Genomic DNA, 52,343 nt, shown 5'->3' on the forward strand with positions numbered 1-52,343 from the left:
AGCGATTGGCCCCCCGACTCGGACGCCTGCACGGGGGGCAGGTAGATTTCGGTGCATTAGGCGTACGAAACATCACACCGCTCTATTTTCATTCGTTCCGCTAAAGCCGGAGTGATGACATTCGGGCAGCGGGCGAAATTTCCACTAAATAAACATAGGATTAGGCAGGCCAAATTGCCGTTAAGGAAATAGAGCACAAAAACAAAAACGCCCGCAAAGCGGGCGTTGAAAACTAATCTTAAGAAAAATGAAGTTTACTAAGACTTAATCTTCATCTTCGTCACGCAATGGAACAATCAGCATGTCGATATGTACGGTATTGATCAACTGGCGAGCAGAAGACATCAGCTTACTCCAGAAATCCTGATGGTGGCCGCACAGTACCAAGTCCATATCGTATTTCTTAATCGCATCCACCAGTACCTGACCCAAATCACCGCTCCCGCTCAGGGTTTCCGTAATTGGATAGCCTGCGTTCTGAGACAGCTCGGTCAGGGCGTGGTGAGTTTCGTCAGAAATACGTTTCTGCATGTCGCCCAGATTCACGTCAATTAGGCCGGTGTACAGGTCAGAATAGTTAACATCCACGTGAATCAGAGAAACTTTAGCGTCATAAGGGCGCGCCATAGATACTGCTTTCTCAACCAAGATGTTACTTTCTGGGGAAAGGTCTACAGCAACCAGAATGTGTTTATAAGCCATAAGTTTACTCCTTCCATAAAGCCGGTTAACGGGGTAGCAGGCATTGGGTGTCGCTACCTGGCTTCTCTTGCATGCCTGCATGTTAGCATCGTTCAGATTGTGAGGGTGTCGTCCTGCTCACACTCACAATGCAAATTTCTTAACATATTGCTTCTAACTATTGTTTTACTCTTTTACGCCAAGGCTGCACATACTTTCAGCTGAAAAGGTTCACTTTAAATGCAAAAACACGCTAAGTGAGGAAATAATCGCCAATTCAGGCCGTTAAAGAAAAGAGCGCTTTGCCAGCAGCTAAAAAAAGTAGACCCGTTTTTTATAAGGATAGCGCGGTTGTAAAGCAAGAGCTGATTATCTTGGGAGGAAAAATTTTCACCTTTTTTTGCTTTTGTTATTCTCTTTCTCTCTATTTCGCCGTTTTTTTATAGGAATTAATAGCGAAGCTAAATCATTAGCTAGCGCATTCTGCGTTTCATCATAAAATCAGCTAAATTAATTTTGTGATCTCCATACCGTTTCTCCGTTCTTTTCCTAAACTGATTAATGAGGCAGTGCTGCGTAGCGTGATTTGTTATTGTGCTGCTAGCTTTTTGCCTACCTTGATAATAACCATCGTGGTTTAGCCTGACGAAACTGTCGGGCTAAGGTTGTCTGGCGAGTAATAGACAAGGCACCGTTATCTCACAGCCCTAATTATTTTGCTGGAGAGGATGCCGGGAGGTGATCATGATTAATACCGTCGCGCTTTTTTGGGCGTTGTTTCTTGTGTGCGTGATTAACATGCTGCGCTATTACTCCTCGTTACGCGCGCTGCTGGTTGTTTTACGCGGCTGTGATCCGCTGCTTTATCAATATGTTGATGGTGGTGGATTCTTTACTTCTCATGGGCAGCCTAGTAAGCAAGTGCGCTTAGTGCGTTATATTCAGGCTCAGCGCTACCTCGATCACCATGATGATGAGTTTATTCGCCGCTGTGAGCGTTTGCGTCGCCAGTTTGTTTTAACCAGCGGACTGTGTGGCCTCGTCGTGGTGTGTCTGTGCGCGATGGCGATTTGGTATTAGCAGCTAATTGATATCAATGAAATTATGGCACCTTCGTTCTGCGAGGGTGCAGATAAGAACTACGCGTGAAATGCAGTATCAGTGTGTTGCAAAAAGGTAAAACTGAAAATAATGATTGCAGGGACGATGTGCATTGATTAATTTGAAACGGTATTCAATTTTAGGACATCCTAACGTGCACACAGTTAACCTCCAACTCAGCCTCCTTCTTCTCCTTATCAGCTAGGTGGCCTGCACGCATCCATATTAAACAAGGCCGCCGGAAGGGCGGCCTTGTTGTCTCTAGCACCCTCCGGCACCATTTTCTTAACACCGGAGTTTCAACATGACGTTTAGCATTATCCCCTCCCAGCGGAGGTCTGCATGAGCCAGCAGTGGTCATCCCGAATTGGACATATTTTAGCCGCAGCCGGTTCGGCAATTGGCATTGGTGCTATCTGGAAGTTTCCCTACGTTTCTGCCACTAATGGTGGTGGTGCGTTCCTGATTGTTTTCTTGGTGTTCAGCTTTACTCTGGGGTTGGCCGTATTCATGGCTGAGACACTGCTGGGCAGCCATACGCGCGAAGGCGTAGTAAAGGCCTTTAAACAGTTGGCGGGGCGCCATTGGGGCTGGGTAGGCGTTCTGGGCGTGACGTGTTCATGGTGCATCTTCAGTTTCTATAGTGTGGTGGGTGGCTGGACGGTGGGCTATACGTTCATGGCGGGGGCAGGCAAACTGAACATTACGGATTCCAGCCAGCTGAATTCGTTGTTTACTGATTTTATTAGCAATCCTTATCTGCCGGTTATCACCCATTTATTGTTTGCGGCCTTGACCTGCTATGTGGTGTTAGGGGGAGTGCAGCGCGGCGTTGAGAAAGCGGTTAAGGTCATGATGCCCTTGTTATTCTTGATTATGCTGGTGCTGATTGTCGTCGGGATGACATTGCCGGGCTCCAGTGCGGGTCTGAAGATGTTCCTATATCCAGACTTTAGCCATCTGACGGGTAAAAGCGTGTTGGATGCGTTGGGGTTGGCTTTCTTCTCACTGTCCATCGGTTTAGGAATTCATGTTACCTATGGCGCATATCTGCCAGATAGCCGAGGCATTGGGCGTTCTAGTGTTTGGGTCGTCACATTGTCGTGTCTGGTTTGTGTGTTGGCGGGGCTGATGATTTTCCCTGCATTAAGCTCAGCCGGATTAGACCCTGCTGCGGGGCCAGGGCTGACCTTCATGACTATGCCTGTTTTCTTTGCCCATCTGCCGGGGGGAAGCATTCTGGCGGTGGCTTTCTTCTTGCTGCTGTTAGTTGCGGCACTGTCCTCATCGATATCGTTGTTAGAGAATATTGTGGCCTTTGCCCAAGGACGCTGGGGCTGGTCACGTCGTAACGCGAGCCTGATTATTACCGCAAGTATTATGCTGGCGGGGATCCCGGTGACCTTGTCCTTTGGCGAATTAAGTGGTTTTACGCTGGCGGGGAAAACGCTGTTTGATGTGCTGGATTTCTTAACGTCGAATCTGATGATGCCGCTGTTTGGTATTATTATCTGTTTGGTATTTGGCTGGTCGCCGCGCGCTGCGACGCTGATGCCGCAGGATATTTCTCCTGTTTGGCGAGCATGTCTGCGTATTACCTGGCGTTACATTGGCCCGCTGTTTATCGGTATTATTTTGATTAGAGGCCTAATGTAAGCCAAAAAAAAGCCCGTTTAATCAACGGGCTTTTTTAATCGTTTTAATAAGTTAGACCACAAAGGTCAGCGCCAGCCAGTACAGACCACCGGAAAGAACAATCGCGACAGGAAGGGTCAGAACCCATGCCAACAGAATGCTCTTAATGGTTTTGCTCTGAACACCACCGCCGTCCACAATCATGGTACCCGCAACAGCAGAAGAGAGCACCTGAGTGGTTGAAACCGGCATACCGGTATAGCTTGCTACACCGATGGAGATTGCGGCTGTCATCTGCGCGGAAACGCCTTGCGCATAGGTCATGCCTTTCTTACCAATCTTCTCACCGATAGTGGTCGCCACACGACGCCAGCCAATCATAGTACCCAGAGACAGCGCCAGAGCAACGGCAACGATAATCCACATCGGTGCGTACTCAACGGTCTCCAGCAGGTCTTTACGCAGATCGTTCAGGAAGCGCTTATCCTGAGCATCTGTTTCAGGCAGCTTAGCCACTTTACCTGCGGTATCTGCAACACACATCAGTAAGCGACGCATTTGATTACGCTGATCGACGCTTAGCTCGTCATAACGTTGCAAGTTATTCAACAACGCTTTGCTGTGGTCGATAGCAATCAGCGCACGAGAAGAATCACAATGGAAATCATTGTTACCGGTGGTGGGTGCCACTGGCTGATGCTCTTCAATACCAACGATATGCGGCAGGGCTTCCTGATGCTTCTGGTAATACTGTTCCAGATGCGTGATCGCATCACGGGTACGGGTGATGTCATAGCCAGTGGCGTCCATGTTAACCACAAAGCCGGCCGGAGCCACACCAATTAATACCAGCATCAACAGACCGATGCCTTTCTGACCATCGTTAGCACCGTGAGAGAAACTCACGCCAACCGCCGACAGGATCAGGGCAATACGCGTCCAGAATGGTGGTTTACGTTTGCCATCAATCTTTTCACGTTCAGCAGGCGTCATATGGATGCGGCGACGTTTCTTCGTTCCGCTCCAGTAGCGACGCAGTGCAAATACCATCAGACCGGCCAGAACCAGACCGATCAGTGGGGACAGAATCAACGATAGGAAGATTTCTACCATCTTCGGAATGTTGAGCGCATCCACCACAGAAGTGTTGGTCATCAGTGCGTTAGTCAGTGCAATACCGATAATCGCGCCGATTAGCGTATGAGAACTGGATGCCGGCAGGCCAAAATACCAGGTGCCGAGGTTCCAGATAATCGCCGCTAAAAGCAGAGAGAACATCATTGCTAGACCGTGAGTCGATCCCACGTTCAACAGCAAATCTGTTGGAAGGAGGTGCACAATTGCGTAGGCGACGCTGAGGCCACCCAACATCACACCTAAGAAGTTGAAAATACCCGACATAACGACCGCAATCTGCGAACGAAGTGCACGAGTATAGATAACTGTTGCGACTGCGTTTGCTGTGTCATGGAAACCATTGATGGCTTCATAAAACAGAACAAACAGCAGTGCCAGGACTAACATGAGGCCAGTGTGAAAATCCAGCCCTGCAAATAGATGTAGCATAAGCGTTACGCCAGTTAGTGGTCATGAACGCGGCGCATTATCTGCGAGAACGCGTGCTGGGGAAAAGCAAAATATGACGTTTTTTTGATTTATTCACGCAGTTAATAGATACATATCTCGGATTAGTCCTATCATTTCAGTATGTTGTATGAATATTTCGAGATAAATTTTTTCTCGCGCTGGCGATGAGGATTTACCCCGTTTACAATCCACCGCCGTGAGTCTGGGTTTGTTTTGCCGTTTATTACCAGAGTAGCTCATATTAGAAAAATCGGTATTAGCGTTCGTGGTTGCATTTAGACCCACGAAATAAGAGGTTATGTGTGGAAAATTTTGATGTAGTGATCGTCGGCGCCGGTGCTGCGGGGTTGTTTTGTGCGGCTCAAGCAGGGCAACTCGGTCAGCGCGTTCTCGTCGTTGATAACGGCAAAAAGGCAGGGCGTAAAATCCTGATGTCGGGCGGCGGTCGCTGTAATTTTACCAATATGTATGCCGAACCTGCGGCGTATTTATCGCAGAACCCACACTTCTGCAAGTCGGCACTGGCTCGCTATACCCAATGGGATTTTATTGAATTGGTGAGCCGTTACCAGATTGCCTATCACGAAAAAACGCTAGGGCAGTTGTTTTGCGATGATTCCGCTGAGCAGATCGTGGATATGCTGCTTAAAGAGTGCGAGCTGGGGCAGGTTACTCTCCGTTTACGCAGCGAAATCTTAAGCGTTGAGCGTTTAGACAGCGGAGAATTTTCGCTTCAGCTTAACGGTGAACAGGTGAACTGCCGATCTTTGGTGATCGCGAGCGGTGGTCTGTCGATGCCTGGATTGGGCGCAACGCCTTTCGGCTATAAGATTGCTGAGCAGTTCGGCCTGAACGTGCTGCCGACTCGTGCGGGTTTGGTTCCGTTTACACTACATAAGCCACTATTGGATCATCTGCAAACGCTGTCTGGCGTGGCGGTTCCATCGGTAGTCACCGCCGAATCAGGCACCAGTTTCCGCGAGAGTATTCTGTTTACCCATCGTGGCCTCTCGGGGCCAGCGATCCTCCAGCTTTCAAGCTACTGGCAAGCCGGTGAGAAAGTGACAATCAATCTGTTACCGGATTGCGACCTAGCCGCTTTCTTGGATGCGGAGCGCGCTGAGCACCCCAATCAAAGCCTAAAAAATACGCTAGCTAAACAACTACCGAAGCGTTTGGTTGAGTGTTTACAAACGCTGGGGCAAATTCCTGACGTCACGCTTAAACAGCTGAATGCTCCACAGCAGGTGCAGATTGTTGAAACATTACAAGAATGGCAGGTCGTGCCGAATGGCACTGAAGGTTATCGTACCGCAGAAGTGACGCTGGGCGGCGTTGATACCAACGAGCTTTCTTCGAAAACCATGCAGGCACATAAAGTGCCGGGGCTGTTTTTCATAGGCGAAGTCGTCGATGTGACCGGCTGGCTCGGTGGTTATAATTTCCAATGGGCATGGAGTTCCGCCTGGGCCTGTGCGCAAGCGGTGGCGAATGTGTGACATTGAGACTTCCGCTCCAGACCGGAGCGGAGTCAGGCTGCCTTTATTATCCCTTCAACCAAGCCTGTCCTTCAGCCTTCATTGACGTTTCTAAATGACTGCCCTTGGTGGCAAATTCACGCTCTACCGGAAAACCGCTTTTCTCAAGTAAATAGGCAAGCGGCGCGTAGGCAATCGGATATTTGTTAGCACAGGCAGTATCGATGTCGATAATTCCTTGAGGGAAATTAAACGAACCAAAATCGTAAATTGCCTGACGGCGGGTAATTTTCCATGCACCGTTACGTTTTTCTACCCAATCGTAAAAACGATTATGCACGGTAGCGCCGAGTTTCATCTGCGCATTTTCGATCACAATCATGGCGTTAGTTTCTGCGATGGCTTTATTACCGTGAAATTCAATCATCGGTGAGCTGATGAGATGTTTGGTCACCAGCGCTGAGCCGCCCATGCGCTGCGAGCCTTTTACGAAATCAGTAAACAACCCTTCAAACCAGGTGACCTCAATGGTGCCATCGGCGTGGAATAGCTCTAGCATTTTGTCCCATTCGGCGAGATCGCGGTGCATCCAACCCGTCATTAAATCGGCAATGATCAAACGGTCTTCCCAAAATGCTTGCATAGCGGCTTTTCCTTAAGTTGTGAGCAGTGGCTAGGCATGAAATATGCTGGCCTAACACGAGAATATAATGCCGCAAGGTTTGTTGATTATGCGATGCGAGAAGTGCCGAAGGGGAGAAATTGAAAAAGAGAATGTGAGTAATAAGCGATATTGCAGTTAAAAAGCTGCGACATCACTGCCGCAGCTTAGAGAGTAAATTGAAGTGCTAGCTTAGAACCACTGCCCGAAGCGACGAATGTAGAAGCGCTTCATCAGTTGAGTGACAACGCAATAGCTGAACAGCGTACCAACTAACCATGGGAAATACTGCCATGGCAACGGCTGCAAACCAACCCAGGTGCCGAGCGGTGAGAAGGGAATATAAATACCCAGCGCCATAATTAGCCCCGTTGTTAGCATTACCGGCAGCGCCGCAGTACTTTGAATAAACGGGATTTTTTGAGTACGCAGCATATGCACAACGAGTGTTTGTGACAGCAGCCCTTCAATGAACCAGCCAGACTGGAACAATGCCTGATGTTCGATGCTATTGGCAGCAAACACGAACCACATAATGGCGTAGGTCGTGATGTCAAAAATAGAAGACGTTGGACCAATCCATAACATGAAGCGGCCAATATTTTTTGCATCCCATTTACGTGGTTTACGCAGGAATTCTTTGTCCATTTTATCCCACGGCAAAGAGAGCTGTGAGATGTCATACATCAGGTTTTGCAGCAACAGCTGAATCGCCAGCATTGGCAAGAATGGGATAAAGGCACTGGCCACCAGAACGGAGAACACATTGCCGAAGTTGGAGCTGGCGGTCATGTTCAGGTATTTAATGATATTGCCGAAGGTTTCGCGTCCGGTGATCACGCCTTCTTCCAGTACCATCAGGTCTTTTTCCAGCAGGATAATATCGGCTGACTCTTTCGCGATATCAGTACCCGTATCGACGGAGATACCGACGTCGGCATCGCGCAGCGCTGGTGCATCATTGATACCATCACCGAGGAAGCCAACGGTATGGTCATTGCCCTGCAACGCTTTAAGTACGCGAGACTTTTGCAGCGGCGTGAGCTTGGCAAAGACGGTGCGCTGCTCCGCTAACAGCGATAGCTGCTCGTCGCTCATTCCTTCAATTTCGTTGCCCAGTAATGGTTCACCGGGTTCTAAGCCCACATCACGGCAAATTTTGCTGGTGATGATAGGGTTATCACCGGTCAACACTTTGACCATGACGCCATTTTCGCGCAGGGCAGTGATCGCTTCTGCGGCAGATGCTTTTGGTGGATCGAGGAACGTCAGTAGCCCGCAGATCACCAGATCGCGCTCATCGCTGTTGCTAAGTGGGAATACGCAACCATCGATACCCAAATCACGAGTTCCCACCATGAGCACGCGGAAGCCTTGTTCGTTGTAGTGGGTCGCTAATTGCAGCAGCTCGGCACGCGCTTTCTCATCGAGTGGTAAAATATTTCCGTCATCGCTGATATGGGTGGCGATAGCCAGCATTTCTTCAACAGCACCTTTGCAAATCAGCGTGTGGCGGCGCTGCTCGTCGCTGACCACAATAGATAGACGGCGACGAATGAAGTCGAAAGGCAGCTCGTCAATTTTGCTAAAGCGCGCCATTGCTTCAACTTCAGGACGCGCGCGGCCGAAGCGAATCACCGCTTTATCCATCAGATTTTTCATGCCGCTTTGGTGGTAGCTATTCAGCCACGCCAGTTGGAGCACCTCTTTATTCTCGCGTCCATTGATGTCGATATGGTGTTCGAGAATGATACGGTCCTGAGTTAGCGTACCGGTTTTATCGGTGCACAGGACGTCCATAGCGCCGAAATTCTGGATGGCGTTCAAACGCTTAACCACAACTTTGCGGCGAGACATCGCGATCGCGCCTTTGGCAAGGTTTGAGCTTACGATCATCGGCAGCATTTCCGGGGTCAAGCCTACGGCAACCGCTAAAGCAAACAGCGCTGCATCGGCCCAATCACCTTTGGTGAAGCCGTTGATCAGGAGAACGACTGGCACCATCACTAGCATGAAGCGAATTAACAGCCAGCTTACGCTGTTGACCCCACGGTCAAACGAGGTTTGTGAACGAGTGCCGACGATAGATTTTGCCAGTGAACCAAAGTAGGTTTTTGCCCCCGTAGCGACCACTACCGCTTTGGCGGTACCGCTGGCCACGTTGGTTCCCATCAGACAGATGTTGGATAACTCCAGCAGATCGCCTTCACTGCTGCCTGTGTCGCATGATTTCTGACTCACGCTGGCGGTGACGTCGTATTTCTCAATCGGGATCGCCTCGCCGGTTAGTACGGCTTGACTGATAAACAGATCGCGAGATTCGATCAATTTAACGTCGGCTGGGACCATATCTCCTGCGGAGAGCAGAATGATATCGCCCGGAACCAAGTCTTGCAGCGGGATCTCTTTGCACTCAGTTTTTGCAGCTGGATGAGCGCGGCGTAGAACGGTTGCGGTGGTTCTCACCATGGATTTCAACGCATCGGCGGCTTTATTGGTGCGAAACTCCTGCCAGAAGCGGAGTAATCCGCTCAAAGATACCATGATTAAAATGATGATCACTCCGATGAGATCTGTTTCTTCACCGCGTTGTAGCGGAAGCCAATAGTCGGTGAAGAAACTGATCGCAGCAAGCACCATCAATACAAAGATAAATGGGTTATTAAACGCACTGATTAACTGAACCAAAGCAGGTGGCACTTTTTCATGAGCTACCTGATTGGGCCCCGTTTCCAGTAGGCGTTCGCGTGCGTCTTCCTCTTCTAATCCATTGAGGTTAGAAGAAAGATTAGACAAAGTTGCATCTAGACTGACCACAGATTCTTCTGCAATCAGATAGGTGGTTTTTTTATTATTTTTGCGGCTGCGTTTTTCTGCAGTCTGTTCGATCATCTGGGCCATAACACAATACTCATCGCTAATTTTAGCGCGCAGAAACCCGCCCCAAAAATGAGGAGTTTTCTTTCGCTAAATGTCTTAGTTAGCCTAAGGCTAAAAGTAGGCGTTGCAGACTAGGGACGGATTTCACTCACGTCAGCCCGTGCAACGCGGATAACGTTGCTTCTGGGGTGCTCGTCCATATTGGCTCCTTACGCCTCACGGCGAGATGTGGTTGGTACTGGAAATGATTACGCTCGTTGCTTATGCCGTTCATCAAGCCAAATGATGGGCACTGATAAGCCCTCCTGTCGTAGGTCATGGCGACAAGAAAGCAGGGCGCGAGAAAATCGGCGACGTTAAACGTTACCCATTACTCACATCGTTAGGCTTTGCCTGGAGGAAATAGAGCGCGAGTGTAAATTTGCATGATAACTGTCCGCATACAGTCCTCTCGGCATAATCACCGACGAGGTACTTTTTTAGTGGGTCTGCAACAGTTCTTGATGTGAGAAGTGATGCTGCCCGCCGAGTCCGGCAAGCAAAACATCTGAGGAGATGGTCAGCTTGCCAGTGTTATGTCACTACTGAGTTGATTACTACTCTGACTTTCCAATGAAGGAATCTCCGTTGATTAACTGCCGAAACTATAAGCCCGGTTGCGTAGTGTGTAAAGGTTCATTTGCTAAACCAATAGTCAACGCAAGTTATTTTGCTATCACCCGTAATCAGGCTTAAAAGTGGAGGAAAGGTAGGTTTTTGCAAAAATTGATCGTGATTACACTCTGGTGTTTTATGTAAAACAGCATTTTTAGAGATGACCCCAAAAATGTACACCCTGAACAAAAAAGGGACGATTTGCTGGAGTGTGCACCACAGACGGTGTTGCTTCGTGTGGTTAATTATATGTAAAACATGATGTTTTTATATTTTACATTCATGATTTGAATTCCTAGAGCATCTGAAATGACCTGATCTTTCGAATGAAGTAACATTTAATTAACACCATGTTTACTTTGTGGGTATAGGAATCTTCTGACCACTCTGTTAATCTTTTTCTTACTTTCTACCCACATTATTCAAAGGTTGAGCTAAATAGAATTAAGACATAAACAATAAATTATTTGCTTAAATTGCTATTTTCGTCTCGTCTGCGAGGAGGATTTCTGCTACGCGAAAGCATTTAAATTTCTATTTATCCTATGCGGATGAAGGGGGCGTACGGCTCTTTATTGTAGTCTTCACATTATTTTTAATATTTGGTTTTATCAGATGGATAATGATGTTTAGGTTTTTAGTCCAGAGTGATGGCGCGTCATTCTGGAGTAAAAAACCAATAGCCCGTTTTTATTCTAGCGACTAGAAAAACAGGGATTTAGATTTAAGAAAATCGTTAAGTGAAAATAACGATAATAGTCATTATAGATAAAAGGATAGAATCAATGAATAAGACAATATTACCTATCGCATTCATCGCGGGCTGTTTTGTTTCATCTTCAGCAATGGCAATCAGTGCGAATACTATTACTTTCCAAGGTGAAGTTACTGCTCAAACGTGTTCCGTTTCTATTAATGGAAATGATGCTAGCCCGATTGTTTTATTGCCTACGGTAGCAGCGACAGAATTGGCTAATCCTGGTGATGTTGCTGGCCAGACAGTATTTACGCTGGGCGTTACTGGCTGTACTAAAAATGATGCAGCAGATACCAACATTAAAACCGTTTTTGTCGGAAATAACGTGACTAACAGCGGTAATTTAGGCAATACCGGTGGTGCTGGAAACGTTGAATTACAGATTTTGAAAAGCACCCAAGATACTGCAGGTATTAACTTAACTAGCCCACAAAGTGTTGATGGATTGGTTCTGAAACAAGGCGATACCGAAGCGACTCATGACTTTGCCGTGCAATATTACGCTACGGCAGCAGCTACTGCTGGCACCGTAGCAGGTTCATTGCAGTACGCAATTTCTTACCAGTAATTGATGTAGGCCGGTACGCCGGCCTACTTATTGTTTAGGAACAACAATATGTTATTTGTTAGGAATGTTATTGCAGGATGCACTTTTGCACTTCTTTGGATTGTGGCTGCACAGGCAAGTGTAGTCATGACAGGGAACCGGGTTATCTATCCCGCGCAAAACAAGGAGGTGAACATTCAACTGACGAATCATGATGATTTTCCTAATGTGATTCAGGTGTGGATGGACAGCGGTAATGAAGATTCAACACCTGATACTGGACAAGCCCCATTCATCATTACGCCGCCGTTTTTTAAAATGGCCGCTAAAGCCGGTCAAACGGTACGGTTGATGTTCTCAGGCGGGGAATTACCTCAAGATCGAGAATCCATTTTTTACCTTAATTTTTTGCAGATCCCACCCAGAGAAGCAAAAAGCAGCAGTAATCAAATGCTGATCATGCTGCGTAATAGAGTAAAGGTGTTTTATCGCCCCACCGGAATAGCAACATCGCCAGTGGATATTGCTCAGAATGTAAAACCAAAAATAATTCAGCAAGGAAATACTTACGCACTGGAAGTAAATAATAATAGTGGTTATTACCTCTCCATTTCTGGAGCAAGTATTCTATCTGAAAATAAGATTACTCAACTCGGTAGCAGAATGATTGCTCCGTTTAGTACGGAGAAGTGGCCTCTTAGTCATAGGTTCTCCAATTCCGCATTGACTATTAATTATATAAATGATCAAGGGGCGAAAATAACACAGCGTTACCAGTTGTGATCGTATCCTTCTGCTGCTCATGGAATGAGAGGGTGTTTTAATGAATCATCGCAAAATAGCCTCATGGGTGACCTATGCCCTATTTCCAATGAGCATTTGTTCATGGGCTGCAGAAAATAGCCAATACACCTTTGATGAGTCTCTGTTCCTTGGTGGTGATTTTGGCAAAGGTTTAAAGCGTTTTAATGCTGATAATAATACCCCTGCGGGAAAGTATTCAGTAGATATTTATCTCAATGGTCGTTTTATACAGCGTGACAGCGTGGATTTTGTTAACAACTCAGCTCAAAAAGAGAGCGAACCTTGTCTGAGCCGCGAGTTTTACGTGCAATCTGGTGTAAATGAAAGTGCATTGCCGCAGAGTGATGAGTTGGCTAAGAGCCAGTGCAAAAGCCCTGAAGCCTTACTCAAGGGGGCCAGTTGGTCATTTGATCAACCGCGTTTACGCTTGGATTTATATATTCCTCAAGCGCTATTAACTCGCTCTCCCCGTGATGCTGTGCCTGTTGAAAGCTGGGATGCCGGTGAGTCGCTGATGTTTCTCAACTACAGCACTAACTATTATCAAAGCCGATACCGTTCGGGTTCTGGAGGCACCAGCCAGTATGGTTTTCTTGGGCTAAAGTCAGGTATCAATCTGGGGCTGTGGCAGCTGCGTCAGCAATCTTCGGCAACCTATAGCCAATCATCAAGCCGCTCTCGCTATCAGTGGCAGTCGCTACAAACCTATATGCAAAGGCCGATTGCGGCCCTGAATAGTAACCTAATGATTGGCCAAAGTTACAGCGGTGGCTCGCTGTTTGGCAGTATGGCGTATAACGGCGTCAAGCTTGAAACTGATCAGCGCATGTGGCCGCAGTCTCGCCGTGGCTATGCACCTGAAATTCGGGGTACGGCTCAAACCAATGCCCGTGTCGTGGTGAGCCAAAACGGTCGCACGATTTATGAAACCAACGTTCCGCAGGGACCGTTTGTTATTGACGATCTCAGTAGCACTCACTATGAGGGTGACCTAAAGGTCGAAATTATTGAAGCGGATGGTCGGAGTTCAACGTTCACCGTGCCATTTTCTGCCGTACCCGATTCAATGCGTCCTGGCGTAAGCCGTTATAACGCGGTTGTTGGGCGTGCGCGTGACTATGGCGATACACAAAATCTGTTTGGCGATTTTACCTATGAGCGCGGTATTTCCAATAGTCTTACGGGAAACCTTGGTTTGCGTATTGCTGACGATTATCAGGCGATTTTAGCCGGTGGCGTATGGAGTCATTGGCTAGGTGCCTTTGGTCTTAATACCACGTGGTCACATGCCCAAATTGATGATAATCAAAGCCAATCAGGCTGGCGAGTGCAGGCATCTTATAGCCGTACATTCGACTATACCGGAACTAACGTGGCCTTAGCTGGATACCGCTATTCTACGGAAGGTTATCGTGAATTGAGTGATGTGCTGGGTGAAAGAGCTAGCAAAAAGCACGGCTCTAATAATGTATTCAAATCGGACACCCTAAATCAGCGTAACCAATTTACAGCGATGATCAACCAGTCGTTAGGAGATTACGGGAGCCTGTACTTATCTGGTTCGGTGATGGATTACTACGATAATCAATCACGTAACACGCAACTTCAGGTGGGCTATTCCAACAGTTGGAAGAACATCAGTTATAACTTGGCAATTAGTCGCCAGCAGTCGGTATACCGCAATCAGACGGATATGGATGGCTCAGAGCAAGGGCGTAGCCGTAGCTATTTAGGAAATACTGAGAATTTGATTACGTTAACTTTCTCAATCCCACTGTCGTTTGGTGGACGGGACAACTATATATCCACGTCACTGAGTCATGCTGACAGCTCAGGTAATTCAGGGCAAACGTCGGTATCAGGTATGTTAGACGACGCTGGAACATTGAATTATTCCGTATATGTGGGATATCAGCAAAATCGAGAAAGTCAGGCTGGTAGCACTAAAAACTGGGGCGCGAATCTGCAAAAAAACTCAGCGTTCGGCACGCTTAACGGGAGTTACTCTGCATCCAGTGATTACACTCAGTGGGGCGTTGGCGGGCGTGGTGCTGCGGTTATTCACCGTGGAGGGATCACACTCGGCCCATACCTGAGTGAAACGTTTGGATTGGTTGAAGCAAAAGGCGCGAAGGGAGCATTAGTTAAAAATGGGCAAGGTGCGCGTATTGATAGCAACGGCTACGCCATCGTTCCTTCACTAACGCCATACCGCTATAACACGATCAGTCTTGATCCTAAGGGGATCAATAAGCACACGGAGCTCAAAAGTACTCAAAGCCGAGTTATTCCCTATGCTGGCGCTGCAGTGAAAGCATCTTTCGATACCCTGAGCGGTTATGGCGTGCTAATCAAGGCCAAAATCAACGGTACAGAAGCCCTGCCGATGGGGGCGAGCGTGCTCGACGATCAGAATAATGTGGTGGGAATGTCTGGCCAAGCCAGCCTAATTTACGCTCGTGTGCGTGAGCGACAGGGAATACTGACGGTTAAGTGGGGGGATAGTCCTCAAGAAATGTGCCGTGTGAGTTATGTATTACCAGAATCTTCAGAGCAGCAGGAGCTCGTTTCTGTCGCTGGGCAATGTGTTGTTCATTAAGGGGAATGATATGTTTGGGATAAAAGTCAGGGCAGGGATGATATCCACGTTTTTCCTGCTGATGATGTCTTCATCCGCCATTGCACAATGCACAAAAATTACGGCTCAATCACAGCTGAGCAGTACCAGCGACGGCGTAGGCGCTCTATGGTATGGCAGTTTGGACTATAACAACGGTTCTCTAGGGCTGCCGAGCGTTGTGGATATCAGCACGAGCAATGACTTCCAGCCCGACGGGACGTTATTGGCATCCAGTGTTGCTCCCTTCACTTCCTATGCGGTTAATTCGGGATACGTGAGCGAACAGGTGCTATTTCGCTGCGATGCCGCAGATGCTGGTAAGGTTTATGAGGTTTATGCAACCAACGGCGATGCGGCGTATGCCGGTATGTACGATGACGGCAGCATCACTGGCGTTGCTCCGAAATCCTATGCCACCTATGTGCGTAATATTGCTATTCGTTTTACCAATATGGAAACCGGTGAGTTTTACGACAAAATCTGGAAATCTCGCCCACTTACTGGGCTCGATACGGATAGCCAAGGAAGATTACTGGTTAAAGCGAAGAATTTCAGTGCAGTACAAACCGAGATATTTCGTTTGAACTACGCCCGCTCCGGTACGAATAATGCGGCCAGCTACTTATACGCTTATACCCAGCCAAATGCCTATATTGCGTTTCGTGGGCCAGGGATTACTGGACCTGCCGACGGCGCTGACTCTCAGACCAGTTTCCCTGGGTGGTATGGAACGTGGCCTGCGTCGATAGGGCTCTATAACTATGTGACGTTCCGACGAGGAGCGACATGCAAAGTGAGTAACTTTACGCCGGTAGTCACTTTGCCTGCGATTAACATTAGTGCTTTACAGGCCGGCGAGGTCAGTCAGTCACCGTTTACATTGGACTTTCAGTGCCAGTCGGCAGCAACCTCAGGGTTGAAAACAGGACAAATTGCCTTGGGATTTTTGGCTCCGCCTGCGAGTGTTGCCGCTGCGACTAAATATGGTTTGATTACCTCTGGAGCAGCTAACTATTTGTTAGACGAACAGTACGGTGCGGCTGGTCATGCGCGGGGCGTTGGGGTGAAAATTTATCGCAATAACCAGCCAATGCAGTTTTTGACGACGGATACGACGAAAACAACGGGCTGGTCACCGATCCTTGGTGGCGACCAAACATTGGTGGATTCAAATACGGCTCAAGGGATCAACAGTTACACCGAAACGTTTATGGCACAGTTAGAGAAGTTCGGTGGTGATGAACTAACGGCAGGGAGCTATCAAGCGCATGCGCAGATTCTTATCCGTATTCAGTAGTTTTATCGGTGGCGTTTTTTTCATCCTGCTAGCCTCCGAGAGCACACAGGCCGCCGTCAACGCGGAAGCGACGCGAGTGGTGTTTAACGATGGAGAAACTGAGGCATCGTTACAGCTAGTGAATAAAAATAGTTACCCTGTGGTGGTGCAGGCTTGGTCTGATAATGGCGATCCGCAGTCGACTCCGGATAAAAGTACTTCACCGATCTTGGTTTTACCCGCGGTCTTCAAATTACAACCTGAAGAGATGAAAAGCCTACGGTTGATGGTGATAGATAGCACATTGCCAAAAGAGCGAGAGTCGATGTATTGGCTGAATATCTATGAGATTCCACCGCGTATGTCTGGTGAATCTACGCAAAAAGTGACCATAGCGCTGCGCACACAGATGAAGCTTTTTTTACGTCCATCGGGGATCTCGCACCTACAAGAATCGGTAGGAAATAAAATTAGGTTTCAGCGACAAAACGGTGTCCTCAATATTGAAAATCCAACGCAGTATTATCTGAGCATTATTGGTGTGACAATACGTAATATTCCTTTGGATATCGGAATATTACCGCCAAAGAGCCACCGCCAGATTCCATTACCTCCAACGCTTAATACTATGAATGAGACAATATCATTTTCGCTCATTAACGATGAAGGTAATTCTTGGGATTACACCCAGACGATTAAGTAGTCATTTAAGTGATAATTAGGCATGTTTGTATCACGAAAATGAAAAGTCAATTCGCTGATAGCGTTCTATATCGATTTTTCATCACTAGGATTAATCTCTAAACAGTACATAACAAAGGCGAAGTATAGACCCATATATTCCTCAGCGAGAGTGATGAACGAATCATGTAACGTCAGCGTCATATTTTCATGTGGTGTCATCAGAGATTTCTTGGCCGCGGCATCAACAATTCTCCTTAAATGTGTACGCGAAACAGAAGTTTCTTTGGCGATTTGGCTGTAGGAAATAGTTGTTGCGACTCCGGGATTTTCCTTTTGTTTTAATGCTTCAAGGTAAAGGCGGATGAAAATCATATGTCCTGCATCTTTCAATAAAAAAATCTGAGAGTCAGGAAGAATGTTGCTCACAATAACGTCATTGAAGAACAGTTCAGCACAGCGGATAAAGAATTTTTCTAATCCCTCATAGCTATCTAAATGGTTTTTTTCTAACCGATAATCAGGTAGCAATTCAGGAAAGATGGCGAGTGAGTTAGCCAAATAACGCCGAGTTTCGTTTAACCCTTTTTCTGTGGGGTTAAACAACAGAATCCGCTTGTCTTTTTCGCTTTTGGATACATTTAATCTCCCGCCAACTCTGAGGAAAAACATCAATGATTCTAGACTGTTATGGCTTCCAAGTCCGTGGTTAACACAATAGTTCTTTACATCAGATAATGTAGGGTCTTTTTGAGTGAAATAAAAGCATAGGACGGTAATCGCAATATTAAAGCGAGTATCCTTAAACATCGTTTTATAAAATAGCGGATGTGTTTTACACATTGATAACATCAAGTCATAGTGCTTTTCAACACATTTCCTGAAATTGGGTAGCTTTTGTATGTGTGAGCTATAAAGAAATAGTTCTTTTTCTAAATTGTTTTTTTTCATATTTTTTCTTTGTAAGGTGAATAGGTAATACCGAAATATGGGTATTTAATCCCATAACTATAATGGTGTTTTTAGTACTCCATAATCATTATATATAGATTGACCATAATGTCATGATACTAATCCATTATATTAATTGTATAACCTATAATTATATTGATCTGAAAATGACAATAAAACGATTTATTGAACTTGTGTTGCGGTGGTTATTTAGTTTATATCACCATTAATAATGGTTTTTTTGGTCAATAATGCTGTTGATTTGCGATTGCATAGAAACAAAACATACCAGAAATGTTCATGTATTTATAACAAATTAGAGTGATATAGTTTTCTTGAGAGTCCTGCTATTTATTTTCTATAAGAATTTATACATGGAATTGCAAATTTATAGAATAATTTGAAATCCGTTTTTTCCTCATTTAATTTTTCTTGGGAATAAAATGTTAAGAGTTGCATTGGTTGAAACTTCATATGTTGATGCGGTGGGAATATACAGTTGTCTGAAGGGTATCAAGGTAAAATGTCAACCATTCGACTTATGTTCTCAATTTATCAGTAAGCAAAGGCTAAAACCTTTTGATGCCTTAATCATTGAGATAGTTCCTTTTGAATATGGGTTATCGGGTGCGTTGGATACACTTCAATTATTGAAGGTGTCATTTCCTAATCTGCCGGTGATCGTTTTGACTCGTTCAGAAGATCCTTATGTTTTATCTAGGGTTATGTCCTACAAAACTTATACTCTTTTGTCAAAACAAGAGCCGCTTTCTGTACTGCGTGAGGCGATTATGCATCACCTCTTCTCGGGCGCTGTTGTGCGTAGTGACGCAATAAGACGTTTTCTAGAGAAGAGTATGGGAGTGGATAGTGTACAGATTACTCGCAGCGAAGAGAGAGTGATGAGTTGTTTGCAGCAGGGCCAAAGTATCGGAGAGATTGCACGCAGATTAAAGGTGAGTGAAAAAACCATCAGTGGGCATAAGCGTAGCGCTATGCGTAAGCTTGGGCTAACGAATCACGCCAATTTCTGCCGTTATTTAGTTAGCCATAAAGCGGTGTTAGTGGGTGAGCGTACGTAAGCGTGCCATATGAAAAACATCAACGTACTGCCCGTCGCGATAAGCATAGCCGCGACTGGTTCCTTCAATTTCAAAGCCAAATTTTTTATACAATGTGATGGCTCCCGCATTATCGGTATATACCGTAAGCTCAATGCGTTTTAAATCTAGCCATTTATCGGCCAACTCTAGCATTGCCGTCATGAGTTTACGGCCCACGCCTTGCCCCTGAAAATCACAGTGAACGCTAATTCCGAAGGTGCCGCTATGGCGCATTCGAGGGCGTTGATAAGCTTCCAGACTAATGCATCCAACTATACGGTCTTCATTCACGGCGACGAGATGATAGTGGCCTGCGGGGGTGTGAACGAGTCGTTTTTCCCAAATCTCTGTTGTGGCATATGGCAACTGCAAAGTTTGCGCGTAGACCTGTGGATGCGTATGTAATTTGTGCAATTCTTCTACGTCTAGCGGTGTCGCGGCTCTAATTGTAATCTCGATCATTTGTTTTTCCTGTCAAAGGCTTAGCTAATAACCTATTAAATATAAAGGATAAAATTTATTTTAGTAGGGTTATTAATCAATAAAAAAACACTTTACAAGTGATATTGATAATGATTATCATTGCCATGCGTTCTAGGGAAGACAGTCTTAGAGACACAGTACCGGGGTAGCTCATATTCAGGTAGTGCTATCCAAGATGTCCTTTCGAGAAGGCACGACATTGCTCACATTGCTTCCAGTGTTTTTTTAGCCAGCTCGGGTGCTGGCTTTTTTTTTGCCTAAATTCTCTTCTCCGCCTCACCGTAACACACGATCCCGATGATCTAGGGGGAAGAAACGTGAGCACAACCAACGAAAATGTCGCTTGAGTTATGATAAGCGCAGATAAAGCCTCTACATGATGCTCAGGAGTAAGGTTACAATCATTTCCTTATACAACCTGCCATGTGAATGAAGGATATTTTCCATGGGTGTCAGCCAGATCGATTTAATCCTCTCCCTTCTCCAGCAGATGTGCGTCTATCTGGTTATTGCCTATTTGCTGAGTAAAACCCCTCTGTTTATCCCGCTGATGCAGGTCACGATTCGACTGCCGCACAAGCTGGTGTGTTATCTCACGTTTTCGATGTTTTGCATCATGGGCACCTACTTCGGCTTGCATATAGACGATTCTATCGCGAATACGCGTGCCATTGGTGCGGTGCTGGGGGGCGTGCTGGGTGGACCATCGGTTGGTTTTCTGGTGGGGCTCACAGGAGGTTTACATCGTTATTCGATGGGCGGTATGACGGCGATGGCCTGCATGATTTCAACTGTCGTTGAAGGTTTGGTTGGCGGATTATTGCATCGCTATATGCTGAAAAATAATCGTCTAGATCTGCTATTCCAGCCTCTGGTGATCGCCGCGATAACATTTTTGGCTGAATGTTTACAGATGCTGATCATCCTGATCGTGGCGCGCCCCTTCTGGGAGGCCGAAGAGCTGGTGGAAAACATCGCTTTACCGATGATGATCACCAATACCGTGGGTGCTGCGATGTTTATGCAGATCTTGCTCGATCGACGGGCGATTTTTGAAAAGTATACCTCGGCATTTTCCTCCAAAGCCCTACAAATTGCAGCGCGAGCCGAAGGGGTGATGCGGCAGGGATTCAACCCCAAAAACAGTATGAAAGTTGCGCGCGTACTGTATGAAGAGCTAGGTGTTGGGGCTGTTGCGATCACTGACCGAGAAAAGCTGCTGGCATTTATTGGCATCGGTGACGATCACCATCTGGTCGGTTCGCCTATTACCTCTCACCATACGCATCGCGCGATCGAACTCGATCAGGTGGTTTATGCCGACGGTAATGAAGTCGCCTATCAGTGCTCCATTACGCCGAATTGCAAATTGGGATCAACGCTGGTGATCCCCCTGCGTGGCGAAGATAACCGTGTCGTGGGTAGTATTAAGCTGTATGAGCCGAAAAATAAGCTGTTTTCCAGCATTAATCGCACGTTAGGGGAAGGCATTGCCCACCTGCTGTCAGCACAGATTTTGGCGGGTAAGTATGAACAGCAAAAGCAGCTGTTGGTGCAGTCGGAAATTAAGCTTCTGCATGCGCAGGTGAATCCACACTTCCTATTTAATGCGCTTAACACCTTATCGGCAGTGATCCGCCGCGACCCTAATCATGCGCGCAAACTGGTCCTTTCGCTTTCAACCTTTTTCCGCAAAAACCTTAAGCGCAGCAGCGATGAAGTGACGCTAGGCGATGAAATCGAACATGTGAAAGCCTATCTAGAAATCGAAAAGGCGCGTTTTGCCGATCATTTAATGATTGATTTTGATATTGATGAGTCTTTGTTGAATGAGCGTTTGCCTGCATTTTCGCTGCAACCTATTGTTGAGAATGCGATTAAGCATGGAACCTCACAGCTGTTTGGCGTTGGGGAAGTTCGCCTGCATAGCTGGTGCGAAGGGGACGATATCTTGATAAGCATCGAAGATAACGCCGGTCTCTATCAGTCGAAACCCCGTGGCGATGGGCTGGGGATGAATCTGGTCGATCGTAGGATTAAAGCCCGTTATGGCGAGCGATTTGGGGTAAGCGTTGAGAGCGAGGCGGATAAATTTACCCGCATAGTGGTGCGCGTACCGAAATCGGTAGCAGAGGTGTGATAGGGCAATCTACTTATTAAGCCCCCCTGATAGGGGGGCATAAAAACTTACAGCACAAACTTCAGCATGCGGCGCAGAGGTTCCGCTGCACCCCATAGCAACTGGTCACCAACGGTGAACGCCGACAGATACTGTGGCCCCATATTGAGTTTACGCAGACGGCCAACCGGCGTTGAAAGTGTGCCGGTGACGGCAGCAGGCGTTAATTCACGCATGCTCAGTTCGCGGTCGTTAGGCACGACTTTTACCCAGTCATTGTGGCTAGCCAGAATTTGTTCGATCTCTGATACTTCCACATCTTTCTTCAGTTTGATGGTAAAGGCTTGGCTATGACAGCGCAGTGCGCCTACGCGAACGCATAAGCCATCAACTGGAATGATCTCTTTGGTTGCCAAAATCTTGTTGGTTTCGGCTTGGCCTTTCCACTCTTCTTTGCTTTGCCCGTTATCCAGAGCTTTATCGATCCAGGGGATCAGGCTACCGGCTAATGGCACGCCAAAATTATCCGTTGGCAGAGTACCACTGCGGCCAAGTTCGGTGACTTTACGTTCGATATCTAAAATGGCTGATGCAGGATTTTGCAGCTCTTTAGCCACGCTGTTATGCAGCATGCCCATCTGCGTCAGTAATTCACGCATGTGCCGTGCGCCGCCGCCAGAAGCAGCTTGGTAGGTGGCAACGGAAACCCAATCCACCAAATCATTGGCAAATAGCCCACCGAGTGACATCAGCATCAGGCTAACGGTGCAGTTACCACCGGCGAAAGTTTTAATCCCTCTGTCTAATGCATCGTGAATCACATCGTGGTTCACGGGATCGAGGATAATCACTGAATCTTCGTTCATGCGCAGCGATGAAGCGGCATCGATCCAGTAGCCCTGCCAGCCGCTGGCGCGCAGCTTAGGGTAAATATCGTTGGTATAATCGCCGCCCTGGCAGGTGATGATAATATCTAATGCTGTCAGCGCATCGATATCATAGGCATCTTGCAAGGTACCCTGCTGGCCGGTAAAGGTAGGCGCGGGTTGACCATGCTGGGATGTGGAGAAGAAAACCGGGCGAATGGCGTCGAAGTCGCGCTCTTCAATCATGCGCTGCATGAGAACGGAGCCGACCATTCCGCGCCAACCGATAAAACCAACGTTTTTCATATGCTGTCCTACCTTGGAGGTTTTTATATTAATAAGAAGTTGAATAAAACATTGAAGCCGCCTGTCTGTGCGGTGGGGCTTGCCCCATTAACCAAACTTACAAAATGTGTGACGATGCGCAAGTGAATTTATTAGATATGAGTGAATGTATTCATGTGCGTAACTAATAATCGCTGTTTTGGCGCGAGTTATGGCAACGATAGGGTAATCACTCCCTGAATGCAGGCTTTTGTGCCACAATACAAATCAGCTATTTCTTGTGCAGTTGTTCACAAAATTACCAAAGGACGATAACGACTCATATGTCTGCTCTGACCCAAAGCTGGTTGCAGCGCGAGAACGAATTTGCAGCATTTACCACCGGCCCATTGCTTGATTTCTGGCAGCAGCGTCAGGAAGATGTATTCATGGGCGTGGATGATGTATCGATTCGCTTTGTCCGTTTTACGTCCGAACAGCACACCCGCGTGATACTGATTTCTCCGGGACGCATCGAAAGCTACATGAAATACCCTGAATTAGCCTACGATCTTTTTCATAGCGGCTACGACGTGGTGATTGTCGATCACCGCGGTCAAGGGAAGTCGGGTCGAATGCTAGAAGATCATCACCGTGGCCACGTAGTTCGTTTTGATGATTACGTCGATGACCTCGAAATCCTTTGGCAGCAGGAGATTCTGTCGAAGCCCTATCAGCAACGCTTTGCACTAGCGCATTCGATGGGGGGTGCAATTATGGCGCTCTTTTTGGCGCGTAAGCCGCAGGGGGTTGATGCCGCAGCGCTATGTTCACCTATGACCGGCATTAAGTTGCCTATGCCGCTGTGGCTTGCTAAACGCATTACTGACTGGGCCGAACGTTATCCTACTATGCGCGATAATTATGCGCTCGGTACCGGCCACTGGCGTCCACTGCCTTTTATCGTCAATGAGTTAACTCATAGTCGTGTGCGCTACCGCCGTTTTTTACGCTATTACGCCGATTATCCTGAACTACAGGTCGGTGGGCCAACTTACCACTGGGTGCGCGAAAGCATTCAGGCAGGAGAGCGGGCTATCGCACAGGCGAAGAATATTGTTACGCCGCTGCTGCTGTTACAAGCCGGTGGCGATAGGGTCGTCACGAATGCATCACATTTTGCTTTTTGTCAGGCACTCTCGAAAGCGGGAAACCCACCTTACGGCGGTGTTCCCCATATCATCCAGGGCGCACGCCATGAGATCCTGTTTGAGCGGGACGCACAGCGCTCTGAAGCGTTAAATGCCATTTTGGATTTTTACGCCTTACATACTGATTCACAGGCAGAAACTGCCGCCAACCCCAGCTGAGGTTAGAACACACTTTATGTACCACATTGTTGCTTCTGATATGGACGGTACCCTGCTGTCTCCTGCTCATACATTGACTCCCTTTGCGCGCGAAACTCTGCAACAGCTGACCCAGCTAGGTGTGAATTTTGTCTTTGCAACTGGTCGCCATCATATTGATATTGCACAGGTTCGCGATAGCTTAGGTATCAGTGCTTTTATGATTACGTCTAATGGCGCACGTGTTCACAATACTGCCGGTGAGTTAATCTTTAGTCATAACGTTGACGAAGATATCGCTCGCGACCTCTATACTATCGTGCACGATGACCCTGAGATTCTGACCAACGTCTATCGTAATGATGATTGGTTTATGAACCGTGAAAGTCCAGAGCAAAGGGAGTTCTTCCAAGAGTCTGTATTCCACTATCAGGTTTTTGAGCCAGCTCTGCTGCCAACTGATGGGATCTGCAAAATCTATTTCACCAGCGAGACGCATGAAAAACTGCTGCCGTTGGAAGAGGCCATAAATGCGCGCTGGGGCGATCGTGTAAACGTCAGTTTCTCATTTCCAACCTGTTTGGAAGTGATGGCGGGCGGTGTTTCCAAAGGTCATGCGCTGGAATATGTGGCCAAGCTGCTAGGTTATACGTTGAAAGACTGCATCGCCTTCGGTGATGGCATGAATGATATGGAGATGCTATCCATGGCTGGGAAAGGCTGCATCATGCGCGATTCTCATCAGCGCCTGAAAGACGCACTGCCAAATTTGGAAGTGATTGGCAGCAACGTGGATGATGCTGTGCCACATTATTTGCGCAAGATGTATCTGGATAAGTAACGATGAGATAGATTTCGTTCGCCAGCGCGAGTGGTGTTTTGAACGCGTCTGGCGAACGAAGTATTACCGTGCTTTACCGATAAGGAGCATCTAGCGGGACTTCCGCATCAGGCTCATGCGTGATCCTATTACGTAGATCGCGGCGGATCAGCTCTATGGCCCAGAACCAGACGATATGACCAAAGATTTCTGAGATGTATTCATCGGCAGGTAACTGCGACAGAGGCGGAGTTAGCCCAAGTAGAGGGAAACTGATCCCATGTACAGCGATGGTACAAATAATCCCCGCCATTACGCCTTGCCACATTTTCACTTTTGGAAAGCGTTCGGCGACGATGCAGTAACCTATCGCGAACACGAGCGAGAAGAGAATATGTGTCACCATCACCGGATTAATGATGTGTTCGGAAAAGGTATAGACGGTACTGGTGGGATCAATACCGAGATAATCGCGTAAAAACAGATATGGCGGATTAAACTCGGCACGACCATCGCTAATGGTACGTGGCGGCAATGGCACTTCCGCGCCCCATTTGACGAAAGCAGACATAATCCCCGCAGCAAAGCCCACTAAAGTCGCTACGCCATAACGGCGGCGAGCAGGATCGGTTTGTACAAACAAGTCTTTCACAGACATGGTAGCCCTCCTTAGATATCAGTTAGCTTATTTTTGCCCATAGTAGGCATTTGGGCCGTGCTTGCGGCTGAAATGCTTATCCATCAAATAGGGGTCAATCAGCCGTAAACGCGGATTAATACCGCAGGCAATCCAGGCCATCTTGGCAACCTCTTCCATCACCACGGCGTTATGCACAGCATCTAAAGCATCTTTACCCCATGCAAATGGCCCATGTTGGTAAACCACTATTCCAGGGGTATGCATGGGATTTGTATCACCCAGTGTTTCTACGATCACTTTGCCAGTATTGAGCTCATAGTCTCCTGCTACTTCGTCAACGGTCAGCGCACGGGTACAGGGAATGTCACCGAAGAAATAGTCAGCATGTGTGGTACCTAAAGCGGGAATAGATAACCCTGCTTGCGCCCACGCCGTGGCATGAGTCGAATGGGTGTGCACAATACCGCCGAGATGAGGATAGCGGCGATAAAGCTCCAGATGAGTCGGCGTGTCGGATGATGGGCGATACTCGCCTTCCACGATATTGCCCTGTAAATCGACCACCACCATATCATCAGCTTTCATGGTGTCGTAAGGCACTCCGCTGGGTTTGATAATGACGATTCCTCGTTCGCGGTCGATGGCACTCACGTTGCCCCATGTGAATGTGACAAGACCATAGTGTGGCAGCGCCATATTGGCGTCAAAAACTTGCTGCTTGAGTGACTGCATTATGCGACCTCCTCTACTGCTAACCCTGCATTAGCCATGCGTTGCTTAACCCAGTCGCGGGCGGCTTTCACTTCCATAATCGGGTCGGCTGCGGTTTCGCTCCACATTTCAATCAGATAAGGGCCGCAGTAGCCGCTCTCTTTGAGCGTGGCGAAACAACGTTCAAATTCCACGACACCTGTGCCAAACGGTACGTTTTTAAACTTACCCGGCTGAGTATCTTTGACGTGAACGGCGACGATGTGGCCGCTGCCAGCCTGCAACTCCATCTGCACGTCGTTATCCCATGCGGAAAGATTGCCGATGTCAGGATAGAGCTGGAACCACGGATTATTGAGATAGTGGGCATAGCCGAGAGCCTTGCTGATTGAGTTCATCAGCGGGTAGTCCATAATTTCCATCGCCAGCGTTACCTGAGCGCGGCTTGCCATTTCTACCGACTGCTTCAGGCCGTCGCGGAAGCGTTCGCGGGTAGCGTTATTGGCCGTTTGATAATAGACATCATAGCCAGCCAACTGAATCACGCGGATGCCGACGTCTTGTGCTAAACAAATGGCTTTGCGCATGATCTCTAAACCCTGATCGCGAACAGCGTCGTCTTCTGAGCCTAGAGGGAAACGGCGGTGCGCGCTTAGGCACATCGAGGGTACGCGCACGCCGGTTTGGGCAATGGCATTGACCAATGCCAAACGCTGTTCACGACTCCAGTCAAGCCGCGCCAAACGCACATCGCTTTCATCGAGCGACATTTCAACGAAATCGAATCCGAGTTCTGCGGCCAGCTGCAAACGCGGCAGCCAGTCTTCACCCGCAGGCAGTGCTTTTTCGTATATTCCGAGAGGGACGGCTTTCTGGAGCATGAGATTTACCTTAGCCCCATAGTTGGGCGATAGAACGTTTGAATTGGCGGGCTGCTTCTACTGGGCTAGCGGCATCGCGGATGCTGCGGCCTGCGATAAATACGTGGATTGGAATCCCTTTGAACAAAGGTAAATCCTCTAACGCGAGCCCACCGGTGACAGTCACTTTGAAACCCATATCGGCTAAGCGGCGAATCGATGAGATATCGGCGTCGCTCCATGCCACGCCAGCGGCCTGAGCATCACGACTGCGGTGATAAACGACCTGTTGAATACCGGCACTGCGCCATTCTGCAGCCTGTTCCCAAGTCCAATAACCGGTCAGCTCGATTTGCACGTCGCCATTAAACTCTTTGGCAGTGTCTAACGCGCCCTTGGCAGTATTGATATCTGCGCAGCAAATGACGGTGACCCAATCGGCATTGGCTTCAAAACACATGCGCGAGAGGATTTTTCCTGCATCGGCGATCTTGGCGTCAGCCAGCACGATTTTGTGCGGATAGAGCGCTTTAAGATCGCGCACCGCGCGTACGCCTTCACCAACGCACAAAATAGTGCCCACTTCGATAATGTCGACCTCTTCGGCGATTAAGCGAGTGGTTTTGTAGGCGTCATCTAGGGTTTGATTATCAAGTGCCACCTGCAGCATCGGTAATGAGTGAGACATTTGTGTACTCCAAAAGTAAGTTTTTGACATGAGCCTACCCAGCCGCCCTTATGAGGGAGGAACAGAATGACACTGTGTATTTCCTCCCCATACAGGGGAGGGCGGGTAGGTCTGGTGAGTGTTAAGCCTGTACGGCGTTGGCCCGATCGATCAGATCTAGAACATCCTGTTCGGTGCGGCACGCACGTAGGCGATCAAAATTTGCTTCATCTTCAAATAGGTTAACGATCTGCATGATCCCGACTTCCTGATGCGTATGGGCATCAACGGCCGCCATGGTGATCAGAATATCAACCGGATCGTTATCTTCATGGTTAAACGAGAGTGGCGTTTTGAGAGTTACCAAAGAAAAACCGGTTTTCTTCACCCCCTCTTCCGGCCTGCCGTGCGGCATCGCTAAACCGGGACACAGAACGAAGTAAGGACCAAATCGCTCAACGCCATCAAGAATGGCCTGATAGTAACGAGGCTCGACAACGTCGGCTTGAACCAAGAGGTCAACGCCAATCTTGACCGCTTCTTGCCAAGTGCTGGCTTCAGCCTGCAAACGGATAGAGTGGTTTTGAGCCAGAGAATCACGCAGTTTCATACCTGCTCCTGTTACTTAATGTCTTTAGGGAAGTGCTCTTTAATCACGTCCATCAGCTTGGGGCCAAAGTCTGCGGCAGAAAGCATGTTGCGTACGCCAACGACGTATTTATTGCCGGTCACAGTGATTTCATCGGCGACGTGGGTCGAGGCAATGATGATATCTGCGCCGCTCAGTTCTGATTTATATTCACCAACGGCGCAGCTATTGACGCTGTGATCGATGTTTTGCTGTGTCAGAAACTGGTCGACTTTCATTTTCATAATCATGGAACTGCCTTGCCCACAACCGCATACCGCTAGGATTCGTACTGTCATGATTTGTGCTCCAGTTAATTAATTTGCAGAAGATTCGTTGAGTGCTGCTTTTTCTGCATCTTCTTCAGCGCGCAGAGTGCGGCCAGCGAAGAACATGTAAATCAGTGCGATGGCAATAATGACGCCCATAAACCACAGACCAAACGTTAAGCCTTGCATGATTGGCGGTGCCAGAATCGACCAGTCAGCCATTCCCATCCATGCGCTCAGTCCGGTCAATTTGACCGCCCAAACGCAGCCAAAGATCTCAATCATTCCCATGATGAGACAAACCTTAAGTGCTGCGCGCCAGCCGCCGTAGTGATTGGCAAACACGCCGATGGTGGCATTGGAGAAGAACATAGGAATGAAACCGGGAATAATCATGATGGAAGAGCCAATACCAACCAAAATGCCTACCGCAATCAGCTGTCCTATAGTCCCCCACATGAAGCCCCACACAACGGCGTTAGGTGCAAAGCTATAGATTGCCGCACAGTCGATAGCCAGAACAGCACCGGGGATCAGACGTTGAGAAATACCGTTGAAAGCTTCAGAGAGCTCCGCCACGAACATGCGTACGCCCTGAATAATAATGAAAATAGCGACGGCAAATTGGAAGCCAGTTTGCAGGATATAGATTGTCCAGTGTGTTTTCCCTGCCATCTGTTGCACGGTGTCGATGCCGAAGGAACAGAGGATGGTGCCGAAGAACACGGTCATGACAATGGCGGTAGAAACGATGTTGTCATGGAAAATGTTTAACCAGCCTGGCAGCTTGAGGTCTTCAACACTCTCTTCTTTTTTGCCAAGGTAAGGGGCGACCTTACAGGCAATCCATGCCGCGAATTGCTGCTGGTGGCCAATGGAGAAACCGCAGCCGTCGGTGACGTCCTGAGTTGGCTTGAACATCATATTGGAGGTGATGCCCCAATATAGTGAGACGAGAACCGCAGTGCAGACAATCGTTGTCCACATCGGGTAGCCAAAAATGTAGAAGAAGACCGCGATAAGACCGGCCTGCTGAAACATTATGTGGCCGGTTAGCATAATGGTGCGGATACCGGTAATACGACGAAACAGCACGTAGAGAATGTTGAGCGCCAGCGCCAGCAGCACGGCATATCCCACCCAGCTATAAGCATCTCCCATGCGTTCGACGGTAGCCATCATTGCTGCGTAAGTATCTGATATTGCACCGTTGATACCATACACTTCTGACAGCTTGGCAACGACGGGCTTGAAGGTGCCGGTCAGAATGCCTGAACCCGCCTGAAGTAGCATAAAACCAATAATAGTTTTGATGGTGCCTTTGATAATGACAGTTGCGCTCTTGCGTAATAGCAAATATCCCAAGCATGTCACGATACCCAGCAGCAACGGGGCATTTGTCATGACCTGATTAAAGAATATGGTGAAGATGTTGTAGAGGGTTTCCATAAAGCACTCCGCTCGGCTTTTGGCTTTTATTCCTGCCGTGTTTCTCTTTGTTGTTCACAGACAGGTTCTGTTTTGTACAAAATCACTCTAACAATCACAAAGAATCATTAAAAGATTTTATTTGATTATTTGTGAGATGTATCTCAACTTGAACTGTGTGGGTATTAAATTTTGTCTTAGCTTATCTGGATTTCTATTTTTGTGCATTTAGAACAATTGTTTACATTGTTTTTGTTGTGCAATAAAACGCTCATGCGTCTTTTTTAATGATGTTTTTGTGAGTGTCATCATAGAAAATTAGGTTTTGCGTCTGACTTTAATCATGGTAGATTTCTCATAACAAATCATATTTATTCTTTTTGTGATTTATTTTGATTTAAACAGCGAAGGTGAGGAGCGTTACTCTCCCTGCCGCAGACCTGAATACGATGAGGGGTACACCATGAGTAAGATTGAAAGCATCAGCCGAGAGTCTTGGATCCTAAGTACTTTTCCAGAATGGGGTTCTTGGCTAAACGAAGAGATTGAGCAGGAGAAAGTTGCACCGGGTACTTTTGCCATGTGGTGGCTCGGCTGTACGGGCATTTGGCTGAAATCTGAAGGGGGTGCCAATATCTGCGTCGATTTCTGGTGTGGTACAGGGAAACAGAGCCACGGTAACCCACTGATGAAGGATGGTCATCAGATGCAACGCATGGCTGGGGTGAAAAAATTGCAGCCGAACCTACGCACCACGCCGTTTGTGCTAGACCCATTTGCCATCCGCCAGATTGATGCGGTGCTTTCTACTCACGACCACAATGACCATATTGACGTTAATGTCGCCGCCGCGGTGATGCAAAACTGCGATAGCAGCGTTCCGTTTATCGGTCCGCAGACCTGCGTAGATCTGTGGGTTGGCTGGGGCGTGCCGCGTGAGCGCTGCATCGTGATGAAACCGGGCGACGTAGTGAAAATCAAGGATGTGGAAATCCTCGCTCTGGATGCTTTTGACCGCACGGCGCTGATTACGCTGCCAGCCAATGAAAAAGCGGCGGGTGTATTACCGGACGGTATGGATAAGCGCGCGGTGAACTATTTGTTTAAAACCCCAGGCGGTAATCTGTATCACAGCGGTGACTCACACTATTCCAACTACTACGCGAAGCATGGCAACGAGCATAAAATCGATGTGGCGTTGGGCTCATATGGCGAAAACCCACGTGGAATTACCGACAAGATGACCAGCTCGGATATTTTACGCATGGCGGAATCGCTAAAAACGCAGGTTGTGATCCCGTTCCATCACGATATTTGGTCAAACTTCCAAGCCGATCCCCAAGAGATTCGCGTGCTGTGGGAAATGAAAAAAGATCGCCTGAAATATGGCTTTAAGCCATTTATCTGGCAGGTTGGCGGTAAGTTTACCTATCCGTTAGATAAGGATAATTTCGAATATCATTATCCACGCGGCTTTGATGATTGTTTCACTATTGAACCTGATTTGCCGTTCAAATCATTCTTATAATAATCAGTCTAATACTGCCCTTGAAGCCGAGTTATATACTCGGCTTTTGCGTTTTATAACAACTGCTTTAAAACGTGTTTTTTTTACTATCTTCAAATATAATCACCAAATAATCATCTATGCGCTGGAATTAATCATGACTGAATCGCAAAGGCATCAGCTCTTGCTGGAAATGCTGCAACAAACTGGATTTGTTACCGTTGAGCAGGTAATTGATCGCCTTCAAGTTTCTCCTGCGACGGCGCGTCGTGACATTAACAAACTGGGCGAAAGCGGTAAGCTGAAGAAAGTACGTAACGGTGCTGAAGCGGTGAGCCAAAATCGTGTGGCTTGGACCCCGATGAATATTCATCAAGCGCAGAATCATGAAGAGAAAGTTCGCATCGCGCGCGCAGCGTCACAGCTGGTAAAGCCAGGGGAAAGCATCGTCATCAACTGTGGTTCAACGGCTTTCACGCTGGGGCGTGAAATTTGTGGCAAAGATGCTCAGGTGATTACTAACTATCTGCCGTTGGCCAACTTCCTGATTGAACAGGAGCATGACAGCGTGGTGATTATGGGCGGCCAATATAATCGTAGCCAAGCTATCACATTGGCACCGCAGGAAGGCGAGTCTTCGTTATATGCGGGGCACTGGATGTTCACGAGTGGCAAGGGGCTCACCGCAGAAGGTCTCTATAAGACCGATATGCTGACGGCGATGGCTGAGCAGAAGATGCTCAACTATGTCGGGAAATTGGTGGTGCTGGCGGATAGTAGCAAAGTTGGACAGCGGGCAGGCATGCTATTCAGCCGCGCCGAGCAGATTGATATTGTAATAACGGGCAAAGCCGCTGACGAGAAAGTCATTGAACAGCTGAAAGCCCAAGGCGTGGAAGTGATTTTGGTCTAACGCAGTAATAAATTACCCCTCCCAGCCACTCTAACTTCAGGGGCTGGGCGGAGTTGCGTAAATCAGAAAATCAGTAGTATCAGAAAATCAGTAGTAAGAGTGTTCGCCGCGTTCGTGTTCAGTCAGATCGCGTACGCCTTTCAGCTCAGGGAATTTCTGCAGCAGCTCTTTCTCGATGCCTTCTTTCAAGGTGTAGTCCACCATTGAACAGCCGTTACAGCCGCCACCGAACTGCAGAATAGCAATGCCGTCTTCGGTGATTTCCATCAGCGTTACCTTGCCGCCGTGACCCGCCAGCTGTGGGTTAATCTGCGATTGCAGCACGTACTCCACGCGTTCGATCAGCGGAGCATCATCGTCTACTTTACGCATTTTGGCGTTAGGCGCTTTCAGCGTTAGCTGAGAACCTAGCTGATCGGTAACAAAGTCGATCTCTGCATCTTCCAGATAGGGTGCACTTACATCGTCAACATAGGCTGATAATTTCTCGAAATCGAGTTTGGTATCGTTCGCTTCTACCGCATCCGGTGGGCAATAGGAAACGCCGCACTCTGCGGTTGGCGTGCCTGGATTAATCACGAAAACACGGATCTGGGTGCCTGCTTCTTGGTTTGCCAGCAGCTTGGCAAAGTGCTCTTGGGCAGCTTCGGTAATACGGATCATGGCATTTGCTCAATAGTTGACTCATCTGGTTGGTTATAATACGCCGATTGTAAAGTGCTCACAAGGTTCGACAAAGGCATACAACTTGTATGGATTTAGCGCCTTGAGCTATCAACAGGCGGCTAACTTCTCCGATAGTGCTGCCGGTGGTGAGTACATCATCGACTAATAAAATATGTTTACCTGAAGGATTTTGCTGGCAGGTAAAGGCGTCACGTAAATTGCGGCGACGTCTCACTGCGGAGAGACTTTGTTGGGGGCGGGTATTGCGTGTACGCTTTAGCAGTTCGGGAGAATATGGACATTGTAACCATCGGGCGAGAGGCTTCGCGAGCCAGTCACTTTGATTGAAGCCCCTTCGCCATTGGCGTTGCCGATGCAGTGGTATAATCGTAACGAGATCGGGGGTTGGCAGGAGCCGCGTTCGGCGAGCGTCTAGATAGCTCAACAGCATGAGTCGCGCTAGCGCCGATCCTATTTGCCATTTTCCTTGGTATTTTAGACGATGTATCAATTGGCTCAGTGGCAGCTGGTAGTCGCTGACAAAAATGAGCTGCTGCCAATACGGAGGCTTTTGTATGCATCGACCGCAGATCCGTTTTGGGTCGCCACTGGGGAGTCCACAGCGTGGGCAAACCGAGAGTGTGTTTAAGCTCGCCGCAGTACAGAAACTGCAAATTCCCTGTGTTGGGACCCTTAGCGGAAGCTGACAGATCCAGCAGCGGGCACTGATAATGAACATTTTCTCCTCCTGAGAATGCGGCTCTAAGAGACGGACAATAACTGATGAATGAACTCTATTGGCATACTTGTGGCGAAGGCGACCGCGATCTTGTGTTGTTGCACGGATGGGGGCTGAATGCCGAGGTGTGGCGTTGCATTTTGCCGCGATTAAGTACGCAATTTCGTGTGCATCTGGTGGATCTGCCAGGCTATGGTCGCAGTCAGGGATTTGGTGCGCTAACGTTGGTTCAGATGAGTGACCTTGTGATCCGGCAAGCGCCAGAGAAAGCCATTTGGCTGGGATGGTCGATGGGCGGCTTAGTCGCAAGCGATATTGCGCTACGTTACCCTGAGCGGGTTTCCTCGCTGATTACCGTTTCGTCCTCTCCATGTTTTACGGCTCGTGAAGGATGGCCTGGGATTAAAAATGAGGTGTTAAGCGGCTTTCAACATCAACTGAGTGAAGATTTTAAACGCACCGTAGAGCGCTTCTTAGCATTACAGACCTTGGGTACGGAAAGCGCACGGCAGGATGCCCGTATTTTAAAAGACGTGGTGCTAACACAGCCGATGCCATCAGTTGAGGTACTCAACGGGGGTTTGGATATTCTCCGTACTGAAGATTTACGTGAGCAGATTGCAGACTTATCTATGCCGCTGCTACGTATTTACGGTTATCTGGATGGATTAGTACCTCGTAAGGTCGCTGCGCTGCTGGATGAGTCTTGCCCTAGGAGCAAGTCCGTGGTGATTCAAAAATCAGCTCATGCGCCGTTTGTGTCACATCCGGCGGAGTTTTGTGAGGTGGTGGAGACGTGGGGGAGAGAGGAGTAAGAGGGTTTTATCCTAGACGCTATTTCCGCTCCGGTTTGGTATCGGCCATCCAGGCCGCCCCAAACTCCGGCTCGTTGTCCTTCAGCCGAAAAGGGGTATGTAGGTTAGGATTCGCCGACAGGACGTCGGCGATTGAGCCGCCTTGCTTGGATGCCTGCACCGTGTCTATGTAGATTTAGGCGTTCTAGGCGTACGAAACCTTACACTGAAACCTACACCGCAGTTACAACAGGCTAAGCGAACACCAGTAATCAGTGTATCCCCTTCGTCTTGTATACCACCGTCTCACAGTTCTTACTCGTCTCAGGGCATCCTTTGCAGCTGCCGCTTACGCAGCCATTATCGATGTCATCAACTTTTTCTACACAGCCCATTTGCTCTAAGCGTTCTAGCATCGCCAGCACCATGGCTGGCGAGCCGTTGACTTCGCGGCAGAGCTGATTGAGCTCGATGCGGCCGTGTAGGGCAACCGTATCGCGTACTTTTAGCAGGCTTGCCATTCTGTCTTCCTCTTAATACTCACCGTGCGTCATTAGTCTTAATGACAGCTGCCCTTACCGGTATCACAGCAGCAGCTGGCGGGGTCGTTGACTAAACGGACGCTCACTCGATCGCGTGAACGGCGTAGGGCGACCAATACTAACGCATTGAATATCACGACAAGGGCAATGGCTATGGTGCTGTATTGTGGATGGCTGGTGAAATTAGCCACCTGATAGAACACGGTTGCCAGTGAATATGCGACGTTCAAGCCCCACAGAATGGAAAATGTCATCCAGCCTCGGCTGCTTTCACGGGCAATAGCGCCCATCACTGATACACAAGGTACGTATAGCAGAACGAAGATCAGGTAGGCATAAGCGGCGCTCGCGCTGCCAAATTTGCTGCCCATGACGCCCATTGAACCTGAGCCCATCTCACCATCACCTTTGCTGGCTTCGATTGGGTTAGCGAATACGCTCAGGCTAAAGGTGTCTTTCAGGCTTTGCCATGTTTCACCCACGGCTTCTTCTAAGCCACCAATCAGGCTGTAGGCAGCGGGCTCGAACTCTTCTTCATGAATTTGCTCGGCGGTGTACAAGGTGTTCAAGGTACCAACAACCACTTCTTTCGCCATAGCACCCGTCACTAAACCGACCGTAGCCTGCCAGTTATCGCTGTGAACGCCGATAGGTTGTAGCAATGGCGTCATCACTTTACTGACAGAAGCCAGCGCAGAATCGTTGATGCTGTCTACGGCTTTTCCACTGAAGGAGAAGCTGTTTAGCGCACCGATAAAGATACTGACGATGATGATAACTTTACCTGCGCGCAGCACGAAGCCTTTCAGACGCTGCCAAGTTTGCAAAAGCAGGCTTTTCAAATGGGGGACGTGATAGACCGGTAGCTCCATCACAAACGGAGACGCTTCACCGCGCATGATAGTGTGCTTAAGCATCAGCCCTGTCAGAATCGCCATGACAATACCGAGCATATACAGCGAGAACACTACCAGTGCGCCGCCTTGGCCGAAGAATGCTGCAGAGAACACCGCAAAGATCGCCAGACGCGCACCGCAGGACATAAATGGTGCCATTAGCACGGTGATCAGGCGTTCACGTGGTGCATCTAGGGTACGCGCCCCCATAACGGAAGGTACGTTACAGCCAAAACCGACGATCAAAGGAACGAATGATTTACCTGGTAAGCCCAGTGCCTGCATCATGCGGTCAACCACGAAAGCGGCGCGAGCCATATAACCGGAGTCCTCAAGGAAGGAGAGGAACAGATACATCATCCCGATTTGTGGGACGAGAGGCAGGACGGTGTTAATACCGCCACCAACGCCTTGAGCAAGGAAAATGGTCAGCCATTCAGGGAAGTGCAGTGTATACCCAAGCCACTGTAGACCTTGGACAAAGATGGTAGAAGAACCGACGTCGAACAGCGGCTGTAGCGCGCCACCAATGTTGATCGCTAGAACAAACATGACGTACATCACCAGCAGGAAAATCGGTATGCCCAGCCAGCGGTTGAGAATAATGCGGTCTAGTTTTTCCGTCAGGATATTAGGCAGCGCCGTGGTGGTGTTACTCACGGAATCACAAATATCCGTAATACTTTGATAGCGCGAATCCGCAATGATCAATGCAGGATCTTCGTTTAGCGTGCGCTTCAGTGTGTCCTGCACTTCAGGCAGAATTTTCAATGCATTGCTGGCACGTGTTGAGCTGTAAATATCTCCTTCCAGCAACTGTAGTGCTAGCCAGCGACGTTGCTGCACCGCGAGAGTGTCAGGCATTGCTTGAGACAAACGATCCACCTGTCCTAGCAGCAGTGGTGGATATTCGACTAGCGCTTCAACGGCGCATGTTGGTGGCAAATCGATAGCTTTTTTCAGCTCAACGATGCCGCTGGCGCGGGTAGAAACGAGCGGGATCACCGGGCAACCAAGGCGACGAGAAAGGGCTTCAATATCAATATCAATCTGCTGACTGCGAGCGATATCCAGCATATTCAGTGCGATGATGCAGGGGATACCTAACTCGAGAAGTTGCAGCGTTAGATACAGATTGCGCTCAAGGTTAGAGGCATCAACGACGTTGATGATTAAATCAGCGTCCCCACTCAGGATATAGTGACAAGCGATCTGCTCATCCAACGATGTCTGTTCTGAAATCGTTGTCAGCGAATAAGTACCGGGTAGATCTACCAGCTTGACTTGATGTTCCTGAGTCGTGAAATGACCTTCTTTACGTTCTACCGTGACGCCGGCCCAGTTACCAACGCGCTGGCGGGAGCCTGTCAGCTGGTTGAATAGCGTGGTTTTACCTGAGTTGGGGTTACCAATTAACCCGATGGTGAGCTGTTTCATAATCCAACATTTTATAAGGAGAGTGTGCAGCAGACGAGTTGACCACAGGTCTTATCGCCATCCCATAAATGATCGCTGCTGACAATCGGCCAGCAGCAAAGCGATCCGCGGAGCTATGCGCCGTTAGCCGTAATCTGTGGCGTCATAACGGTAGTTTTGGTTTTATCGTCCAGCGGCATCGATTCAATCGTCAATAATTCAAGATCTTTTTTACGCAGTACGAGGCTTACACGGCGCGATTTCACTTCAATCGGGTCGCCAAGTGGCGCAATGCGAACCACGCTGAATGGAGAGCCTGGCAAAAAACCCAGAGAAAGTAATTTCTGACGGTAGGCAGGGCTAATTAAAGGCGAAAAGCCAATGATTTTATATTGGTGGCCCGGAATAAGCTGATGCATAAAAAACCTTCTTACATTCGGTAATTTGCTACGGGGAAATACTCGGGTCTGAGGTTTTATATCAGACGGGAGAACCGGATTATTTTTATCCTTGGCGATAGCGCCGCGCATTCTAGAAGAGTGATGCAAGATGGCATTGGAGAATGCGTAATATAATAATATTGAGAATCATTATTAAAATCACAGGAAAAAAGTCGCCAAGGGCTGTGAAATCTGTCGTCAACGTCCTCGGCGGATTAGCTGTAATTCAATCCTTATTGTGCCGTTTTAGCACTATTTTTCAGCTATCGCAAATGAGAATCATTGGTTACAAGAGTTAATAATTTGTATGTCTTTCACGGCTTATCTCTATGAAATTAAAAGACACAGCGGTTATATATTCAATATATTTGATAAAACTAATGAGGTTTGTAGGGAGGAGGAAATAAATTTGAATGAAAGGTGGCTGTTTATCAGCAAAGTTAGGGAATTAATAGGTTAATAAAACTGAGTTTCTAAACATTAATAATGTTAAAAATAGCGCGCTAAAGAAACTACTTTTAACTATTTGTTATCAAGTTGGATGGGTGACACATGGGCATTCACTGATGTAATTGCAATGAATACTCATTTAGATTTGTAAAATGTGATGAATCTCACCTTCCCTCATCGAAAATCGAGGAGAGGGAAGGTGATTTGAGGATTCCCTTAGCGCTTCAGCTTTCCTAAAGCGGCGGCCAATGCATCGCCCATGGCGCTGTTATTGCCGCTATCCTGTTTCTTATCATTGCGTGCAGGTCGCGCATTGCTGTTGGCAGGACGCTGACGCTCTGTGGTGCGTTCTGCGCTACCACGACGTGAACCCCCTTCTCCTGGCTGCTCATCCAAACGCATGGTTAAAGCGATACGCTTGCGCTGCATATCCACTTCCATGACTTTAACCTTCACGATATCGCCTGCTTTAACCACTTTATGTGGATCATCAACAAACTTATCGGCCAAGGACGAGATGTGAACCAAACCATCTTGGTGAACACCGATATCAACGAATGCACCAAAATTGGTCACGTTGGTCACGGAGCCTTCCAAAATCATCCCCGGCTGGAGATCGTTCATGGTTTCAACGCCGTCGGCAAAGGTCGCCGTTTTGAACTCAGGGCGAGGATCTCGGCCCGGTTTTTCCAGCTCTTTGATGATATCCGTGACGGTTGGTACACCAAAACGCTCATCGGTAAATTCGCTGGCTTTCAGGTTACGCAATTCGGTTGGGTTACCCATTAGCTCCTGTAGGCTCTGACGTGTTGCTGCCAGAATACGCTCCACAACAGGATAAGCTTCAGGGTGAACGGTGGATGCATCAAGCGGGTTATCGCCGTGATTGATACGCAGGAAGCCGGCACATTGTTCAAACGCTTTAGGGCCTAAACGGCTAACTTTAAGCAGTTGTTCGCGGTTGCTGAAGCGGCCATTTTCATCGCGCCAGCCAACGATATTTTGCGCCATCAAACGGGTGAGACCAGCGACTCGCGCCAGCAACGGCACTGAGGCTGTATTCAGATCTACACCGACGGCGTTTACGCAGTCTTCGACAACCGCATCCAATTTGCGAGCCAGCTGAGTTTGGCTGACATCATGCTGATACTGACCAACACCGATTGATTTTGGATCGATTTTGACTAGTTCAGCTAAGGGATCTTGCAGACGACGGGCGATAGATACCGCTCCACGGATGGATACATCCAGGTCGGGAAACTCTTGAGCCGCTAATTCTGACGCCGAGTAAACCGATGCGCCCGCTTCGCTGACGATGACTTTCTGTCCCTTAACTTCAGGGAACTGACGTTGTACGTCTAAATAGAAGCGTTCAGTTTCGCGAGATGCGGTACCGTTGCCAATCGCAACCAGCTCAACGTTGTGTTTGATACACAGCGCTGCAACTACCGCAGCGGCTTTAGCAGCCTGCCCGGTATGTGGATAAATGGTATCTGTGGCAACCAGTTTGCCAGTACCATCTACCACGGCAACCTTAACGCCGGTACGCAGCCCTGGATCGAGACCCATCGTTGCGCGCATCCCCGCAGGGGCTGCCATCAGCAGGTCATGCATGTTACGGGCGAATACGTTGATAGCCTCGTCTTCTGCGCGTTCGCGCAGCGTACCCATCAGCTCGGTTTCCAGATGCAATAGCACCTTGATACGCCATGTCCAGTTCACTACGGCTTTGCGCCATGCATCAGCCGGTGCATTGTTCAGACGCAAACCTAAATGGTCGATGATGATTTGTTCGCAGTAGCTTTCGCGCGGTGCTTCATCAAACTGAGGATCGGCATTCAGTGAAAGTTGCAGTACGCCTTCGTTGCGGCCACGGAACATGGCTAGCGCGCGATGAGAGGGAACGTTAGCAATAGGTTCGTGATGATTGAAGTAGTCACGGAATTTCGCGCCTTCTTCCTCTTTGCCTTCCACGACTTTGGAAACGAGATGGGCGTTTTTCCAGAGATAGTGACGCACTTTGGCCAACAGCGCCGCGTCTTCGGAGAAACGTTCCATCAAAATGTAGCGAGCGCCATCAAGAGCGGCTTTGGTATCGGCAACGCCTTTGTCGGCATCGACGAAGCTTGCCGCCAGAGTATCAGGATCTTGCTGTGGGTCTTGCCAAAGCGAATCGGCTAAAGGTTCCAGACCAGCTTCAATGGCAATCTGTCCACGAGTGCGACGTTTAGGCTTATACGGAAGGTATAAATCTTCGAGTTCAGTTTTGCTCATTGTGCCGTTAATGGCACCAGCAACTTGTTCGGTGAGCTTACCTTGGTCGTCGATAGACTTCAGGATCGTGGCTCGGCGTTCTTCCAGTTCGCGCAGGTAAACCAAGCGGGTTTCTAACTGACGCAACTGGGTATCGTCTAGACCACCAGTGACTTCTTTACGGTAGCGAGCGATAAAAGGGACGGTGTTACCTTCGTCCAAGAGGCGAATTGCTGAGTCAACCTGCTCTGGCCGTGCTTGCAGTTCGCTAGCAATAATGCGGCTCAATGAATCATTCATAGAATCAGTATGTCCGTAAGTTTAAAAATCATGGGCAAGTATATACTTTTTGATGCACAAACATGCCAGTTCAGGGGGCCGCGAAGCGCTCGGATAATGCCGAATTATGCCTTCGGATACTCAATTTCATTCACATACCACACCGCTTCACCGGCGGGAGTCATGACGGTTACGGCGTCGCCAACCTCTTTCTTGAGTAAGGCTCGCGCCATCGGCGAATCGATAGAGATATAGTCTTTTTGGCCGAAAATTTCATCATAGCCGACGATACGAAAGCGTTTGATGGTGCCCTCATCGTTTTCTACTTCAACCCATGCGCCGAAGAAGACTTTGCCATCTTGCTGGGGGGAATAGTCTACGATCCGCAACTGCTCAAGGCATTTGGTCAGATAGCGAACTCGACGGTCAATTTCGCGCAGGCGCTTTTTGTTATATTGATAGTCCGCGTTTTCGCTACGGTCGCCTAGACTCGCTGCCCATGTCACTTTTTTCGTGACCTCCGGACGCTCTTCTCGCCAGAGGTAGTCCAGCTCCTGTTTGAGCTTTTCGTAGCCGCCGCGTGTAATCAGTTGCGTTTTCATTCTTTGCTGCCCTGTAAAACACATAAAATAAAAATCGGGGGACTCACTAATGCCCGCTTGTCACCTTCGTCTTCCGAGCTATCATCATTCTGACTTCTGCTCTGTAACTTGCAGGATTTTACCCATGTGCGGGGGTGGAACGTTATCTCAGGATCCGCAAGAATACAATTCGAGCCTAGACGTGTCGTCTTACGATGCCGATTTGATCGCATTTCTGCTATAAAAAGTGCAATAACTGTCCGTAAGCATAAGATAAATAACCTTTGTAACAATTTAGGCTAGAATATAAACCATTATCTGCTGTCTCAATTGCCACAGTTTCTGAACAATAGGTGTCTTTAAAAGATCCCTTTATTTTTATAACGGCTCAGCGTGTCGGGCATCCAGCCTTTGGCGCCTTTGGGAGAACACCATGCAAGAGAACTACAAAATATTAGTTGTTGATGATGACATGCGCCTGCGTGCGCTGTTAGAGCGCTATCTGACCGAACAAGGTTTTCAGGTACGCAGTGTCGCCAACGCCGAGCAAATGGATCGCTTGCTAACCCGTGAATCTTTCCACCTGATGGTGCTGGATTTAATGCTGCCAGGTGAAGATGGTCTCTCCATCTGCCGCCGTTTGCGCAGCCAAAGTAACCCGATGCCAATTATTATGGTGACGGCGAAAGGCGAAGAGGTCGATCGCATCGTTGGTTTGGAAATCGGCGCTGATGACTATATTCCTAAACCGTTTAACCCACGCGAACTGTTGGCCCGTATCCGCGCCGTGTTGCGCCGTCAGGCTAACGAATTACCGGGCGCGCCTTCACAGGAAGATGCGGTTATCTCCTTTGGTAAGTTCAAACTGAATCTTGGCACGCGCGAAATGTTCCGTGAAGACGAACCTATGCCGTTAACCAGCGGTGAGTTTGCGGTGCTTAAAGCCTTAGTTAGCCATCCGCGTGAGCCACTGTCTCGCGATAAACTGATGAATCTGGCTCGTGGCCGTGAATACAGTGCGATGGAACGTTCCATCGATGTGCAGATTTCTCGCCTGCGCCGCATGGTTGAAGAAGATCCGGCTCATCCTCGTTACATCCAGACCGTTTGGGGTCTCGGCTACGTCTTTGTCCCGGACGGCAGTAAAGCATGAGGAGACTGCGCTTCTCTCCGCGTAGCTCGTTTGCCCGCACGTTATTGCTGATTGTCACCTTACTGTTTGTCAGTTTGGTGACAACGTATTTGGTGGTGCTGAATTTTGCGATTCTGCCAAGCCTACAGCAGTTCAATAAAGTGTTGGCCTACGAAGTCCGTATGTTGATGACGGACAAGCTGCAGTTGGAAGATGGCACACAGCTGGAGGTTCCTCCGGCTTTTCGTCGTGAGATTTACCGTGAGTTGGGCATTTCGCTCTACACCAATTCTGCGGCGGAGGAGAGTGGTTTGCGCTGGGCGCAACACTATCAGTTCCTCAGCCAGCAGATGGCTCAACAGCTGGGTGGTCCAACGGATGTGCGTGTTGAGATCAGTAAAAATACCCCGGTGGTGTGGCTGAAAACGTGGCTGTCGCCTGATATCTGGGTTCGAGTCCCGTTAACAGAAATCCATCAGGGCGATTTTTCTCCGCTATTTAGATATACGCTGGCCATTATGCTGTTGGCGATCGGTGGCGCGTGGCTGTTTATTCGTATCCAGAACCGACCCTTAGTTGAACTGGAACACGCCGCCATTCAGGTAGGGAAGGGGCATATACCGCCCCCGCTACGAGAATATGGGGCGTCAGAGGTTCGCTCAGTAACGCGCGCATTTAACCAGATGGCAGCCGGGGTTAAGCAGCTCGCTGATGACCGAACGCTGCTTATGGCCGGTGTGAGTCATGACTTACGTACGCCGCTCACGCGTATCCGTTTAGCTACGGAGATGATGAGCAGCGAAGATGGTTATCTGGCCGAATCGATCAATAAAGATACCGAAGAGTGCAACGCCATCATTGAGCAGTTCATTGATTATCTGCGCACCGGACAAGAGATGCAGACTGAAGTTTGCGACCTAAACGGTATCTTAGCCGAAGTTGTCGCGGCTGAAAGTGGCTATGAGCGTGTGATTGATACTGATTTTGCCGAGGGTGAGCTGTTGGTGGATGCTCATCCCCTGTCGATCAAACGTGCTGTGGTGAACATGGTGGTTAACGCCACGCGTTACGGTAATGGTTGGATTAAGGTCAGCAGCGGCACCGAGGGCAAAAAAGCGTGGTTCCAAGTGGAAGACGACGGCCCTGGGATTGCACCTGAGCAGCTGGCACATTTATTCCAACCGTTTGTGCGTGGTGAAAGCGCTCGTACCACCAGCGGTACCGGCCTAGGCTTGGCAATTTTGCAGCGAATTATTGATGGTCATTCCGGCAGTTTGGATATTGGTACCAGTGAACGCGGCGGGCTTCGTATTCGTGCTTTGCTGTTGACTCCTGAGCCTACTCCAGCGCCCTCTCACAGCGTCAAAAATAGCCATAAGAAGAAAGATAAAGAGCCTCATCACTGAATAGGATCTTACTTGGGTTCTTAAGTAAAAAAGGAGCCTTACGGCTCCTTTGGCTTTTTAGCTAATTAAATCAAACCTTCGGCCCCACTTTCACCAGCGCCGCACCTGCAGGGGTGTCGGTGTATTTATCAAAGTTGGTGACAAAGCGTTGGGCCAGGTCTTCGGCTTTTTCCTGCCACTGTTCTTTGCTGGCGTAGGTGTCGCGTGGATCCAGAATATCTGGGTTCACACCTGGCAGCGCCGTTGGTACTGCCAGATTAAAGATTGGCAGTGTAAACGTTTCCGCATTATCGATTTCACCGCTCAGGATGGCATCAATAATCGCACGGGTGTCTTTGATCGAAATACGTTTACCCGTTCCATTCCAGCCGGTATTGACCAGATAGGCCTGAGCACCGGCGGCCTGCATGCGTTTAACCAGAACTTCCGCATATTTAGTTGGGTGCAACGACAGGAACGCTGCGCCGAAACATGCAGAGAAGGTTGGCGTTGGCTCAGTGACGCCACGCTCGGTGCCTGCTAACTTCGCGGTAAAACCAGACAGGAAATGATACTGGGTTTGATCGGCGGTTAAACGAGAAACCGGTGGTAACACGCCAAAGGCGTCCGCGGTCAAGAAAATCACTTTCTTAGCATGACCGGCTTTCGACACTGGCTTAACAATGTTATGGATGTGGTAGATCGGGTAAGAGACACGGGTGTTTTCCGTTTTAGACCCGTCATTGAAATCAACCGAACCATCTTCAAGTACCACTACGTTTTCCAATAACGCATCACGAGTTATCGCGTGATAGATATCGGGCTCAGCCTCTTCTGACAGCTTAATGGTTTTTGCGTAGCAGCCACCTTCAAAGTTGAATACGCCGTCATCATCCCAGCCATGTTCGTCATCACCAATAAGTTGGCGATTAGGATCGGTTGAAAGCGTTGTTTTACCCGTGCCGGAAAGACCGAAGAAAATAGCCACGTCGCCTTTTTCGCCAACGTTGGCAGAGCAGTGCATAGACGCGATGTTTTTCAGCGGTAGCAGGTAGTTCATGATCGAGAACATACCTTTCTTCATTTCCCCACCGTACCAAGTACCACCAATCAGTTGGATACGCTCGGTCAAATTGAAGGCCACGAAGTTTTCAGAGTTCAGGCCCTGTTCTTTCCACTGTGGGTTAGTGCATTTAGCACCGTTCATCACGATGAAATCGGGCTTAAAGTTGGCAAGTTCTTCGTCAGTTGGACGGATAAACATATTCTTAACAAAGTGTGCCTGCCAAGCAACTTCGGTAATAAAGCGAACACTCAGACGAGTATCGCTGTTGGCGCCACAGAATGCGTCAACGATAAACAGGCGTTTACCTGAAAGCTCTTTGGTTACCAATGACTTCAGATGCTGCCAGACTTCAACGGAAAGTGGGTGGTTGTCGTTTTTACCTTTTCCCTGATCTGACCACCACACGGTATCGCGTGTGACGTCATCGCGCACAATGTACTTATCTTTAGGGGAACGACCGGTAAAAATTCCGGTATCTACCGCGACTGCGCCTAAATTGGTCACAGTGCCGCGCTCATAGCCTTTTAGATCTGGGGCAGTTTCTTCTTGGAAGAGCAGGTCATAACTTGGGTTGTAAATGATTTCAGCTGCGTCAGTGATTCCATATTCTGCCAAATCCTGCGGGGTTAAGCCTTTCTTATGCATGACACTACTCCTTTCCTTGTAAGATTAGATTTTTAGCTGCTTCTAGTGTCAGAGATTGAAGTTCGTATAACCGAGAGAATCATCAAAAAAAACAATTTTCATCCGCCTTTCATTCAGTTATGAGATGAACAACACGGAATTTACCACCAGATAATCTATATATGCTGAGCAGGATCAATGAAAAAGCCCGCATTCCCGTCATCTTCAAAGGTATCGGGGATATGCGGGCTTCGCCTTTTTCGGGGGAAAATCAGCGTTTAGTGAACGCAATCTTCATTATGACTCTGTCCACCGGCAAACAGTGATTCAATATCAATTTTATCAAATACATAATGATTACCGCAGTATTCACAATGCATATCGATGTTGCCATCTTCTTCCAGCATATGATTCAGTTCTTCAACCGGAACCGTCAGCAGGGCGCTAGCGCTACGCTCACGTGAACAGGTGCAGCGGAAGGTCACATCCTGCGGTTCATACAGAGTCACTTCTTCCTGATGATACAGACGATATAGCACTTCGTTAGCCGGTAAGCCGAACAGTTCTTCAGATTTTACCGTTGCGGTCAACTGCGCCAGATGCGACAAATCTTCCACGTTATTGGGTTGAGCTGGCATGATTTGCAGCAACATACCTGCCGCGCATGCGGCTCCATCATGCTCACCGGTGCGAATGAACAGTCGGGTTGGTAGCTGCTCAGACTGCATAAAGTAAGCCTCGAGGCATTCAGCCAGCGTTTCACCTTCTAGGCCAACAACGCCTTGATAGCGTTCACCTTCGTTAGGGGTAATAGTAATCACCATCACACCGTTGCCTAGCATTTCGCGCATGCTGCTGCCTTCAGCGATATCACCCTGTAGACGTGCAACGCCGCGCATTTCTTGCTGGTTATTGCCGTTAATCACCGCCATCTTTAATGGGCCATCACCTTGGATCTGAACGGTGATATCGCCATCAAATTTCAGCGTGGCAGTTAACAGGCTGGTGGCAACCAATAGCTCACCCAGCAGCGTTTGCACCGGTGCCGGATAGCTGTGGTTTTCGAGCATCTGCTGGAAAGTGTGGCTGGCCGTAACCAGTTCGCCGCGAACGGCCATATTTTCAAACAGATAGCGATGTAATTGGTCGTGATTAGACATGTTTTTCTCTCTTAGGGCTTTACCCTGACTGACTTGAAGCCGCTGTCGCCGCTCCAATTAATGAGGCTTGTTTGCCATGTTTAATTTATTCGTTTGAAGTCTGATCGTTTTTAAACTTCAGTAACGTACGTCGTTCTTTCTTATCTGGTCGACGATCGGGGTGCGGCATGGTCAGCGCATTCATCTTGCGTGCGAGTGCGACTTTTTCTCGATTTTCGATACTGGCCGCAGTTTCTTCATAGAGCTGTTGGGCATCGGCAGCACCGCGCCTTTGGGCGGTGAGCGCAGTCACTATGATCGTGCGATCGTCATTTCCTTGGCGTAGCTTGATTTCAGCGCCAATTTCCACAATTTTACTGGGTTTACCACGCTGTCCGTTGTAGTGAACCTTCCCACCATCGACCATTTCACGTGCGATGGCGCGGGTTTTATAAAATCGCGCAGCCCAGAGCCATTTATCCAAACGAATGGCACTGTCATCCTGTTCGTTCTTACCTTTCATACGGGCTCCTACCTCTGTGGCGATAACCTAAGGCGCAGGGCTTTCAGCGTGGTGAATAGCGTTTATCGTAGCTGAAAGGCTGGCAGTAATGTGCGGTAGTCATTCATGGACGGATGGCGTGAGAATTGCTTTTCGGCCATGCTTGAGTCCGGGTTGCGTACGCCGAGGCAGTAGCGAATACCATAGCTTTGCGCAGCATCCAGAATGGGTTCGGCATCATCGACGAAAAGCGTTGTTGCAGGATTAAAACCGGTACGTTTTTGTACCGCCTGCCACAAACGCTGATCTTCCTTCGGATAACCAAATGTGTGGGTGGAAAATAATAAATCAAGATGCTGGTCGAGTCCGGTGTGTTCTAGCTTCACGGCGAGCCCATGTGGATGGGCATTGGTGAGTAAAATAGTTTTTCTTCCGCTCGCGCGTAGCGCCTCTAAAAATGGCTGAGTATCTTGGCGTAAGCGCGCTCGGGCTCCCACTTCGGTAGTCATCTGATATATGTCCAGATCGAGACGTTCGCTCCAATAATCAAAACAGTACCAGTTCAGCGTGTGCTGAACGGCGTTGTATTCATTACGGATCAGCTTTTTCGCTTCGTCGAGTTCAATACCGCGGCGTTCGCTCAGCGTTTGTGGCACGAGATTGAGCCAGAAGTAGCTGTCAAATTCGAGATCCAATAATGTCCCATCCATATCCAGCAGGACGGTTTCAATTTCCTGCCAGTTAAAATCAGGCTGTTGGTTTGGGATGAGGGACATAAAAGGGCTCCTTGGGAGATAGACGAAAAAGCCAGCAAATGCTGGCTAATCAATTATATTTTTACTCTGATGGCTTGTCATGCCAGCCGATGAAATTAGCGGCGTGGGGGCGTATCAAACGGCATGATACTGTGGTTAATACATTGATCATAATAGCGCTGGATATCAGGGATACGATTCATTGATTTTTGTATCCTGAACATAAACATCATGGCATTGACCACGATGATAAGCGCCACGGCAAGGAGCAGTATGCAGGTCAGGATATATCTCCACAGCGTGAGTCCATCAGGCTCGCTGTGCAGCATGATGTGTCGGGTACCGTTGGCATCTGTGCTGATTTCAGTGATGACACCGCTAGCTTTGAACGGCGTTGACAATAGCTGCTGTGACAACGATTCAAGCTCACGCCACTGATCGATCGCAGTGTAATCATAGAGTGAAATTGCAGGTTGTGGATGATTGACCAGCTGTTTTCCTTCGTCGCTAATAATCAAGAAACCACCCGGTGGCGTAGCGGTCAGTGACTGAGCCGCCTGATGTGTTTCTCGGTAATAGAACGATGAAACGGCGCTATTCACTATGTTAGATAACAGCTGAGCGCTGGCCGGACGGAGAAGAACATTGACACCGTCTAGTCCACCATTTTTGGCCTTCTTCAGCAGTGCGTTCCAAGAGCGACTGTTGCCAAGATTGACCAATGAATTTTTAAGCCGAGTACATTCTGATTCCTGCGCGCACAGATCTTCAGTGCGCAAAACGATATCAGCAAAGTCATCTAACAAGATCATGCCTGATTTTTGAATGGCATTGGCAAGCCCTGGGTTGACCTTCTGCTCTTCGTTATTTGCATTGAGCTGGCGATTAACGGTGCTCAGTAATGCCGCTGCATTATCTATAACATCTGAAGCCGGAGCCGCCATTGGCGTCGCGTTGCTCCAGTATATGGCGGAGCAATCGAAAGGCATAAATGGATAGCGAGTGCCTTCCTGATAAGAGGCTGGAACATGGCACATACCAGTGCCCTGAATATTTAAGCTATCGCCTACATGCAGAGGTAGTGCCGCGAGAGACTTCACGTTATTGACATCTACGGTTTGATTGCCATGTAGCCAAGCTGAACTGAGCTTAAACGGAATACTGAGTGGCTGGGTAGAAAGCAGCAGTGCTAATGTCAGTAATGCGCCGCTCATGAGGACAATATTGCGTCCCCAGCGTTGTAGCGGAAAATTTTTTACTTCGTCGTGCAGTGACAGAAAGCGGCCTTGCCTGACGACTTGGCGGTTAAGGTACATTTCGATATCGGTTTTTTGCCCGAGATCTTTTTGAATATAGTTCTGCCAATGCGCTGGATAGATAAGATCCAACGTCCCTAAAGAGACGTTGTTTATTTGACCAAGATTAGACTCCCCGAACAGTCCCCAGCGTTTAGGAATGCCTCGAATGCAGTGAACTTCTTTGAGATCGCGTTCGGAAGGGCGACTGTATAAACGCCAGATCCCCCACGCAATCAGTCCGGTCGCGGTGGTTAACAACCAAGGCATGACGGCGTTGGGACTGATGAGGCTGGTATAGAGCATGAGCAGTGCGATCACGATAACGACGGATTCGCGGATGCCGCCTTGTTGGCTGAGTTGGTATTCTTGCAGCGTCTCTTTACGCACGCCTTGCAGCTCAACTTTCTCACTCTCGGTTTGGCGGATGGATGCGCTGCTGGTGTTGTCTGGTGGCGGGAGGAAGTCCTCCTGAGTTGCATCAACTAAAGAGTGACCGTTGATGGAGATAACCAATGGAATACTATGGGTTTTAATGACTTCAAGCTGGTTATCGTCGGCGATGTACTGTTCCCAGAAAACGGGGAGGTGTACCTCAATATTATCGAGGTAGTAACGGCGCTTGTTGGGATCGTCAGTGGTCAGCTCGTAACGTGTTATCGCATGGGTAAGCGGATAGACGCGATCCCCCTGAGGCATCAGGCGATGTTGGGCTACGGGCAAGGATGCTTGAGAGGAACTTGAAGAGGATTCAAGCTTATTGATGTATTGCTCAATGGCTTGAAGTTCGTCTTTTTGCAGTTTACGTAGTTTTGTTTTAATAAATGGGAAAGATGTTGTTAGTAACGCAGATTTTTTCATCTTAAACCAATAAACACATCCGGCAATCAGCAGGCAGAGGCTCAGTAGAATTGATGCGATAACTGGTGCACTCATGCCGACCCCGTTTGGTAATCATCACCTTTCTACCTTGCCCAAAAAGGGCATTATACGGATGAATCATAAAGCGAATATAAATATATGTTATGAAGTGATTTTATTTACAGTTTTGCACTGGTGTGCCGCATATTCGTATAAAAAGGTTAGCAGTCAACGCCTGCTGATTATATCGGCATTATCCGATTTTTCTCAGGTGTGGCAAGTAATAGAGAAGTATTGAGCGGAATTTTGTGAGTCAATGCGGGTAGAAACAAAGCTGCAAAATATCCTCAACAAATGTTGCGAATCCAACGTCATCTGCGCACAATGCAAGATGAGATGAATACTGTGATCTGTATCTATAAAGTAAGATATGGATTTCAAATATACCGCATGTCTGGCCCTATGCCAGTGCTTTTGGCCGTTGCCGAATCATACTTAATTGCGGAAAAACCATTAATTCGGGGCCATCATGGAAAAACTCCCACAAAAGCCAAAAATTCTCAGCGTGGAAACTATCGCACGCTCACGTTTGTTTAATGTGGAGTCTGTGGATTTAGAGTTTAGCAACGGCGTACGCCGAGTCTATGAGCGTATGCGTCCTTCTGAGCGTGAAGCCGTGATGATTGTTCCTATTTTGGATGATGACCTGTTGCTGATTCGAGAATATGCCGTAGGCATTGAGAGCTATGAACTCGGTTTCCCTAAAGGATTGATCGATCCTGGCGAAGATGTTTTTCAGGCGGCAAATCGAGAGTTAATGGAAGAGGCTGGGTTTGGCGCTGAGCATTTTACCTTTATGCATAAGTTAACCATGGCGCCTTCCTACTTCTCTAGCCGGATGAATATCGTGTTGGCGGAGAATCTGTTTCCTGAACGTTTGGAAGGTGATGAGCCGGAGCAGATGCCAGTAGTACGCTGGCCGATAGCCCGCATGATGGAGCTGCTTGAAGACCCTGATTTTCGCGAGGCTCGTAACGTCAGCGCGCTATTTTTAGTGCGTGAACTGTTGGCTACGCGTACATCTAAAGTCGATTAGTCGATTGATATAACATAAAAAAGAAAGGGGCCGATTGGCCCCTTTCTCATTTTTGTGCTGATCTGCGATGAATGCCAGTTAGAACAACTCGTGGCTCTCGCCGCCGCTGTCTGTCACCGTAGTACCCGCTTCATGCACTGAGTATTCCGTTGGCTGAGTACCATCGATGAAGTATTCAGACTTGCTGCCAGCTCCTCCGCTAGAAAGCTTGCCTGTGTACTTGTCGATAGTGACGCTGACAATACCCGGAGGTGGAGCCATTTTCTGCTCAGGAACGCCTTCCAGCGCCGCTTTCATAAAGTCATCCCATGCTGGCTGAGCGCTTTTGGCACCGCCTTCTCCGCCGGAGATTTGATCTTTAATCGCGCCAGACGCAGTGGTTCGACCCAAATCACGGCGATGGTCATCGAAACCGATCCAGACACTGGTGACGATGTCAGGGCCATAACCCGAGAACCATGCATCTTTCGAGCTGTTAGTGGTACCCGTTTT

General features: G+C 48.3%; 44 protein-coding genes and 1 pseudogene. 18 read left to right on the forward strand and 27 right to left on the reverse strand.

The genetic code is table 11. The features are described from left to right. Positions 1–264 precede the first annotated feature (264 nt). Positions 265–702, reverse strand: a complete 438-nt coding sequence (uspA, locus tag HMPREF3091_RS03240; protein WP_008815546.1) for a universal stress protein UspA — start codon at positions 700–702, stop codon at positions 265–267. Between the two features lie 723 nt (positions 703–1,425). Here uspA and uspB point away from each other — a divergent pair. Further along, positions 1,426–1,761 (forward strand): universal stress protein UspB, encoded by a 336-nt coding sequence (gene uspB / locus HMPREF3091_RS03245; protein ID WP_008815545.1) that lies wholly within the window; start codon positions 1,426–1,428, stop codon positions 1,759–1,761. Positions 1,762–2,124: 363 nt separating this feature from the next. Next, the gene (locus HMPREF3091_RS03250; RefSeq protein WP_004091070.1) at positions 2,125–3,438 is read left to right on the forward strand and encodes a sodium-dependent transporter; all 1,314 of its coding nucleotides are present in this window, start codon (positions 2,125–2,127) and stop codon (positions 3,436–3,438) included. Between the two features lie 51 nt (positions 3,439–3,489). Here the strand turns inward: HMPREF3091_RS03250 and pitA are convergent, their stop codons facing one another. Further along, a complete protein-coding gene (pitA, locus tag HMPREF3091_RS03255; RefSeq protein ID WP_004091069.1) occupies positions 3,490–4,983 on the reverse strand; it encodes an inorganic phosphate transporter PitA in 1,494 nt (497 codons plus the stop codon). Positions 4,984–5,306: 323 nt separating this feature from the next. On the opposite strand from pitA, the gene HMPREF3091_RS03260 reads away from it, so the two are divergent. Next, complete coding sequence (locus tag HMPREF3091_RS03260; protein WP_070714235.1) at positions 5,307–6,503, forward strand: BaiN/RdsA family NAD(P)/FAD-dependent oxidoreductase; 1,197 nt, start codon at positions 5,307–5,309, stop codon at positions 6,501–6,503. 46 nt (positions 6,504–6,549) lie between these two features. On the opposite strand, the gene HMPREF3091_RS03265 is transcribed toward HMPREF3091_RS03260, so the two are convergent. Together HMPREF3091_RS03265 and mgtA are read right to left on the reverse strand one after the other, a co-directional pair. Beyond that, on the reverse strand, positions 6,550–7,125 hold the full coding sequence (locus HMPREF3091_RS03265) for a nuclear transport factor 2 family protein (protein WP_070714236.1): 576 nt from the start codon (positions 7,123–7,125) through the stop codon (positions 6,550–6,552). Between the two features lie 210 nt (positions 7,126–7,335). Beyond that, the gene (mgtA, locus tag HMPREF3091_RS03270) at positions 7,336–10,035 is read right to left on the reverse strand and encodes a magnesium-translocating P-type ATPase (RefSeq protein WP_371328673.1); all 2,700 of its coding nucleotides are present in this window, start codon (positions 10,033–10,035) and stop codon (positions 7,336–7,338) included. 1,427 nt (positions 10,036–11,462) lie between these two features. On the opposite strand from mgtA, the gene HMPREF3091_RS03275 reads away from it, so the two are divergent. The 5 genes from HMPREF3091_RS03275 to HMPREF3091_RS03295 are packed head-to-tail and all read left to right on the forward strand — an operon-like array spanning position 11,463 to position 17,384. After that, positions 11,463–12,002, forward strand: a complete 540-nt coding sequence (locus HMPREF3091_RS03275; protein ID WP_035502768.1) for a fimbrial protein — start codon at positions 11,463–11,465, stop codon at positions 12,000–12,002. A gap of 48 nt (positions 12,003–12,050) precedes the next feature. Further along, a complete protein-coding gene (locus HMPREF3091_RS03280) occupies positions 12,051–12,764 on the forward strand; it encodes a fimbrial biogenesis chaperone (protein ID WP_070714238.1) in 714 nt (237 codons plus the stop codon). Between the two features lie 40 nt (positions 12,765–12,804). After that, entirely contained in the window at positions 12,805–15,384 is a 2,580-nt protein-coding gene (locus HMPREF3091_RS03285) for a fimbria/pilus outer membrane usher protein (RefSeq protein WP_070714239.1), read from the forward strand. A 10-nt stretch (positions 15,385–15,394) separates the two neighbouring features. Beyond that, complete coding sequence (locus HMPREF3091_RS03290; RefSeq protein ID WP_227660133.1) at positions 15,395–16,702, forward strand: fimbrial protein; 1,308 nt, start codon at positions 15,395–15,397, stop codon at positions 16,700–16,702. Continuing rightward, positions 16,674–17,384, forward strand: a complete 711-nt coding sequence (locus HMPREF3091_RS03295; RefSeq protein WP_070714240.1) for a fimbrial biogenesis chaperone — start codon at positions 16,674–16,676, stop codon at positions 17,382–17,384. The genes HMPREF3091_RS03290 and HMPREF3091_RS03295 overlap by 29 nt, the downstream gene beginning before the upstream one ends. 65 nt (positions 17,385–17,449) lie before the next feature. Here the strand turns inward: HMPREF3091_RS03295 and HMPREF3091_RS03300 are convergent, their stop codons facing one another. Further along, positions 17,450–18,313, reverse strand: a complete 864-nt coding sequence (locus tag HMPREF3091_RS03300; protein WP_070714242.1) for a hypothetical protein — start codon at positions 18,311–18,313, stop codon at positions 17,450–17,452. Between the two features lie 443 nt (positions 18,314–18,756). On the opposite strand from HMPREF3091_RS03300, the gene HMPREF3091_RS03305 reads away from it, so the two are divergent. Further along, positions 18,757–19,395 (forward strand): LuxR C-terminal-related transcriptional regulator, encoded by a 639-nt coding sequence (locus HMPREF3091_RS03305; protein ID WP_070714244.1) that lies wholly within the window; start codon positions 18,757–18,759, stop codon positions 19,393–19,395. Here HMPREF3091_RS03305 and HMPREF3091_RS03310 read toward each other — a convergent pair. Next, on the reverse strand, positions 19,375–19,878 hold the full coding sequence (locus tag HMPREF3091_RS03310) for a GNAT family N-acetyltransferase (RefSeq protein WP_070714246.1): 504 nt from the start codon (positions 19,876–19,878) through the stop codon (positions 19,375–19,377). The genes HMPREF3091_RS03305 and HMPREF3091_RS03310 overlap by 21 nt on opposite strands. Before the next feature lie 466 nt (positions 19,879–20,344). Between HMPREF3091_RS03310 and HMPREF3091_RS03315 the strand changes: the two genes are divergently transcribed. Beyond that, positions 20,345–22,039, forward strand: a complete 1,695-nt coding sequence (locus HMPREF3091_RS03315; RefSeq protein ID WP_070714248.1) for a sensor histidine kinase — start codon at positions 20,345–20,347, stop codon at positions 22,037–22,039. Between the two features lie 47 nt (positions 22,040–22,086). On the opposite strand, the gene asd is transcribed toward HMPREF3091_RS03315, so the two are convergent. Then, a complete protein-coding gene (asd, locus tag HMPREF3091_RS03320; protein ID WP_004091045.1) occupies positions 22,087–23,190 on the reverse strand; it encodes an aspartate-semialdehyde dehydrogenase in 1,104 nt (367 codons plus the stop codon). 302 nt (positions 23,191–23,492) lie between these two features. Here asd and pldB point away from each other — a divergent pair, with 302 nt between their 5' ends. Together pldB and yigL are read left to right on the forward strand one after the other, a co-directional pair. After that, positions 23,493–24,518 (forward strand): lysophospholipase L2, encoded by a 1,026-nt coding sequence (gene pldB, locus HMPREF3091_RS03325; RefSeq protein ID WP_070714249.1) that lies wholly within the window; start codon positions 23,493–23,495, stop codon positions 24,516–24,518. 16 nt (positions 24,519–24,534) lie between these two features. Next, positions 24,535–25,338: a sugar/pyridoxal phosphate phosphatase YigL gene (yigL, locus tag HMPREF3091_RS03330; protein WP_004091041.1), complete on the forward strand. Its 804-nt coding sequence runs from the start codon at positions 24,535–24,537 to the stop codon at positions 25,336–25,338. A 73-nt stretch (positions 25,339–25,411) separates the two neighbouring features. Here yigL and HMPREF3091_RS03335 read toward each other — a convergent pair whose 3' ends face one another. The 7 genes from HMPREF3091_RS03335 to ulaA all read right to left on the reverse strand — a co-directional run bounded on the left by HMPREF3091_RS03335 (position 25,412) and on the right by ulaA (position 30,541). Then, on the reverse strand, positions 25,412–25,975 hold the full coding sequence (locus HMPREF3091_RS03335; protein ID WP_004091040.1) for a YagU family protein: 564 nt from the start codon (positions 25,973–25,975) through the stop codon (positions 25,412–25,414). A gap of 27 nt (positions 25,976–26,002) precedes the next feature. Beyond that, complete coding sequence (locus HMPREF3091_RS03340) at positions 26,003–26,689, reverse strand: L-ribulose-5-phosphate 4-epimerase (RefSeq protein WP_070714251.1); 687 nt, start codon at positions 26,687–26,689, stop codon at positions 26,003–26,005. After that, positions 26,689–27,549 (reverse strand): L-ribulose-5-phosphate 3-epimerase, encoded by an 861-nt coding sequence (locus tag HMPREF3091_RS03345; protein WP_004091037.1) that lies wholly within the window; start codon positions 27,547–27,549, stop codon positions 26,689–26,691. Before HMPREF3091_RS03345 ends, HMPREF3091_RS03340 begins: the two co-directional genes overlap by 1 nt. A gap of 10 nt (positions 27,550–27,559) precedes the next feature. Beyond that, on the reverse strand, positions 27,560–28,216 hold the full coding sequence (locus tag HMPREF3091_RS03350; RefSeq protein ID WP_087944297.1) for a 3-keto-L-gulonate-6-phosphate decarboxylase UlaD: 657 nt from the start codon (positions 28,214–28,216) through the stop codon (positions 27,560–27,562). A gap of 121 nt (positions 28,217–28,337) precedes the next feature. Beyond that, positions 28,338–28,805 (reverse strand): PTS ascorbate transporter subunit IIA, encoded by a 468-nt coding sequence (gene ulaC / locus HMPREF3091_RS03355; RefSeq protein WP_004091035.1) that lies wholly within the window; start codon positions 28,803–28,805, stop codon positions 28,338–28,340. An 11-nt stretch (positions 28,806–28,816) separates the two neighbouring features. Continuing rightward, positions 28,817–29,122, reverse strand: a complete 306-nt coding sequence (gene ulaB, locus HMPREF3091_RS03360) for a PTS ascorbate transporter subunit IIB (RefSeq protein WP_020303557.1) — start codon at positions 29,120–29,122, stop codon at positions 28,817–28,819. 18 nt (positions 29,123–29,140) lie between these two features. After that, entirely contained in the window at positions 29,141–30,541 is a 1,401-nt protein-coding gene (ulaA, locus tag HMPREF3091_RS03365; RefSeq protein WP_070714253.1) for a PTS ascorbate transporter subunit IIC, read from the reverse strand. Between the two features lie 442 nt (positions 30,542–30,983). Between ulaA and ulaG the strand changes: the two genes are divergently transcribed. Continuing rightward, positions 30,984–32,048, forward strand: coding sequence for an L-ascorbate 6-phosphate lactonase (ulaG, locus tag HMPREF3091_RS03370; protein WP_004091027.1), 1,065 nt, complete (start codon positions 30,984–30,986; stop codon positions 32,046–32,048). A gap of 136 nt (positions 32,049–32,184) precedes the next feature. Continuing rightward, on the forward strand, positions 32,185–32,940 hold the full coding sequence (gene ulaR, locus HMPREF3091_RS03375) for an HTH-type transcriptional regulator UlaR (protein ID WP_035502810.1): 756 nt from the start codon (positions 32,185–32,187) through the stop codon (positions 32,938–32,940). Positions 32,941–33,027: 87 nt separating this feature from the next. On the opposite strand, the gene nfuA is transcribed toward ulaR, so the two are convergent. Both nfuA and gntX read right to left on the reverse strand, forming a co-directional pair. Next, entirely contained in the window at positions 33,028–33,603 is a 576-nt protein-coding gene (gene nfuA / locus HMPREF3091_RS03380) for a Fe-S biogenesis protein NfuA (protein ID WP_004091023.1), read from the reverse strand. A gap of 58 nt (positions 33,604–33,661) precedes the next feature. Next, positions 33,662–34,345: a DNA utilization protein GntX gene (gene gntX / locus HMPREF3091_RS22015; RefSeq protein ID WP_083321351.1), complete on the reverse strand. Its 684-nt coding sequence runs from the start codon at positions 34,343–34,345 to the stop codon at positions 33,662–33,664. A 44-nt stretch (positions 34,346–34,389) separates the two neighbouring features. On the opposite strand from gntX, the gene bioH reads away from it, so the two are divergent. After that, on the forward strand, positions 34,390–35,160 hold the full coding sequence (gene bioH, locus HMPREF3091_RS03385; RefSeq protein WP_070714254.1) for a pimeloyl-ACP methyl ester esterase BioH: 771 nt from the start codon (positions 34,390–34,392) through the stop codon (positions 35,158–35,160). Positions 35,161–35,411: 251 nt separating this feature from the next. Here the strand turns inward: bioH and HMPREF3091_RS03390 are convergent, their stop codons facing one another. The 5 genes from HMPREF3091_RS03390 to greB all read right to left on the reverse strand — a co-directional run bounded on the left by HMPREF3091_RS03390 (position 35,412) and on the right by greB (position 42,017). After that, entirely contained in the window at positions 35,412–35,660 is a 249-nt protein-coding gene (locus tag HMPREF3091_RS03390; RefSeq protein ID WP_004091016.1) for a FeoC-like transcriptional regulator, read from the reverse strand. A 38-nt stretch (positions 35,661–35,698) separates the two neighbouring features. After that, entirely contained in the window at positions 35,699–38,014 is a 2,316-nt protein-coding gene (gene feoB / locus HMPREF3091_RS03395) for a Fe(2+) transporter permease subunit FeoB (RefSeq protein ID WP_070714256.1), read from the reverse strand. Between the two features lie 113 nt (positions 38,015–38,127). Next, positions 38,128–38,412, reverse strand: a complete 285-nt coding sequence (gene feoA / locus HMPREF3091_RS03400) for a ferrous iron transporter A (RefSeq protein WP_035502763.1) — start codon at positions 38,410–38,412, stop codon at positions 38,128–38,130. A gap of 687 nt (positions 38,413–39,099) precedes the next feature. Further along, entirely contained in the window at positions 39,100–41,436 is a 2,337-nt protein-coding gene (locus tag HMPREF3091_RS03405) for a Tex family protein (RefSeq protein WP_070714259.1), read from the reverse strand. Between the two features lie 104 nt (positions 41,437–41,540). Next, entirely contained in the window at positions 41,541–42,017 is a 477-nt protein-coding gene (gene greB / locus HMPREF3091_RS03410; RefSeq protein WP_008815514.1) for a transcription elongation factor GreB, read from the reverse strand. A gap of 412 nt (positions 42,018–42,429) precedes the next feature. On the opposite strand from greB, the gene ompR reads away from it, so the two are divergent. Together ompR and envZ are read left to right on the forward strand one after the other, a co-directional pair. After that, positions 42,430–43,149 (forward strand): osmolarity response regulator transcription factor OmpR, encoded by a 720-nt coding sequence (gene ompR / locus HMPREF3091_RS03415; protein ID WP_004091002.1) that lies wholly within the window; start codon positions 42,430–42,432, stop codon positions 43,147–43,149. Continuing rightward, a complete protein-coding gene (envZ, locus tag HMPREF3091_RS03420) occupies positions 43,146–44,534 on the forward strand; it encodes a two-component system sensor histidine kinase EnvZ (RefSeq protein WP_004091000.1) in 1,389 nt (462 codons plus the stop codon). The genes ompR and envZ overlap by 4 nt, the downstream gene beginning before the upstream one ends. 70 nt (positions 44,535–44,604) lie before the next feature. On the opposite strand, the gene pckA is transcribed toward envZ, so the two are convergent. From pckA to HMPREF3091_RS03445, 5 genes are all read right to left on the reverse strand, one after another. Continuing rightward, positions 44,605–46,224, reverse strand: coding sequence for a phosphoenolpyruvate carboxykinase (ATP) (pckA, locus tag HMPREF3091_RS03425; protein WP_070714260.1), 1,620 nt, complete (start codon positions 46,222–46,224; stop codon positions 44,605–44,607). Between the two features lie 257 nt (positions 46,225–46,481). Further along, positions 46,482–47,363, reverse strand: a complete 882-nt coding sequence (hslO, locus tag HMPREF3091_RS03430) for an Hsp33 family molecular chaperone HslO (protein ID WP_070714262.1) — start codon at positions 47,361–47,363, stop codon at positions 46,482–46,484. A gap of 85 nt (positions 47,364–47,448) precedes the next feature. Next, positions 47,449–47,865: a ribosome-associated heat shock protein Hsp15 gene (gene hslR, locus HMPREF3091_RS03435; RefSeq protein ID WP_004090994.1), complete on the reverse strand. Its 417-nt coding sequence runs from the start codon at positions 47,863–47,865 to the stop codon at positions 47,449–47,451. Positions 47,866–47,927: 62 nt separating this feature from the next. Continuing rightward, positions 47,928–48,620, reverse strand: coding sequence for a GMP/IMP nucleotidase (yrfG, locus tag HMPREF3091_RS03440; RefSeq protein WP_004090992.1), 693 nt, complete (start codon positions 48,618–48,620; stop codon positions 47,928–47,930). A 95-nt stretch (positions 48,621–48,715) separates the two neighbouring features. After that, positions 48,716–50,830, reverse strand: a complete 2,115-nt coding sequence (locus HMPREF3091_RS03445) for an IgaA/UmoB family intracellular growth attenuator (protein WP_070714264.1) — start codon at positions 50,828–50,830, stop codon at positions 48,716–48,718. A 454-nt stretch (positions 50,831–51,284) separates the two neighbouring features. On the opposite strand from HMPREF3091_RS03445, the gene nudE reads away from it, so the two are divergent. Next, entirely contained in the window at positions 51,285–51,851 is a 567-nt protein-coding gene (gene nudE, locus HMPREF3091_RS03450; protein WP_004090988.1) for an ADP compounds hydrolase NudE, read from the forward strand. Positions 51,852–51,929: 78 nt separating this feature from the next. Here the strand turns inward: nudE and mrcA are convergent. Next, positions 51,930–52,343: pseudogene (gene mrcA / locus HMPREF3091_RS22815) on the reverse strand (peptidoglycan glycosyltransferase/peptidoglycan DD-transpeptidase MrcA); the annotation flags it as partial.

The sequence above is a fragment of the Hafnia sp. HMSC23F03 genome, from assembly GCF_001816025.1.
Taxonomy (GTDB): Bacteria; Pseudomonadota; Gammaproteobacteria; order Enterobacterales; family Enterobacteriaceae; genus Hafnia; species Hafnia paralvei.

Excerpts from the sequence above, each read along its gene's own strand:
- uspA (WP_008815546.1), bottom strand. The coding sequence starts at position 702 with ATGGCTTATAAACACATTCTGGTTGCTGTAGACCTTTCCCCAGAAAGT.
- uspB (WP_008815545.1), top strand. The coding sequence starts at position 1,426 with ATGATTAATACCGTCGCGCTTTTTTGGGCGTTGTTTCTTGTGTGCGTG.
- HMPREF3091_RS03250 (WP_004091070.1), top strand. The coding sequence starts at position 2,125 with ATGAGCCAGCAGTGGTCATCCCGAATTGGACATATTTTAGCCGCAGCC.
- pitA (WP_004091069.1), bottom strand. The coding sequence starts at position 4,983 with ATGCTACATCTATTTGCAGGGCTGGATTTTCACACTGGCCTCATGTTA.
- HMPREF3091_RS03265 (WP_070714236.1), bottom strand. The coding sequence starts at position 7,125 with ATGCAAGCATTTTGGGAAGACCGTTTGATCATTGCCGATTTAATGACG.
- mgtA (WP_371328673.1), bottom strand. The coding sequence starts at position 10,035 with ATGATCGAACAGACTGCAGAAAAACGCAGCCGCAAAAATAATAAAAAA.
- HMPREF3091_RS03275 (WP_035502768.1), top strand. The coding sequence starts at position 11,463 with ATGAATAAGACAATATTACCTATCGCATTCATCGCGGGCTGTTTTGTT.
- HMPREF3091_RS03280 (WP_070714238.1), top strand. The coding sequence starts at position 12,051 with ATGTTATTTGTTAGGAATGTTATTGCAGGATGCACTTTTGCACTTCTT.
- HMPREF3091_RS03285 (WP_070714239.1), top strand. The coding sequence starts at position 12,805 with ATGAATCATCGCAAAATAGCCTCATGGGTGACCTATGCCCTATTTCCA.
- HMPREF3091_RS03290 (WP_227660133.1), top strand. The coding sequence starts at position 15,395 with ATGTTTGGGATAAAAGTCAGGGCAGGGATGATATCCACGTTTTTCCTG.
- HMPREF3091_RS03295 (WP_070714240.1), top strand. The coding sequence starts at position 16,674 with ATGCGCAGATTCTTATCCGTATTCAGTAGTTTTATCGGTGGCGTTTTT.
- HMPREF3091_RS03300 (WP_070714242.1), bottom strand. The coding sequence starts at position 18,313 with ATGAAAAAAAACAATTTAGAAAAAGAACTATTTCTTTATAGCTCACAC.
- HMPREF3091_RS03305 (WP_070714244.1), top strand. The coding sequence starts at position 18,757 with ATGTTAAGAGTTGCATTGGTTGAAACTTCATATGTTGATGCGGTGGGA.
- HMPREF3091_RS03310 (WP_070714246.1), bottom strand. The coding sequence starts at position 19,878 with ATGATCGAGATTACAATTAGAGCCGCGACACCGCTAGACGTAGAAGAA.
- HMPREF3091_RS03315 (WP_070714248.1), top strand. The coding sequence starts at position 20,345 with ATGGGTGTCAGCCAGATCGATTTAATCCTCTCCCTTCTCCAGCAGATG.
- asd (WP_004091045.1), bottom strand. The coding sequence starts at position 23,190 with ATGAAAAACGTTGGTTTTATCGGTTGGCGCGGAATGGTCGGCTCCGTT.
- pldB (WP_070714249.1), top strand. The coding sequence starts at position 23,493 with ATGTCTGCTCTGACCCAAAGCTGGTTGCAGCGCGAGAACGAATTTGCA.
- yigL (WP_004091041.1), top strand. The coding sequence starts at position 24,535 with ATGTACCACATTGTTGCTTCTGATATGGACGGTACCCTGCTGTCTCCT.
- HMPREF3091_RS03335 (WP_004091040.1), bottom strand. The coding sequence starts at position 25,975 with ATGTCTGTGAAAGACTTGTTTGTACAAACCGATCCTGCTCGCCGCCGT.
- HMPREF3091_RS03340 (WP_070714251.1), bottom strand. The coding sequence starts at position 26,689 with ATGCAGTCACTCAAGCAGCAAGTTTTTGACGCCAATATGGCGCTGCCA.
- HMPREF3091_RS03345 (WP_004091037.1), bottom strand. The coding sequence starts at position 27,549 with ATGCTCCAGAAAGCCGTCCCTCTCGGAATATACGAAAAAGCACTGCCT.
- HMPREF3091_RS03350 (WP_087944297.1), bottom strand. The coding sequence starts at position 28,216 with ATGTCTCACTCATTACCGATGCTGCAGGTGGCACTTGATAATCAAACC.
- ulaC (WP_004091035.1), bottom strand. The coding sequence starts at position 28,805 with ATGAAACTGCGTGATTCTCTGGCTCAAAACCACTCTATCCGTTTGCAG.
- ulaB (WP_020303557.1), bottom strand. The coding sequence starts at position 29,122 with ATGACAGTACGAATCCTAGCGGTATGCGGTTGTGGGCAAGGCAGTTCC.
- ulaA (WP_070714253.1), bottom strand. The coding sequence starts at position 30,541 with ATGGAAACCCTCTACAACATCTTCACCATATTCTTTAATCAGGTCATG.
- ulaG (WP_004091027.1), top strand. The coding sequence starts at position 30,984 with ATGAGTAAGATTGAAAGCATCAGCCGAGAGTCTTGGATCCTAAGTACT.
- ulaR (WP_035502810.1), top strand. The coding sequence starts at position 32,185 with ATGACTGAATCGCAAAGGCATCAGCTCTTGCTGGAAATGCTGCAACAA.
- nfuA (WP_004091023.1), bottom strand. The coding sequence starts at position 33,603 with ATGATCCGTATTACCGAAGCTGCCCAAGAGCACTTTGCCAAGCTGCTG.
- gntX (WP_083321351.1), bottom strand. The coding sequence starts at position 34,345 with ATGTTCATTATCAGTGCCCGCTGCTGGATCTGTCAGCTTCCGCTAAGG.
- bioH (WP_070714254.1), top strand. The coding sequence starts at position 34,390 with ATGAATGAACTCTATTGGCATACTTGTGGCGAAGGCGACCGCGATCTT.
- HMPREF3091_RS03390 (WP_004091016.1), bottom strand. The coding sequence starts at position 35,660 with ATGGCAAGCCTGCTAAAAGTACGCGATACGGTTGCCCTACACGGCCGC.
- feoB (WP_070714256.1), bottom strand. The coding sequence starts at position 38,014 with ATGAAACAGCTCACCATCGGGTTAATTGGTAACCCCAACTCAGGTAAA.
- feoA (WP_035502763.1), bottom strand. The coding sequence starts at position 38,412 with ATGCATCAGCTTATTCCGGGCCACCAATATAAAATCATTGGCTTTTCG.
- HMPREF3091_RS03405 (WP_070714259.1), bottom strand. The coding sequence starts at position 41,436 with ATGAATGATTCATTGAGCCGCATTATTGCTAGCGAACTGCAAGCACGG.
- greB (WP_008815514.1), bottom strand. The coding sequence starts at position 42,017 with ATGAAAACGCAACTGATTACACGCGGCGGCTACGAAAAGCTCAAACAG.
- ompR (WP_004091002.1), top strand. The coding sequence starts at position 42,430 with ATGCAAGAGAACTACAAAATATTAGTTGTTGATGATGACATGCGCCTG.
- envZ (WP_004091000.1), top strand. The coding sequence starts at position 43,146 with ATGAGGAGACTGCGCTTCTCTCCGCGTAGCTCGTTTGCCCGCACGTTA.
- pckA (WP_070714260.1), bottom strand. The coding sequence starts at position 46,224 with ATGCATAAGAAAGGCTTAACCCCGCAGGATTTGGCAGAATATGGAATC.
- hslO (WP_070714262.1), bottom strand. The coding sequence starts at position 47,363 with ATGTCTAATCACGACCAATTACATCGCTATCTGTTTGAAAATATGGCC.
- hslR (WP_004090994.1), bottom strand. The coding sequence starts at position 47,865 with ATGAAAGGTAAGAACGAACAGGATGACAGTGCCATTCGTTTGGATAAA.
- yrfG (WP_004090992.1), bottom strand. The coding sequence starts at position 48,620 with ATGTCCCTCATCCCAAACCAACAGCCTGATTTTAACTGGCAGGAAATT.
- HMPREF3091_RS03445 (WP_070714264.1), bottom strand. The coding sequence starts at position 50,830 with ATGAGTGCACCAGTTATCGCATCAATTCTACTGAGCCTCTGCCTGCTG.
- nudE (WP_004090988.1), top strand. The coding sequence starts at position 51,285 with ATGGAAAAACTCCCACAAAAGCCAAAAATTCTCAGCGTGGAAACTATC.